At 71.1% G+C, this 57,671-nt stretch carries 49 protein-coding genes, 1 tRNA gene and 1 riboswitch (1 of these 51 running past the window's edge); of the genes, 28 read left to right on the forward strand and 22 right to left on the reverse strand.

Features of this window, described 5'->3' with window-relative positions:
* The 3 genes from Aut01nite_RS03585 to Aut01nite_RS03595 all read left to right on the forward strand — a co-directional run.
* Positions 1–625, forward strand: a 625-nt coding sequence (locus Aut01nite_RS03585; RefSeq protein ID WP_043531266.1) for a hypothetical protein, incomplete at its 5' end; no start/stop codon positions are given.
* A gap of 208 nt (positions 626–833) precedes the next feature.
* Positions 834–2,786, forward strand: coding sequence for a YncE family protein (locus Aut01nite_RS03590; protein ID WP_043531263.1), 1,953 nt, complete (start codon positions 834–836; stop codon positions 2,784–2,786).
* 159 nt (positions 2,787–2,945) lie between these two features.
* On the forward strand, positions 2,946–3,161 hold the full coding sequence (locus Aut01nite_RS03595) for a DUF397 domain-containing protein (RefSeq protein ID WP_043531261.1): 216 nt from the start codon (positions 2,946–2,948) through the stop codon (positions 3,159–3,161).
* Positions 3,162–3,273: 112 nt separating this feature from the next.
* On the opposite strand, the gene Aut01nite_RS03600 is transcribed toward Aut01nite_RS03595, so the two are convergent.
* The 4 genes from Aut01nite_RS03600 to Aut01nite_RS03615 form a co-directional block, all read right to left on the reverse strand.
* Entirely contained in the window at positions 3,274–4,914 is a 1,641-nt protein-coding gene (locus Aut01nite_RS03600; RefSeq protein WP_052164395.1) for a rhamnogalacturonan lyase B N-terminal domain-containing protein, read from the reverse strand.
* Positions 4,915–4,987: 73 nt separating this feature from the next.
* A complete protein-coding gene (locus tag Aut01nite_RS03605) occupies positions 4,988–6,094 on the reverse strand; it encodes a DNA glycosylase AlkZ-like family protein (RefSeq protein WP_043531259.1) in 1,107 nt (368 codons plus the stop codon).
* A gap of 73 nt (positions 6,095–6,167) precedes the next feature.
* A complete protein-coding gene (locus Aut01nite_RS03610; protein ID WP_043531257.1) occupies positions 6,168–6,767 on the reverse strand; it encodes a GNAT family N-acetyltransferase in 600 nt (199 codons plus the stop codon).
* Between the two features lie 94 nt (positions 6,768–6,861).
* Positions 6,862–8,088: a saccharopine dehydrogenase family protein gene (locus Aut01nite_RS03615; RefSeq protein ID WP_043531254.1), complete on the reverse strand. Its 1,227-nt coding sequence runs from the start codon at positions 8,086–8,088 to the stop codon at positions 6,862–6,864.
* Between the two features lie 178 nt (positions 8,089–8,266).
* Positions 8,267–8,441, forward strand: a riboswitch (cyclic di-AMP (ydaO/yuaA leader).
* Here Aut01nite_RS03615 and Aut01nite_RS44200 point away from each other — a divergent pair.
* Positions 8,442–9,002 carry a LysM peptidoglycan-binding domain-containing protein gene (locus Aut01nite_RS44200; RefSeq protein ID WP_043531252.1) on the forward strand — a complete coding sequence of 187 codons (561 nt, stop codon included), beginning with the start codon at positions 8,442–8,444 and terminating at the stop codon, positions 9,000–9,002.
* Between the two features lie 59 nt (positions 9,003–9,061).
* Here the strand turns inward: Aut01nite_RS44200 and Aut01nite_RS03625 are convergent.
* From Aut01nite_RS03625 to Aut01nite_RS03635, 3 genes are all read right to left on the reverse strand, one after another.
* Positions 9,062–9,134 (reverse strand) — tRNA-Arg (locus Aut01nite_RS03625).
* Positions 9,135–9,181: 47 nt separating this feature from the next.
* Complete coding sequence (locus Aut01nite_RS03630; RefSeq protein WP_052164394.1) at positions 9,182–10,282, reverse strand: calcium-binding protein; 1,101 nt, start codon at positions 10,280–10,282, stop codon at positions 9,182–9,184.
* A 97-nt stretch (positions 10,283–10,379) separates the two neighbouring features.
* A complete protein-coding gene (locus Aut01nite_RS03635) occupies positions 10,380–11,513 on the reverse strand; it encodes an LCP family protein (protein WP_043531251.1) in 1,134 nt (377 codons plus the stop codon).
* A 375-nt stretch (positions 11,514–11,888) separates the two neighbouring features.
* Here Aut01nite_RS03635 and Aut01nite_RS03640 point away from each other — a divergent pair, with 375 nt between their 5' ends.
* The 4 genes from Aut01nite_RS03640 to Aut01nite_RS03655 all read left to right on the forward strand — a co-directional run bounded on the left by Aut01nite_RS03640 (position 11,889) and on the right by Aut01nite_RS03655 (position 18,144).
* The gene (locus Aut01nite_RS03640; RefSeq protein WP_236643081.1) at positions 11,889–16,703 is read left to right on the forward strand and encodes an ExeM/NucH family extracellular endonuclease; all 4,815 of its coding nucleotides are present in this window, start codon (positions 11,889–11,891) and stop codon (positions 16,701–16,703) included.
* Between the two features lie 79 nt (positions 16,704–16,782).
* The gene (locus Aut01nite_RS03645; protein WP_043531249.1) at positions 16,783–17,130 is read left to right on the forward strand and encodes a hypothetical protein; all 348 of its coding nucleotides are present in this window, start codon (positions 16,783–16,785) and stop codon (positions 17,128–17,130) included.
* 34 nt (positions 17,131–17,164) lie between these two features.
* The gene (locus Aut01nite_RS03650; protein WP_201775612.1) at positions 17,165–17,320 is read left to right on the forward strand and encodes a hypothetical protein; all 156 of its coding nucleotides are present in this window, start codon (positions 17,165–17,167) and stop codon (positions 17,318–17,320) included.
* 101 nt (positions 17,321–17,421) lie between these two features.
* Positions 17,422–18,144 (forward strand): hypothetical protein, encoded by a 723-nt coding sequence (locus Aut01nite_RS03655; protein ID WP_043531247.1) that lies wholly within the window; start codon positions 17,422–17,424, stop codon positions 18,142–18,144.
* A gap of 78 nt (positions 18,145–18,222) precedes the next feature.
* On the opposite strand, the gene Aut01nite_RS03660 is transcribed toward Aut01nite_RS03655, so the two are convergent.
* The 5 genes from Aut01nite_RS03660 to Aut01nite_RS03680 form a co-directional block, all read right to left on the reverse strand.
* Complete coding sequence (locus Aut01nite_RS03660) at positions 18,223–18,519, reverse strand: DUF3040 domain-containing protein (protein WP_043531340.1); 297 nt, start codon at positions 18,517–18,519, stop codon at positions 18,223–18,225.
* A 262-nt stretch (positions 18,520–18,781) separates the two neighbouring features.
* Entirely contained in the window at positions 18,782–20,836 is a 2,055-nt protein-coding gene (locus Aut01nite_RS03665) for a glycosyltransferase family 39 protein (protein WP_043531245.1), read from the reverse strand.
* 150 nt (positions 20,837–20,986) lie between these two features.
* Complete coding sequence (locus tag Aut01nite_RS03670; protein ID WP_043531243.1) at positions 20,987–22,051, reverse strand: 3-deoxy-7-phosphoheptulonate synthase; 1,065 nt, start codon at positions 22,049–22,051, stop codon at positions 20,987–20,989.
* Between the two features lie 199 nt (positions 22,052–22,250).
* The gene (locus Aut01nite_RS03675) at positions 22,251–23,849 is read right to left on the reverse strand and encodes a sensor histidine kinase (protein ID WP_043531241.1); all 1,599 of its coding nucleotides are present in this window, start codon (positions 23,847–23,849) and stop codon (positions 22,251–22,253) included.
* Between the two features lie 2 nt (positions 23,850–23,851).
* Entirely contained in the window at positions 23,852–24,589 is a 738-nt protein-coding gene (locus Aut01nite_RS03680; protein ID WP_043531239.1) for a response regulator transcription factor, read from the reverse strand.
* Positions 24,590–24,799: 210 nt separating this feature from the next.
* Here Aut01nite_RS03680 and Aut01nite_RS03685 point away from each other — a divergent pair, with 210 nt between their 5' ends.
* The 3 genes from Aut01nite_RS03685 (at position 24,800) to Aut01nite_RS03695 (ending at position 25,843) form a co-directional block, all read left to right on the forward strand.
* Positions 24,800–25,021 carry a hypothetical protein gene (locus Aut01nite_RS03685; protein ID WP_043531237.1) on the forward strand — a complete coding sequence of 74 codons (222 nt, stop codon included), beginning with the start codon at positions 24,800–24,802 and terminating at the stop codon, positions 25,019–25,021.
* A gap of 155 nt (positions 25,022–25,176) precedes the next feature.
* Positions 25,177–25,548: a tetratricopeptide repeat protein gene (locus Aut01nite_RS03690; protein WP_043531235.1), complete on the forward strand. Its 372-nt coding sequence runs from the start codon at positions 25,177–25,179 to the stop codon at positions 25,546–25,548.
* Positions 25,549–25,558: 10 nt separating this feature from the next.
* Positions 25,559–25,843, forward strand: coding sequence for a Smr/MutS family protein (locus Aut01nite_RS03695; RefSeq protein ID WP_043531233.1), 285 nt, complete (start codon positions 25,559–25,561; stop codon positions 25,841–25,843).
* 66 nt (positions 25,844–25,909) lie between these two features.
* Here Aut01nite_RS03695 and Aut01nite_RS03700 read toward each other — a convergent pair whose 3' ends face one another.
* Positions 25,910–28,243 (reverse strand): M28 family peptidase, encoded by a 2,334-nt coding sequence (locus Aut01nite_RS03700; protein ID WP_043531231.1) that lies wholly within the window; start codon positions 28,241–28,243, stop codon positions 25,910–25,912.
* 74 nt (positions 28,244–28,317) lie between these two features.
* Here Aut01nite_RS03700 and Aut01nite_RS03705 point away from each other — a divergent pair, with 74 nt between their 5' ends.
* The 10 genes from Aut01nite_RS03705 (at position 28,318) to Aut01nite_RS03750 (ending at position 39,181) form a co-directional block, all read left to right on the forward strand.
* The gene (locus tag Aut01nite_RS03705) at positions 28,318–28,659 is read left to right on the forward strand and encodes a hypothetical protein (protein ID WP_043531229.1); all 342 of its coding nucleotides are present in this window, start codon (positions 28,318–28,320) and stop codon (positions 28,657–28,659) included.
* Between the two features lie 91 nt (positions 28,660–28,750).
* Positions 28,751–29,950, forward strand: coding sequence for a PP2C family protein-serine/threonine phosphatase (locus Aut01nite_RS03710; RefSeq protein WP_043531227.1), 1,200 nt, complete (start codon positions 28,751–28,753; stop codon positions 29,948–29,950).
* A 5-nt stretch (positions 29,951–29,955) separates the two neighbouring features.
* Entirely contained in the window at positions 29,956–31,551 is a 1,596-nt protein-coding gene (locus Aut01nite_RS03715; protein ID WP_043531338.1) for a sensor histidine kinase, read from the forward strand.
* Positions 31,548–32,000, forward strand: coding sequence for a response regulator (locus Aut01nite_RS03720; RefSeq protein ID WP_043531226.1), 453 nt, complete (start codon positions 31,548–31,550; stop codon positions 31,998–32,000). Before Aut01nite_RS03715 ends, Aut01nite_RS03720 begins: the two co-directional genes overlap by 4 nt.
* Entirely contained in the window at positions 31,993–32,811 is an 819-nt protein-coding gene (locus Aut01nite_RS03725; protein ID WP_043531224.1) for an inositol monophosphatase family protein, read from the forward strand. Before Aut01nite_RS03720 ends, Aut01nite_RS03725 begins: the two co-directional genes overlap by 8 nt.
* 14 nt (positions 32,812–32,825) lie before the next feature.
* Positions 32,826–33,599 (forward strand): SDR family NAD(P)-dependent oxidoreductase, encoded by a 774-nt coding sequence (locus Aut01nite_RS03730; RefSeq protein ID WP_043531222.1) that lies wholly within the window; start codon positions 32,826–32,828, stop codon positions 33,597–33,599.
* A 63-nt stretch (positions 33,600–33,662) separates the two neighbouring features.
* A complete protein-coding gene (locus Aut01nite_RS03735; RefSeq protein ID WP_052164393.1) occupies positions 33,663–34,676 on the forward strand; it encodes a coiled-coil domain-containing protein in 1,014 nt (337 codons plus the stop codon).
* Positions 34,677–34,717: 41 nt separating this feature from the next.
* On the forward strand, positions 34,718–36,226 hold the full coding sequence (locus Aut01nite_RS03740; RefSeq protein ID WP_043531220.1) for a fused MFS/spermidine synthase: 1,509 nt from the start codon (positions 34,718–34,720) through the stop codon (positions 36,224–36,226).
* 193 nt (positions 36,227–36,419) lie between these two features.
* The gene (locus tag Aut01nite_RS03745; RefSeq protein ID WP_043531334.1) at positions 36,420–38,273 is read left to right on the forward strand and encodes a serine/threonine-protein kinase; all 1,854 of its coding nucleotides are present in this window, start codon (positions 36,420–36,422) and stop codon (positions 38,271–38,273) included.
* A 182-nt stretch (positions 38,274–38,455) separates the two neighbouring features.
* On the forward strand, positions 38,456–39,181 hold the full coding sequence (locus Aut01nite_RS03750) for an SDR family NAD(P)-dependent oxidoreductase (protein ID WP_043531218.1): 726 nt from the start codon (positions 38,456–38,458) through the stop codon (positions 39,179–39,181).
* Between the two features lie 292 nt (positions 39,182–39,473).
* Here the strand turns inward: Aut01nite_RS03750 and Aut01nite_RS03755 are convergent, their stop codons facing one another.
* Complete coding sequence (locus Aut01nite_RS03755) at positions 39,474–39,872, reverse strand: hypothetical protein (protein ID WP_043531217.1); 399 nt, start codon at positions 39,870–39,872, stop codon at positions 39,474–39,476.
* 356 nt (positions 39,873–40,228) lie between these two features.
* On the opposite strand from Aut01nite_RS03755, the gene Aut01nite_RS03760 reads away from it, so the two are divergent.
* The gene (locus Aut01nite_RS03760; RefSeq protein WP_043531215.1) at positions 40,229–42,370 is read left to right on the forward strand and encodes a RecQ family ATP-dependent DNA helicase; all 2,142 of its coding nucleotides are present in this window, start codon (positions 40,229–40,231) and stop codon (positions 42,368–42,370) included.
* Positions 42,371–42,583: 213 nt separating this feature from the next.
* On the opposite strand, the gene Aut01nite_RS03765 is transcribed toward Aut01nite_RS03760, so the two are convergent.
* Genes Aut01nite_RS03765 through Aut01nite_RS03780 form a run of 4 tightly spaced genes read right to left on the reverse strand, consistent with a single transcriptional unit; the run spans position 42,584 to position 45,626 of the window.
* Positions 42,584–43,039, reverse strand: a complete 456-nt coding sequence (locus tag Aut01nite_RS03765) for a GNAT family N-acetyltransferase (RefSeq protein WP_043531332.1) — start codon at positions 43,037–43,039, stop codon at positions 42,584–42,586.
* 45 nt (positions 43,040–43,084) lie between these two features.
* Positions 43,085–44,140, reverse strand: a complete 1,056-nt coding sequence (locus Aut01nite_RS03770; RefSeq protein ID WP_083999826.1) for a nucleotidyl transferase AbiEii/AbiGii toxin family protein — start codon at positions 44,138–44,140, stop codon at positions 43,085–43,087.
* The gene (locus Aut01nite_RS03775) at positions 44,137–45,036 is read right to left on the reverse strand and encodes a nucleotidyl transferase AbiEii/AbiGii toxin family protein (protein WP_052164391.1); all 900 of its coding nucleotides are present in this window, start codon (positions 45,034–45,036) and stop codon (positions 44,137–44,139) included. The genes Aut01nite_RS03770 and Aut01nite_RS03775 overlap by 4 nt, the downstream gene beginning before the upstream one ends.
* Positions 45,033–45,626: a hypothetical protein gene (locus Aut01nite_RS03780; RefSeq protein ID WP_052164390.1), complete on the reverse strand. Its 594-nt coding sequence runs from the start codon at positions 45,624–45,626 to the stop codon at positions 45,033–45,035. The genes Aut01nite_RS03775 and Aut01nite_RS03780 overlap by 4 nt, the downstream gene beginning before the upstream one ends.
* A gap of 110 nt (positions 45,627–45,736) precedes the next feature.
* On the opposite strand from Aut01nite_RS03780, the gene Aut01nite_RS03785 reads away from it, so the two are divergent.
* Positions 45,737–45,916: a heavy-metal-associated domain-containing protein gene (locus Aut01nite_RS03785; RefSeq protein WP_052164401.1), complete on the forward strand. Its 180-nt coding sequence runs from the start codon at positions 45,737–45,739 to the stop codon at positions 45,914–45,916.
* Positions 45,909–46,889 (forward strand): DUF8832 domain-containing protein, encoded by a 981-nt coding sequence (locus tag Aut01nite_RS03790; protein WP_236643079.1) that lies wholly within the window; start codon positions 45,909–45,911, stop codon positions 46,887–46,889. The genes Aut01nite_RS03785 and Aut01nite_RS03790 overlap by 8 nt, the downstream gene beginning before the upstream one ends.
* Here the strand turns inward: Aut01nite_RS03790 and Aut01nite_RS03795 are convergent.
* From Aut01nite_RS03795 to Aut01nite_RS03810, 4 genes are all read right to left on the reverse strand, one after another.
* Positions 46,882–48,015: a class I SAM-dependent methyltransferase gene (locus tag Aut01nite_RS03795; protein WP_043531211.1), complete on the reverse strand. Its 1,134-nt coding sequence runs from the start codon at positions 48,013–48,015 to the stop codon at positions 46,882–46,884. The genes Aut01nite_RS03790 and Aut01nite_RS03795 overlap by 8 nt on opposite strands.
* Before the next feature lie 311 nt (positions 48,016–48,326).
* On the reverse strand, positions 48,327–50,393 hold the full coding sequence (locus tag Aut01nite_RS03800; protein WP_204037433.1) for a DEAD/DEAH box helicase: 2,067 nt from the start codon (positions 50,391–50,393) through the stop codon (positions 48,327–48,329).
* Between the two features lie 221 nt (positions 50,394–50,614).
* On the reverse strand, positions 50,615–50,839 hold the full coding sequence (locus Aut01nite_RS03805; protein WP_043531209.1) for a DUF3107 domain-containing protein: 225 nt from the start codon (positions 50,837–50,839) through the stop codon (positions 50,615–50,617).
* A 40-nt stretch (positions 50,840–50,879) separates the two neighbouring features.
* Positions 50,880–51,539 carry a TetR/AcrR family transcriptional regulator gene (locus Aut01nite_RS03810; RefSeq protein WP_043531207.1) on the reverse strand — a complete coding sequence of 220 codons (660 nt, stop codon included), beginning with the start codon at positions 51,537–51,539 and terminating at the stop codon, positions 50,880–50,882.
* Between the two features lie 300 nt (positions 51,540–51,839).
* Here Aut01nite_RS03810 and Aut01nite_RS03815 point away from each other — a divergent pair, with 300 nt between their 5' ends.
* The 4 genes from Aut01nite_RS03815 to Aut01nite_RS43230 form a co-directional block, all read left to right on the forward strand.
* On the forward strand, positions 51,840–53,645 hold the full coding sequence (locus Aut01nite_RS03815; RefSeq protein WP_239124590.1) for a Daple: 1,806 nt from the start codon (positions 51,840–51,842) through the stop codon (positions 53,643–53,645).
* Complete coding sequence (locus Aut01nite_RS03820) at positions 53,645–54,601, forward strand: alpha/beta hydrolase (protein ID WP_043531203.1); 957 nt, start codon at positions 53,645–53,647, stop codon at positions 54,599–54,601. Before Aut01nite_RS03815 ends, Aut01nite_RS03820 begins: the two co-directional genes overlap by 1 nt.
* Positions 54,602–54,708: 107 nt before the next feature.
* On the forward strand, positions 54,709–55,668 hold the full coding sequence (locus tag Aut01nite_RS03825) for a DUF3152 domain-containing protein (RefSeq protein WP_043531201.1): 960 nt from the start codon (positions 54,709–54,711) through the stop codon (positions 55,666–55,668).
* A gap of 188 nt (positions 55,669–55,856) precedes the next feature.
* On the forward strand, positions 55,857–57,671 hold the 5' portion of the coding sequence (locus Aut01nite_RS43230; protein WP_052164389.1) for a DUF3152 domain-containing protein. 387 nt of this gene lie beyond the right edge of the window; the window shows 1,815 of its 2,202 coding nt (coding positions 1–1,815); it begins with the start codon at positions 55,857–55,859; its stop codon lies beyond the right edge, outside the window.

The raw sequence follows: 57,671 nt of genomic DNA on the forward strand, positions 1-57,671 counted from the left end.
CACGCTGAACAACCACCTCAAGGTCTACGACTACGGCGCCACGGCGACGTTCACCGCGCGCCTGGGTAGCACGTACAAGAACCGGACGGTGGAGTTCTGGGCCGATCCGTACGGCGACGACCAGGGCCGCCGCCTGCTGAAGAAGGTCGTGGTCGACAGTCGCGGGGAAGCCACGGTGGCACTGAAGGTGCACCGCAACACCGCGGTCCAGGCGATCTTCACCGGCGACGCCCTGTTCGCCGACCGATTGGCGGCCTCGGTCGTGTACGTGAAGGTCCCGGTCTCCCTGGCCGCGACCAACCACTACACGACCACGAAGATCGACGGCGTCGGCTACAAGGTCTTCCGTAAGAACGCCGGCCCGATTCTCACGGTGACGATGCCGAAGCACCCGAACCGGACCGCCTACCTGGCTACCGAGGTCTTCGTCCAGGGCAAGTGGCGGGCGCAGGGTGCGGGCTATGCGCGGCCGGACGCCGCGGGACGTTTCCAGGTTCGCATGAACACCACGAACGCCGGCGGTCTGCGTTTCCGGGTCCGTGCCGCCTACGTCGCCGGTGGCTCCGGCGACAACCTGAACGCCACCTCCTACACCCCGTACCAGTACCTCTACATCAGCAAGTAACGCCAGCCGGAGCCCGCCGCGAGGGTCGTCACGACTCTCGCGGTCGGGGGAACGGTGGCGTTGCGACGCACCGGGTGCGACTCATCCTTTCGGATGATCAACAAACCTTGCCGATTCGCTTAGGCTGCGCGAAACGCCATCCGTGCATGTCGATGCGCGGCGTTCGTGGCGAATCAGCGGTCTTCACCGAATACGGGGGAACGTCCACATGCGTACCAAGATTGCGGCTGCCACCGCGGCCGCAATGATGGCCTCGTCCGTGGTCCTGGCCGGTGCCTCGCCGGCCCGTGCCGACCAGGGCATCACCATCGCCGCGCAGTCGGCGAGCGACCTCATCGCCGATGGCGTCAACAAGCGCCTCTTCTTCTATGACAAGACCAGCGGGCAGATCGTGGCCATCGGCTACAACGGCGCCCCGCTCGGCAAATACGCCCTGTCCGCCGTCCACGACCTGGCCCTGGCGCCTGACTCGTCGGCTCTCTACGCCTCGCTGCCGGACGCTCACAAGATCGTCGCGTTGAACCCGGCGACGCTGGCGCTGATCGCCGAGTACGACCTCGGCGCCGAGGTCACGCCGTACTACCTCGCTGTCGCCGGTGGGAAGGTCTGGATCGGGCACGCTGAGAGCACCAGTGGCGGAAAGCTCGCCTCGCTGGACGTCTCCGGGGACGCTCCGGTGGTCACCCCGGCCGTGGGCGCCGGTGACTGGCTCTTCCGGGCGCCGCAGCTGGAGACGTCCGCGTCCGGCCGGCTGCTGGCCATCGGGCGGGGCGACCACGTCGTCTTCGATGTCTCCGACGGCACCGCGAAGCCGGTGTCGCGGCGGGCGAGCGACGAAAGCCAGCTGACCGACCTGGCCCTGAGCTCGGACGGCCAGCAGTACGTCACCCTGAACGGCAGCATCCTGACCGCCTACCGGGTGTCCGACCAGGCCCAGCTGGGACAGACGTGGGCACATTCCGGTGTCGGCATCGACCTGTCCGCCGACGGTGTCATCGCTGCCGCGGCCGACCAGTGGTACGGCCCCGACCTGTCCACTTTCACTCCCGGCGCGGGTGCGCTGATCCGTCAGTACGACCTGCCGAACACCGGCGACACCAGCGCGAGCGACGGTTTCACCGCGCAGGCCGTGGCGTGGGAGCCGGGTGGCAGCCGGGTCTTCGGCATCTCGGTCAACTCGCACGACCAGCACACCCTGCGGGTCTACACCGAGCCGCGGCTGAACCTGCCGACGCTCACCCTGGCCGGCCCGGCCACTGCCGCGCGCGCCAAGTCGCTGCTGATCACCGGCTCGCTCAAGTCGACGGTGGCGCTGCCGGCCGGCACTCCGGTGACCGTCAGCCGGGTCGACGTCGAGTCGCCCAAGGGCAAGGTGATCGCCACCCGGACGACCAACGCGGACGGCGTGCTGTGGTTCAACGACGTCCCGCCGGCCGGTGGCCGCGTCTACTACAAGGTCGGCTACGCCGGTGACGCCAAGCACGCGCCGGTCGTCGCCTGGAAGACCGTCGACGTCTCCCGGGCCACCCCCGGCCTGACGATCAACAACAACGGCAAGGTGTACGGGTACGGCTCCACCGCGACGTTCACGGCGAAGCTGACCACCGCGTACAAGAACCGGGTCGTGGAGTTCTGGGCCGACCCGTACGGCACCGACCAGGGCCGTCGCCTGCTGAAGCGGGTCACCGTCACCAACGCGGGCCTCGCCACGGTGTCGCTGAAGGTGGCCCGTAACACCGCGGTCCAGGTGGTCTTCGCCGGTGACGCCCGCTTCGCCGGCCGCGCGGCGACGTCGGTCGTGTACACCCGCGTGCCGGTCACGACGACGCTGACCAAGCACTACAAGACCGCCAACATCGGCGGCGTCAGCTACAAGCACTACAAGAAGAACGTCCAGCCGCTGGTCACGGCCGCGATGCCGTGGTACCCGAACCGGGCGGCCTACCTGCGCGCCGACTTCTGGTACCAAGGTCGGTGGGAGGCCTGGGGCGACATCATGGTCAACCTGAACTCGGCCGGCAAGGCTCAGGTCAACATGGAGACCATGGACTGGGCCGGATACAAGTTCCGGGTGCGTGCGGCGTACCGCACGAACGAATCCGGCGACAACATCAACTACACCTCGTACAGCCCGTACCAGTACTTCTACATCAGTAAGTAACCGAAGCGGGACGCACCGTGGGGTTCATCCGGACCCCGCGGTGCGTTTCCCTTTTCCGGTACGCCGTCCGACATCCGACATCGGACGTACCGTCCGACCCCTGCACGCTCGACGCTGTGTTTATTCGGGGGTGTACCCGTGACCAGGGAAGGTGGCGCAGTGAGCGAGAAGACCTACGCGAAGACGTTCGACGCCGGGGCGGCCGAGTGGCTGCGGTCGGGAGAGTCGAGCGGGGAGTACGTGGAGATCGCCCGCCTGCCCGACGGCGGCGCGGCGATGCGTAACTCGAAGGATCCCGCCACCATCCTGTTCTTCACGAAGGCGGAGTGGGACGCCTTCACCGGCGGCGTCCACGACGGAGAGTTCGACCTCTGAGGTCCGACGAGGATCGACAGAGGGAGCGCCGGCCACGTGGCCGGCGCTCCCTCTGTCGGTGGCCGGATCGCCTGTGCTGCCTGGCGGGACGGCGCAGGCGATCCGGAGCCGATCAAGCCGGGTCGAGGGCCAGCGCGTCGAAGATGAAGTTCGGGCTGAGGAACGTCTCTCCGCTGCTGCCGCTCACCACGGAGATCGACAGGGTGTTGGTGCCGGTCTTGAGGGCGCTCGCCGGGATCGTGTACGTGTAGGTGGTGTTGATCCCCCGCCAGGTGCCGCGGGTGACGTTGCGCGAGTTCAGGTTCGTGGGCGCCGGGGAGGCCGAGGCCGGCGACGTGTAGCCGCCGATCGCGACCGCGGGACGGCCGCCGGCGAAACTGGACGTGGTGGCGATGCGCAGCTTGACGCCCTTGGCCGGGACCGAGGAGAGGCTGAAGCTCAGCGCGGTCGGCGAGTTCACCGACTTGAACTCGGCCATCGGGAACGCGGCGGCGCCGTTGGCCACGCTGTAGCTGCTCGCCTTCCACGCCGACATCCGGCTGTCCGACGGGTGCATCGTCTCGATCTTGTCGGCGTTCCGGAAGCCGGCCGGGGTGCCGTCGAACGTGCCGAGCTGGAAGAGCGTGCCGGCCGCCGGGACGTTGCCGGTCATGGCCAGGGACGTGGTCGCTCCGGCGGTGACGGTGATCGACTTGGGGGCGCCGACGGCGAGCTCACCGGCGTACAGGGTCGCGGTGTAGGTGCCCGGCTTGACGTGCCCGATCACGAATTTGCCGCTCTTGACCTGACCCCGGTACTGCCCGGTGGGGCCGGCCAGCGCGACGGTGGCCTTGAGCCCGTTCCAGGTGCCGGACGCGGTGCCGCTGACGCCGCCACGCTGTGCGTTGGAGAGCATTCCGGGCAGGTACGACGCCAGGAAGTCCATGCTGCGGGCGGTGGGCGCCGAGCCGTCGGTGAGAGTGAGGGCGTACGGCCCGTGCAGGCCCAGCCGCAGCGCCTCGGTCTGCTGGTGACCGCTGAACATGTAGTGGGTGATGTTCACGGCGCTGCCGGTGTCGTTGACCTCGATGTCGCGGAAGAACGGGCCGCCCGAGGTCATGTCGGTGTACGCGGGCAGGATGTACGCGCCGTGCCCGTTGCCACTGGCGCCGAACGGCTTCTGCGCGATCAGCCGTTGCGAGCTGTAGAACTTCGACGCGGTCCGCCCGGCCGCGTTCGCGAAGACGTCCGAGCCCTCGACCGTGGTGGTGAAACCGCCGGTCTTCGCGGCGGCCGGTGAGGTGGTCAGCACCGACGGCTTGAGCCGGGCGATGAACCGGGCCTCACCCGGGTTCAGCGCCTTGCTGATGTTCGTCGCCATGTAGACCGTGTTGTCGCCTCTGCGGGCGAAGTAGTACTGGGTCACGCCGATCGACGTGTTCGCCACGCTCACCAGGATCGAGTTGCCGCTGTTGAACGTCTTGCTGGTCACCGTCGCGGACGACCAGCCGGATTCGAACTGGCCGGCGGCGTAACCGGAAGCGGTCAGCTCGGTGCCGTTGTGCTTCAGCGATGTCATGTTGCCGTTGGCGCCGTTGATCGTGAACGCCAGGCCGGCGCCGGTGTCGAAGCTGACGTTCGCGGCGGCGTTCGCCCAGGGCTGGCCGAAGCCGAGGAGACCGGCGCCGACCAGGACCGCCGCGGAGGTGAGACCGGCGGCCAGGGCTTTGCGGCGCGCGCGGGAAGCCGGGCGCCGGTGTGCGGGGATGGACATGTGAGGTTGTGGTCTTGCAGCGCTGAAAGGTTGCCCGCGAATCCGAACTTCTCCCGAAACCGGCCGGTGCGGCTCACGCCGGGGCGTCACCGGCCGTGACCGTCACCTCGGCCGCGCCCCGCGCCCGGGCCACGTGAGCGGCTTCCTCCTCGATCAGCCGCAGCCCGGCCGGCGTCAGGTCGCCGAACGGCGTGACGGTCAGATCGAGGCGTTTCCGCCCCGACATCCGGGCCCGCCAGACCCCGGCGATCTCGCCGTCGAGCAGCAGCGCCCCCGGGTTGCCGAGGATCCGCCACACCTCCTTCTGCCGGTCCCGGCTGGGCACCAGCAGGTCCCGGTCCCGAGCCTGGAGCAGCGGATCCATCGCCGGGATCCAGCGCACGCCGCGTGGCTGCTGCGCCGACTCCAGCAGGCTCACCGACGACGCGGGAAGCCAGGCGCGGCGACCGTCCACACGCACCTCCGCCAGATCCGCCGGCCACACCCGCTTGATCACGGCGGTCGTGGTGCCCAGGTATCTCGCCACCTCGGCCGGTCCGGCCGGGCCGAGCAGGCGGAGATAGGTCTCGATCAGACGGTCGACACCCTCGTTCACGCTCGGTGACGGTGGCGCGGCCGGGATCGGGCCGAGCATCGCGTCCTTGCCGCGGGCCAGCACCTCGACGCCACCGGCCAGGCCGGCGTGCTGCCACACGCTGCCGGAGATGTGCCGGGCGCCGCAGGACCGGCAGTCGTACGTCAACTCCGCCGGCACCCGGGCACTGACCTCGGTGCTCGCCCGCCCTCTCGGGATCGGCTCGGTCACCACCGCGCGCAGCGCCTCCGCCGTCGCCGTGAACGCCCGTGTCCCGAGACCGCCCGCGTCCGGCGTCTGCCCGCTCTTGATCCGGGCGGCCGCGTCGTCGTCGCCGAGCGGCCAGAGCTGCCGCACCAGGGCGGGCAGGTCGGCGCGGCGGTGCAGATGCGGGGCGCCGCGGGCGGCCCAGACGGTGATCAGGCGGTCGTCGTCTAGGCCGGCGGTGGTGCGGGCGGCCAGCGCGATCCGGGTCGAATCGGGGGAGTACTCCTGGACGCCGAGGTCGAGGACCGGCAGGTCGGCGGGGCGGCTGTCGCTCCGGTCGGACAGCCCCTGCGCGGCCAGCCGGAAGGCCATCACACGTGCGCGATCCACGTCGATCATCGGCGCCTCCACAGCGATGGGTGTGCTGACGCCCGGCGCGGTGGGCGGCCGGACCCCGCACACGGCAACGGGTCTACCGGCGACCGTACCGGCGGGAGGCGACATTGTTGCGGCGATCGTCGCGAGGGCGACCCTCCAGGTACTCCCAGGTGCCCAGGTGAACCGGGCCGTACGGCCCGGCCTGCTCGATCAGCGGCTCGGCCGCCGGCCGATAGCCGCACCGCCGTGCCACCGACGTGCTCCCGCTGTTTCCCCGGTCGATGCGCAGCAGCAGCCGGCGCAGCCGCAGGGTGTCGACGGCATAGCCGGTGAGCAGCGACAACGCCGCCGTCGCCAGGCCCTGCCGGCGAAAGGGCCGCCCGACCAGATAGCCCAGCTCCGCTTCGCGCGCCTCGGCGCCCACATTGAACAGCAGCACCTCACCCAGTGGCCGCCCACCGTCCGCGGTGATCGCCAGCTGGATCCGGCTCCCGTTGACCCGGCCCTGATGGGCCCGCCGCAGATAGGCCAGGCCGGCCGGCACGTCGAACGGTGAAGGCATCAGCGTCCAGCGGGCGATGTCCGGCTCGTCGAGGAGCGCGACCAGGTCGTCGAGGTCCTCCCAGCGCCATTCCCGCAGGACGATGCCGGTCCCCGTCAACCTCAGCGGGTATGGCAGGGGACTGACGGTCACCTGTCCAATCGTGCCGGTAGAGCCCCTTTGCGGCTAGTGGCGATCGATATCAGACTCGTCGGATCCCTGATACCGATCTCGGTGGGTGGCCTGCTCAGAGTCGCTGGGCGGTGATCTCGAACCCGGCGGTGCGCAGCCGGTCGACCAGGGCGTCGCCGATGGCGGTCGCCGGGGTCAGCACGCCGCCTCCGGAGTCTGGCAGCCGGTCCCGGTCCAGCGCCAGGGCCAGCGCGGATTCGCCGAGCATGACGGCTGTCGCGGCGTACCCCGGATCGCCTTCGGCCTTGACCCGGGAGCGGTAACGGGCCCCGGACGTGGTCCGGGTGAAGACGTCCACGGTGAAGTGTCCGTTGCGCTGCGTGCTCTCGCTCGGGCCGGTGCCCGGCGCGGGCAGGATCCGGTCCAGGACGAACCGGACCGGCGGCACCGCGAAGCCGATCACCAGGCCGTTCAGCACGGCCTTGGTGGCCAGGGCGAGGACCGGGGCGGCCGGCGAGGTGCCGACGCTCATCACCTCGCGGTAGCGGAACGAGCGCCCGTACGCCCAGTCGCGCAGCGCGTTGCTGCGTCGCACCACCCGGGTGTTGTAGGACGCCATCACGAACGGCGCGAGGTGCCCGCGCAGGCTCGGGTCCACGTCGGAACCGGCCAGCGTGATCATGTCGGGCTGACGGCCCAGGTCGGGCTCGGTCTTCCGGTCCGGGCTCAGCGAGTACGGGCTCGCCCCGATCGCCCGCAGCCGCCGGTCCTTCTTCATCACGTCGACCTGGTGGCGCATCGAGTCGATGGTGCCGCCGCTGACCCCGCCGCGCATGCTGGTCACCACCAGCGTGGTGTCGGTCAGTTCCCCGGCGTCGTCGGCCTGCACCTGTGCATGCAGAACATGGACTCCGATATCGGACGGGATCGAATCGAAGCCGCAGGAGTGGACGATCCGCGCGCCGGTGCGCCGGGCGGTCTCATGGTTCTCGTCGATGCTGTCGCGGGCGAACAGCACCTCACCGGTGAGATCCACGTAGTCGGTGCCGTTCTCCGCGCAAGCGCGGGCGAGCGGACGACCATATTTCGCGTACGGGCCGACGGTCGTCACCACCACGCGGGCCCGGCAGGCCATCGTGGTCAAGGCGGCGTCATCGGACGCGTCGGCGACCACGATGGGCCAGTCCAGGCGGAGGCGCTCCAGTTTCGCCGCCGACCGTCCCGCCAGCGCGATCCGCGTGCCGGCAGGCGCGTGCGCGGCGAGGTGCCGTGCCACCAGGGCGCCGACGAAGCCGGAGGCACCGTAGACGATCACGTCGAATTCGCGCTGTCGATCGCTCATGGCTGCCGATTGTGCACCTTCGGTGGAGGGATGGGTACCCGTTGCGCCACGCCGAGATCAGCTAAATATCCACACAAAGGAAGATCAAAGCGGCTAATTTGTGACCTACAACTCCATTGCCGCGTCTTGAACTTGTCAGTCGAGCGCGGCGAGTCGGCAGCCCGCTGCGGCGGGCACCGTGGCCGGAACGCCGAATCCTGCCGCCGGCCACGGATCAACGAACCCATCGGCATGGAGCGGGGGACCCAAGAGTTCCTCGGCGCTTCGGCGCCTCGGGGTGAAGCCGCATCACGCGACCGGGCACCTCTGCCCGAACCCGACAGCTGACCTCGCAGGCGTGGAGGACAGAACTCATGGCTCAGACAAGTAAACAGCTGCACCGCGCCCTCGGACTGGTCGCCGTCTGCCTGGCCGGCAGCGTCGCCCTGGCCGGCCCCGCCGCCGCCACCGGCTCGGACGGGGTCAACTGGGACGCCATCGCACAGTGCGAGTCCGGCGGGAGGTGGGGGATCAACACCGGCAACGGGTACTACGGCGGGCTGCAGTTCAGCGGGAGCACGTGGCGCGCGTACGGCGGCGGCAGATTCGCCAGCACCGCCAACCGGGCCACCCGATCCGAGCAGATCGCCATCGCGCAGCGCGTGCTGCGCGGGCAGGGACTCGGCGCGTGGCCGTTCTGCGGGCGGCGCAACGCCTTCAAACCCGCGTCGCGCAGCACGATGCGCCTGGTCTCCGCCCACCGGAGCACCACCCGGGCCACCGGCCGCACCTACGTGGTCCGGCCCGGTGACACCCTGGCCAAGATCGCCGCCCGACACCGCATGTCCGGTGGCTGGCAGGCGCTGTACCGGGCGAATGCCGGCACCCTGCGCAGCCCGCATCACCTGGTCGTGGGACAGCGGCTGCGGTTCTGAACACCCCCGGGAACGACTCCGGCCGTCCCGCGGCAAGGCGGGACGGCCGGAAGATCCTGTGGGCCCGGCGCGACTTGAACGCGCGACCTACCGCTTAGGAGGCGGTTGCTCTATCCACTGAGCTACGAGCCCGACGAACCTGAGGGTACCAGCCGGAATCGGCGGGCCGTCCCGGTCCGTCAGTTGGCGTCGACGCGTTCGCAGCCGGTGACCGTGTCACTGCGCGTACGCAGGCACGCGTCGCCGGAAGCGCCCTGCGCGCCGCCGCTCAGCAGGTCCTTCTGGTCGCTGCCGCCGTCCCGGCCGTCCAGCGAGTCGTTGCCCGCGCCGCCGTACAGCCGGTCCGCGCCGGCCCCGCCGTCGAGGCTGTCGTCGCCGCCGTTACCGACGATCGTGTCGTTGCCGTAGCCGCCGCCCAGCACGTCCGCGCGGGCGGTGCCGTAGAGCACGTCGTTGCCGTAACCGCCGTAGACGCCCTCGACGTCGGTACGGATGGTGTCGTGCTCGCCCGCCGCGCCGTCGTCCCGGGACACCCCGTCGGCGTCGGCCACGATGGCACGCTGGTAGCCGTAGGTGATGATGTCGCCGTCGGCGCCGCCGGAGAACACGTCCGCGTCGGCACGGATCTGGTCGCCGTAGGGCTCCAGCGGGCTGAAGACGTCGCTGCCGGTCTCGCCGTAGAAGACGTCGTTGCCGCCGCCACCGAAGAAGCTGTCGCCGCCGGCGCCGCCGTAGACGACGTCGTTGCCGAACCCGTCCTCGATGTTGTCGGCGCCCGCACCCCCGGAGAGCAGGTCGGCGTCGTAGCCGCCGTCGAGGCGATCGTTGCCGCCCCCGCCCCAGATCCGGTCCCGCCCGCGGTCGCCGCTCAGCCGGTCCCAGGCGGTGCCGCCGGCGATGCTGTCGTCGCCGATCCCGCCGCTCGCCACCATGGGCAGGCCGGAGCTGTTGGTGATCGCGTCGTTGAGGTCGTAGGTGTAGGCCTCCACCAGGGCCGGGACGCGGCCGTTGGCGCAGCGGACCTTCGTGGCGTCACCGGCGACCGCCTTGCAGCCGGCGCCCGCCTTGACGGCGACCCGGTCGTCGATCGTGATGGTGTTGCCGGAGCGGGTCACGACGACGTTGTTCTGCTTGCCGCTCGCGGCCCGGAAGAGCACCTGGCTGCCGCTCATCGAGGCGGCGCCGGTGGTGGCTGCCTGGGCCGGCAGCGCGAACAGGCTGCTGCAGGCGGTGACGAAAAGGATGACGCCTGCCGAAGCCGGGCGGATGGTGCGCGACACGTGGACCCTCCCCAGGGATCCGGGCGGTGATCGATCACCGCACGGTAGCGACATGTTAGAACGGTACCGTTACGACGTCGCTACCCGGATCGAAGAATCAGTTCTGCAGGTTCACGTACTCGGGGTGGTCGAGCAGGAAGGCCGCGACCTTGTCCTCGCGGACCGCCTGGAAGAACTCCTTGGTCGAGGGGACGAGCTCCTCACCGAGGTACTTGCCGCCGCTGGAGAACCGGCCGCCACCGGGGAGCTTGATCGTGGTCATGTCGTCGACGTTGAGACCCCTGAGGGCCAGCGCCCATTCCAGGACGGTGTGACCGCCGCCGGAGAAGGTCAGCGAGTCGCCGGCCGCGCTCATCACCTTCATCAGCTTGGACGGGCTGGTGATCACGTCCTTGCTCATCGCCTGCTTGGCCAGGGCCTTGACGAACTGCTGCTGGTGGCGCTGACGGTCGTAGTCGCCGTTGGGCAGCCCGTACCGCTGCCGCACGTAGTCCAGGGCCTCCCACGCCTGCAGGTGGTAGGTGCCCTTCTTGTAGACCTTCTGCACCCCGATGTACGGGTGATCGCAGCTGTGGTCGGCACACCGGGCCAGCCGGTCCCGGCCGCTGCCGTCCGGTTTCAGGTGCTCCGACTTCACGTCCTGGTCGATCGTCATGGTGACGCCGTCCATCGCCTCGACGATCTTCTTGAAGCCGCCGAAGTTGACGATCGCCCCAGCGTCGAACTTCTTGATGCCGGTGTAACCGGTGACCGTCTTGGCGAGCAACTGGAAGCCCTGGGAGGTGCTGTACTTGCCGTCGCCGACCCGGCTGCCCAGTGACATCGCCGAGTTGATCTTCCCGCTGCCGCCGCCGAAGCCGCTCTTGCTGAACTCCGGGATGTCGACGTAGAGGTCCCGGGGCAGCGAGAACAGGTAGACCGTGCTCATGTCGGCGGGGATGTGCGCCAGGATGACCGAGTCGGAGAGCGGAGCGGTGTTGGTGTCGCGCGGGTCGATGCCGACGAGCAGCATGTTGAGTGGGCCCTTGATCTCCGACTTCTCCTCGGGCGGCGCGGCGGCGTGCGCCGGGTCGGCCTCGAAGATGGTGTCGTCGGTCACCGCGTCGGTGTAGTTCGAGATCAGCGATTGGGCGCCGGCGACGGTCCCCACGCTGGCGACGATCAGGACAGTTCCGAAGATCGTGCTCAGACGTGCCCAAAGTGGCGCGCGCCGTTTGACCGATTTCGCCACTGATCCGCCGTTCCGCTCGCGCTCGAAGGATCTGCATTTTTACACACGGAAGCAGTGATGAGCCCGGGCTGATTCTGTGATCGACGCGGGCTGAGGCGAAGCGGGCGACCGGATCGGATCAGCTCGGAGTCGTCCTTTTCCGGAATGAGTCAAGAAAACTCGAGGCGCCTCACGTTGCGGGGAGGTGACCGGCATCCTAAGACCCGGCGTCCGTACAAACGCGAACCATGAACGGCCAGGAAAACCTGCTTGTCAGGTGGCCGCCTTCGCCGTTCCGTTACCATTCCGAGGATCTTTCGTCACCAGCGCTACCTACGCTGCGGCGGATCTACTTCCTTCGGAGGGTCAACCTCGATGCGTTCTTACCTACGCAGCGTGGATGACGCCGGACGGCCCTTCCCAGTACTGAAGACCCCCTCGGGTCTGCGTGCGCTGGGTGCCGCCGTCCTGGCGACCACGCTCGGACTCAGCCTCACCGGCCCTGTCTCCGCTGCCCCGGACGTCCCGTTCATCAGCGAGATCCACTACGACAACACGGGCACCGACAGCGGCGAGGCCGTTGAGATCGAGGCCCCGGCCGGGTACGACCTGAGCGGCTGGCAGCTCTACCTCTACAACGGCAACAACGGCGCCACCTACACGCCGACCACCACCTTCACCGGGGTCGTTCCGGCCTCCGGCGTGGTCGTGCAGAACGTCGCCGGCCTGCAGAACGGTGCGCCCGACGGGCTCGCGCTGGTCAAGCCGGACGGCACGCTCGCCGAGTTCATCAGCTACGAGGGCGTCGTCACCGCGACGAACGGCCCGGCCGCCGGGCAGACCAGCGTCGACATCGGAGTCTCCGAGTCGGAGGCCACCGCCACCGGCCTGTCGCTGCAGAAGATCGGCGGTGTCTGGAAGGCTGCCGCGACGAGCACCTTCAACGCCCGGAACACCGCCGCGCCGCAGGAGCCCGAGGAGCCGGAGGAGCCCGGCGCCGGCTGTGCCGCCGCGATCACCCACACGATCGCGCAGGTCCAGGGCACCGGCACGGCGAGCGGCCTGGTCGGCTCGGCCGTCACCGTCGAGGGTGTCGTCACCGCCGACCACCGCACCGGCGGTTACAACGGCGTCTACCTCCAGACGGCGGGCAGCGGCGGCGACCGTACGGTCGCCGCCGGCACCGCCTCCGACGGTGTCTTCGTCTACCTGACCGCGACCGCCGCGAACCACCCGTCGGTGGCGATCGGCGACGTGATCCGGGTGACCGGCACGGTCGGCGAGTACAGCGGGCAGACCCAGATCACCATCGGCGCCAAGGCCGACGTGCAGGTCTGCTCGAGCGGCGCGACCCTGCCGGCCCCGGTCGCGCTGGCCCTGCCGCTGACCGACGAGGCCCGGGAGTCCGCCGAGGGCATGCTGGTCGCCCCGGTCGGCGCGTTCACCGTGTCGGACGTCTACAACACCAACCGGTTCGGCGAGATCGTCCTCGCCGCCGGCAGCGACCCGGCCCGGATCCCGACCGACGTCGCCCGCCCGGGCAGCGACGCCGCCAACGCGCGGAAGGCCGCCAACAAGGCCGGCCGGATCCTGCTCGACGACGGCCGCACCACCAACCTGGCGACGGCCGCGCTGCCGCCGCCGTACTTCTCCAAGACCGAGCCGCTGCGCGTCGGCGACACCGTCGAGAAGTTCGGCTCCAGCGTGCTGGCGTACGGCTTCAGCGAGTGGCGCCTGCAGCCGGCCACCCCGGTCGACGCGAACACCCCGGCGGTGTCCCGGACCTCCTTCAAGGCCACCAACGCGCGGACCAGCGCGCCGGCCGAGGTCGGCGGTGACATCAAGGTCGCCAGCTTCAACGTGCTGAACTACTTCGTCCACTTCGGTGGCGAGGCGCGCGGCGCGACCACCCCGGCCGCGTTCGAGAAGCAGGAAGCGAAGATCGTCTCGGCGATCACCGCCCTGGACGCCGACGTGATCGCCCTCATGGAGATCGAGAACTCGGTCCGCTTCGAGGAGACCGACACCCAACTGGCGCTGAAGACCCTGGTCGGCAAGCTGAACGCGGCTGACGGCGCGGGCACCTGGGACTACGTCCGGTCGCCGGCCGAGCTGCCCGGCGCGGCCCAGCAGGACTACATCACCAGCGCGATCATCTTCAAGCCCGGCTCGGTCACGCCGAAGGGCGCCTCGAAGTCGATCAACGACGAGACGGTCTGGAGCAACGCCCGCGAGCCGATCGCGCAGACCTTCACCGCCGGCGCCATCGACTTCACCGTGGTCGCGAACCACTTCAAGTCCAAGAGCGCGTCGGTCACGCCGACCGGCGACAATGTGGACACCGGTGACGGGCAGGGCGCCTACAACGGCGACCGGATCCGGCAGGCGCAGTCGCTGGCGACCTTCGTCGCGGGCCTCGGCACCGACAAGGTGATCCTGCTGGGCGACTTCAACTCGTACGGCCAGGAGGACCCGCTCCAGGTCCTGTACGGCAAGGGCTACACCGACGCGCACCCCGAGGACAAGTACTCCTACGTCTTCGGCGGCGAGTCGGGCTCGCTCGACCACGCCCTGGTCACCGACGCGCTGAAGAGCCGCGTCACCGGCGTCGACATCTGGAACATCAACTCCGTCGAGTCGTTCGCCTTCCAGTACGACGGCTACGGCCCGTTCTTCGAGAACGGCCCGTTCCGTTCCAGCGACCACGACCCGGTCGTCGTCGGGCTGGAGACCGGCGCGACCGGCCCGGTCGACCTGCAGCTGCTGAGCATCAACGACTTCCACGGCCGTCTCGAGTCGCCGTCGACCGTCAACGGCCAGGCCGTCGGCGGCGCCGCCCAGCTCGTCGGCCTGGTCGACCAGCTGCGTGCCGCCAACCCGAACACCGCCTGGGTGTCGGCCGGTGACAACATCGGCGCGTCGACGTTCGTCTCCGCGATCGACGACGACAACCCGGCGATCGACGTCCTGAACGCCGGTGGCCTGGCGGTCTCGGCGGTCGGTAACCACGAGTTCGACCGGGGTCTCGCGGACCTGACCGGCCGGGTGTCCGAGCGGGCCGACTTCCCGCTGCTGGGCGCGAACGTCTACAAGGACGGCAAGCGCGTGCTGCCGGCGTACGACGTGCAGAGCCTGGGCGGGGTGCGGGTCGGCTACATCGGTGTGGTCACCGAGCAGACCAAGGCGCTGGTCAACCCGGACGGCATCGTCGGTGTCGAGTTCCGCGACGCGGTCGCCGAGGCGAACACCGTGGCCGCGCAGCTCTCCGACGGCGACCAGGCCAACGGTGAGGCCGACGTGCTGGTGCTGCTGGCCCACGAGGGCGCCGCGACCGAGAACATCGCCACGGCGGAGGCCCTCCAGGCGGACCCGGTGTTCGGCAGGTACACCCGGGTGAGCGCCGAGATCGACGCGATCCTGAGCGGTCACACCCACCAGCCGTACGCCTTCCAGGTCCCGGTTCCCGGACAGCCCGGCAAGACCCGCCCGGTCGTCCAGGCCGAGGACTACAGCGAGAAGCTGGGCAAGGTCGTCCTGACCTACGACCCGGCCTCGGGTGACGTCACCGCCTCCACCAGTGAGCTGATCACGGTGGCCGGCTACCCGTCGAACGCGGCGGTCGCGAACATCGTCGCCGCGGCCAAGGCGAACGCCACCGAGCTGGGCAAGCGGACCCTCGGCAAGATCAACGGGGACATCCTGCGGGCCTACACCGCCACCGGCGCCGAGAACCGTGGCGCCGAGTCGGTCCTCGGCAACTTCATCGCCGACGTCCAGCTGGACCAGACCAGTGCTCCCGGCCGTGGTGGCGCACAGATCGCCTTCATGAACCCGGGTGGTCTGCGGGCCGACCTGAAGTACGGCGCCGACGGCACGATCACCTACTCGCAGGCCTTCGCGGTGCAGCCGTTCTCCAACGACGTGGTGACCCGGACCCTCAAGGGCTCGGCGATCAAGAACGCGCTGGAGCAGCAGTGGCAGCCGAAGGACGCGGCCCGGCCGTACCTGCACCTGGGCGTCTCGAAGGGCTTCACCTACTCCTTCGACGCCGGCCGCCCGCAGGGCGACCGCATCATCGCCTCGTCGATCAAGCTGAACGGGGTCACCATCGACCCGAACGGCGACTACCGGGTGACGACGAACTCGTTCCTGGCCGGCGGCGGCGACAACTTCCCGGCTCTGGCCAGCAAGGTCGACGTGGTCACCACCGGTGAGAACGACCTCACCATGCTGGTGAACTACTTCGCCCAGAACACCCCGATCACCGCGGACACCACGCCGCGGGCCACCGCCGGTGTCTACGACTCCACCGCGCCGACGGGCACCTACGCCCTGAACGCGGCGGCGATCTGGCCCGGCCAGACGGTGACGCTGACCGAGAGCGCGCTCGACGACGACGTCAGCGACAACGCGAAGATCACCCGAGTGGTCAACTGGGGCGACGGCAGCGCCGCCCAGACCCTGGCGGCCGGCGCGACCACGGCGGAGCACACCTACGCCACGGCGGGCAGCTACCCGGTGACGGTCACCCTCACCGACGAGGCCGGCAACGCGGCCACGGTCAGCGCGTCGACCGTGGTGGTGGCGGCGCAGGCCGGGACGTACCAGCTGGACAAGAAGTCGGTCTGGCAGTCGCAGTCGGTCAGCCTGGGCCTCAGCGGCGTCACCGGCGCCACCGAGGTCACGGTGAGCTGGGGCGACGGCACCACGACCAGGACCTCGGTGAACAACGCGAGCGTGTCGCACGCGTACCTCAAGCCGGGGATCTTCACGGTCAAGGTGACGCCGGCCAACCCGGCGGGCGCCGGCAAGGCCGTCACGGTCGGGACCGTCCTGGTGGTCAAGGACGTCTTCGCGCCGGAGATCCGGCTCGACGAGCCGCGCCACGAGGAGCGGGTGTCGTCCTGGCAGACCCTGACCGGCACGGCGTACGACAAGGGCGCCGGGGTCGCGACGGCGAACGTCGAGCTGGTCCAGGAGCGGTCCGGCAAGTGGTACTACTTCGCCGCCGGCAAGTGGACCAAGGCGAACTCGGAGCGGGACGCCGTGGCGAAGGCCGCGACGCTGACCGCCGTCCCGGACGCCAAGGGCGCCTGGAGCCTCGCGCTCACCGGCGTCGAGCGCGGCAAGCTGAAGATCAGCTACTGGGCTGAGGACACGGCCGGCAACGACGGCAAGGTCCGCGTACACACCGCGCGCATCACCAAGTAGTAGGTCGCAGAGAAAGGCCCCCGCCGTCCGGCGGGGGCCTTTTCGCGTCTATTCCCATCGATACGAACCATCGGCAGATGTGGCGATCGCCGCCGGCGGCGCCACCACCCAGGTCACCAACAGCCGCACGTGGGCGATCGGCTGGCTGGCCGCCGCCCGGGCGCAGAACGGCTCCCGCTCACCCGTCTACCGGAGCGCCGCCCTCGCCGGCGCGGTGCGCCAGATCCTGATCACGCTGACGCCCACCCCGCCCGCGTACGCCCTCGCCACCCAGTACGGCAACCGGGTGGCCCGCCCGTTCGCCCTGCGCAGCGCGGGCCAGTACCGGCCGGCCCCGCCGGCCCTCGGCTCGCCCCGGTACGAACGCGACATCGCGGAGGTCAAGGCGTACGGCGCGGTGGACAGCACGGTCCGGACCCAGGCGTAGCCCCTACACCATCCCGAGCCCGTCCGCACCGGGCGTGACCCGCACCTACACCGACTGGCGGGCGCCCAGTCAGGAGAACGTCGACGCCCGGGTCTGGTCCGGTATCCACACCCGCACCGCCGACGAGGCCGGTATCCGGCTGGGCCGGACGTCGCCGCGCACACCCTCCGGAACGCCGGGCCATTGCTGACCGGATAACTCTTCCGCTACGTGACACGGCCGGCGCGCCCGCACCGGCCGTATCACCCCGCGCAGCCGGTACTTTGATCACCGGCTGACGTGGGAGGACGGATGGGCGTTCGGACGGGTCGATCCTCGTGGATCGTCCTCACCCTCGGACTGGGGATCCTGGTCCTCGGCGTCGTCCTGCTGCTGAACGACACGGCCACCTGCACCACCACCGAGATGCGCGCCGGCAACCAGTGCATCACCGTCGGCGACGGCGGTGGAGTGGTCCGCTCCCTGGAGCGCCAGGGCGACGACAGGTTCGCCGCCCTGCTCGCGATCGCCCTCGGCATCATGGTGGCCGGCGCCGGCGTCTGGCTCACCTTCTTCGCCGACCGCTCGGTGGTCCCGGCCACCGGGGTGGGCGACCGCATCGAACTGGCCCGCCGGCACGGCTGGAGCTTCGTCGACGTCGACCCCGAGCTGCTCGCCGACTGGAGCGACACCCCCGATTTCGGCGAGGGCCGTCCGGCGTACGCGGTGCTGCGTGGCACGTACACCGAACTGGACTTCGTGATCTTCGACTTCCGGCGGCCGGGCACCGGCGAGCTGAGCACCGCCTGGATCGTCTATCTGCCGGTGCCGTCGCGGGTCTTCGTCACGTGGGCGACGGCGCAGGAGCCGCTTTACCGTCACCCGCTCAACATGGTCGGCGTCCGCACCGACGCGATCGCCGACATCGGCGCCCGGCTGCACCGGTCCACCGAACCGGACAGCGTCCTCCGGCAGGTCCGCGCCCTCGCCGAGATCGTCCGCCGGTTCGAGGCTCAGAAAGCCGCGAACTCCTGATCCTTCCGGCCCGGTGCCGCTTTCGGTAGCACCCGCAACCGGGCAGCGACCGGACGGAACACCGTGTGGCTGAGAACGTCAGGGCTGCCGGAACGCCGTCTCGGCCCGATGCCGCCGCAGCCGGTGAACGGCGGCCGCAGCGGTGATCACGGCCCAGGTCGCCACGATGGACGCGGCGATCCACCACCCGACCACGCCCAGCACGACGGCGACGGCGGTGATCACGGCGGCGATGATGAAAAGTGGCAACGCTGGGCGAGCGGTCGATGACACGCTGAAGTTTCCGCCGCCCATCCGGGCGCAGAAGTCGGGATCGTCGCGCCGAAGTTGCCGTTCGAGGGCCGCGAGCCGCCGAGTGTCCTCTTTGCTGAGCATGTCCGCCACCTTCCGGGCCGCCGAGCCGGTGAAAGCATGGATCGAGACTGGGCGATCCCGATCAGAGCCCATTGTTACCTCTGAGTTGCCGCTGTGATACGTCTGCGTGTGCCGAATTTTCGGTCCGTTCCGTTCCGGACGGCGGGACCTGCGGAAACCCCCGGCATCGGGTACAACGCCCCGCGATCGGAAGATGACGCGCTGCTTGATCAACGTGTTGACTTCGACCGCTCATCGCGGCCGAAGTCAACACGCCAGGGGTTCAGCTCTTCGGTGCGGTCAGGTCGTAGAGAGTGGTGCCGCCGACGGTCTGCGGCGTGAAGTTCGCCGTCACCCACTCGGAGATCCAGGCGCTCTCGTCACTGCCGCCGTTGCCGCCGCCGCGCGCGAACCCGCCGCCGCCGATGAAGTAGTGGATCTCTCCGTCCGCGACGTACTGCTGGAACCGCGCCAGCGTCGGTGACGGGTCGGTGCCGTTGAAGCCGCCGACCGCCATCACCGGCTGCTCGGTGGCGAGCTGGTAGCCGGACGCGCTCTGCGACCCGATCGCCGCGGCCGCCCAGGTGTACCGGTCGGCGTCGCGTTCGAGCAGCGCCTTCACCTCCTCGCTGACCCGGGCGGCATCGAGCAGCCCGCCCATGCCGCCGCCGCGGGCGCCTCGCCCGTCCTGTCCACCTTGTCCGAAGCGCTGGCCGCCGTCTCGGGGACCGCCGGCCGGCGGGACGCCGTCTTGTGGGCGGGCGCCGCCACCGGGGAAGCCGCCCCCGTTCGGCCCGCCCCGGCCGCCGCCCGGCATCGCGCCCCGGCCGCCGGCCACTGCCGGGCCAGCTGACGGGATCGATCCGGTGTGCGGCTCGGATGCCGTCTGCACGGCGTAGGCCGCGGGTCCTGCGAGGCCCGCGACCACCGCGACGATCCCGGCGACCAGAGCCGGCCGCGCCGGCAGGCGCACCGACAGCGCCAGCGCGACCGCCGCCGCCAGGCCCACGATCAGCACCGGCAACCGCAGCCACGGCAGGAAGTCGGCGCTGCGGCCGAGCAACGTGTACGACCACCAGGCGGTCACCGCGGCCGCCACGGCCAGGGTGAGCGCCGCGACCAGGTTGTCCCGCCGTTTCCACAGCAGCCCGGCACCCATCCCGACGACCGCGCCGATCGCCGGCGCCAGAGCCACCGTGTAGTACGCGTGGAAGATCCCCTGCATGAAGCTGAAGATCAGCCCGGTGGTCAGCAGCCACCCGCCCCAGATGATCAGTGCGGCCCGCCGTGCATCGGTCCGTGCCCGCCGGGCGGTGACGACCAGGCCGGCGACCAGCAGGATCAGCGCGGCCGGAAGCAGCCAGGAGACCTGGCCGCCCTGCTCGCTGTCGAACATCCGGGTCCAGCCGATCGCGCCCCAGCGGCTCGCGGCGTTGCCGACGCTGCCGGTCTCCTCGCCGTTGAGCCGGCCCAGACCGTTGTAGCCGAGGGTGAGTTCGAGCAGGCTGTTGTTCTGCGAGCCGCCGATGTAGGGCCGGGCCGACGCGGGCACCAGGTCGACGATCGCGATGTACCACCCGGCGGACGCGATCATCGCGGCCAGCGCCAGCAGCAGCTGCACGATCCGCTTGCCGATCCTCGGCGGGCCGGCGACCAGGTACGCCAGGCCGAACGCCGGCACCACCAGCAGCGCCTGCAACTGCTTGGCCAGGAAGGCGAACCCGACCAGCACACCGGTCAGCACGATCCACTTCGTGGCGCCGGTCTCGACGGCGCGCACCGTCGTGTACGCGCCGGCGACCATCGACAGCACCAGCAACGCGTCCGGGTTGTTGAACCGGAACATCAGCACGGCGACCGGGGTCAGCGCCGAGACCAGCCCGGCGATCAGGCCGGCGGCCGGGCCGAAACCGCGGCGCACGGTGGCGTAGAGCAGACCGGTGGTGGCGACGCCGAGCAGCGCCTGCGGGGCCAGGATGCTCCACGAGCTCAGCCCGAACACCCGCACCGACAGTGCCATGATCCAGAGCGCGGCGGGGGTCTTGTCGACGGTGATCGAGTTCGCCGCGTCCGACGAGCCGAAGAAGAACGCCTTCCAGCTCTCCGAACCGGCCTGTACCGCGGCCGAGTAGAACGCGTTGGCCCAACCGGACGCGCCGAGACCCCACAGATAGAGGACCGCGGTCAGCAGCAGCAGAGCGTAGAGGGAGGGCCGGATCCAGGCGGCGTCCGAGCGTCCGAACAGGACCTTGGCCCAGCCGGACCGATCCCGGGACGGTTCAGACGGCGGTGGGGCGTCGGCAGGCACGTCCATTGCCACCGGCGACAGCGAGGTCATCGAGATTCTCCCAGGGAACTGGCGGACTCGTACCCGATGAAGAATCGATCGACGTGCTGTCGCGCCCTTGTGCCCCGACTGTGCGATCCCTGAGAGTTCGCGTGTTGATTTCGGGCGCGCAGAGCGCCCGAAATCAACACACCTCCGGGATCAGAGCGCGCGGCGCTTCGCCGACGCGGTGGCCAGCCGCTCCAGCACGCTCACCGTGGCGTCCCAGCCCATGCAGGCGTCGGTGACCGACTTGCCGTAGGTGAGCTCGCCGCCCAGGTCCTGCCGGCCCGGCTCCAGGAAGCTCTCCAGCATCACGCCGCTGATCGCCCGCTGACCGGACTCCATCTGCTGCGCGATGTCCTCGGCCACGATCGGCTGCCGGTTGTGGTCCTTGTTGCTGTTGCCGTGCGAGCAGTCGATCACCAGACGTTCCGGCAGACCGGCCTTGCGCAGCAGCGCCAGCGACGACTCCACGTCCTCGGCGCTGTAGTTCGGCTTGCCGCCGCCACCGCGCAGCACCAGGTGACAGTCCGGGTTGCCGGCGGTGTGCAGGATCGCCGGGGTGCCCGAGTAGTCGATGCCGGGGAACACGTGCTTCGCCTCGGCGGCCTGGATCGCGTCGACGGCGGTGGAGACGCTGCCGTCGGGGCGGTTCTTCATGCCGATCGGCATCGACAGGCCGGACGAGAGCTGGCGGTGAACCTGCGACTCGACGGTCCGGGCGCCGATCGCGCCCCAGGCCACGGTGTCGGCGATGTACTGCGGGGTGATCGGGTCGAGGAACTCCACGGCCACCGGCAGGCCCCGCGCGACGACCTCGAGCAGCAGCTTGCGGGCGATCCGCAGGCCGGCGCCGACGTCACCCGAGCCGTCCAGGGCCGGGTCCATGATCAGGCCCTTCCAGCCGACCGTGGAACGCGGCTTCTCGAAGTACACCCGCATCACGATCAGCAGGTCCTCGCTGAGCCGCTCGGCCTCGACCTTCAGCCGGTCCGCGTACTCGCCGGCGGCCTCCGGATCGTGCACCGAACACGGGCCGACAACCACGATCAGGCGCTGATCTCGGCCATTGAGAACGTCTTCGACCTGCTTACGGCCGGCCAGCACGGTGTCGTGCAACTCGGACGTCAGCGGCAGCTCGTGGTGCAGAAGCGCCGGGCTCATCAGCGGGACGACCTTCTCGATCCGCTGGTCACGGACGCGCTGCACCTCTGGGGCGGTCATGGTGATCTCTCTCCTTCGACCGGCCCTGGTCAGAGCCGGTTTGCTCGGGGCAAACAAAAAGGCAGCGACATCGTCGCTGCCTTCGCCGGCTCTGGCTGGTGCCTCAGGTCATGCGGTCATGGCCGAGGCACCGGCGTGAGCCGGCCTCGTAAACCAATAAAACGACCACGTGCGAGACATGCCAGTGAGCATAGCCGGGTCACCGGACCGGATGCAGCATCCGCGACCCCTGTTCAGCTGATGGGACGACAGGGGGTGGGCCGAGCGGCAGCATCACGGTGAAGACGGTCTGGCCCGGACGGCTCTGCACGCCGACCTTGCCGCCGTGCGAGGTGACCACGGCGTGCACGATCGACAGACCCAGCCCGGTGCTGCCCGCGGCCCGCGAGCGCGAACCGTCGCCACGGGTGAACCGCTCGAAGATCCGCCCGACCAGATCCGGCTGGATACCCGGGCCGTCGTCGATCACCTGGATCACCGCCGCGTTCGGCACCGCGCCGATCTTGACGGTCACCGTCGAACCTTCCGGCGTGTGCGTACGGGCGTTGGCCAGCAGATTCGCCACCACCTGATGCAGCCGGGCGCCGTCGCCGAGCACCGTGACCGGCTCGTCCGGCAGATCCAGCTGCCAGTAGTGACGCGGCCCGGCGGCGTGCGCGTCACTTGTCGCGTCGACGGCCAGCATGGTCAGGTCCACCGGGTCCTGGGCCAGCGGACGGCCGGCGTCCAGACGGGCCAGCAGCAGCAGATCCTCGACCAGCGCGGTCATCCGCTTCGCCTCGGACTCGACCCGGTTCAGCATGTGCGAGATCTCGTCCGGCAGCACCTGCCGGCTGCGGCGGCTCAACTCGGCGTAACCGCGGATCGCGGCGAGCGGAGTGCGCAGCTCGTGGCTGGCGTCCGCGACGAACTGACGCACCTGCATCTCGGAGGCGTGCCGCGCCTCCAGAGCGTTGCCGACGTGGTCGAGCATCCGGTTCAGGGCGGCGCCGACCTGGCCGACCTCGGTGCGCGGGTCGGTGTCCTCTTCGGGCACTCGCTGCGCGAGGCGCACCTCACCGGCGTCCAGCTTCAGTTCGGCGACCCGCGATGCGGTGGCCGCGACACGATCGAGAGGCTCGAGGGTACGGCGGACGATGAGCGCCCCACCCCATCCCGCGATCAGCAGCGACCCGAGGATCACGCACCCGGTGAACCCGGCGACCGTGAGCAGGGTTGTGTTGACCTGCTCCATGGAGACACCGACGTAGTAGGTGCCTCCATTCTTTTGGACGGCCAGGGTCATCCGGTACTCGGGATGGTCGCCCCCGAGGTCCACGTCGGCGTTGGCGCCGTTGGTCGGGACTTCCTCGATGACCGTGGCGATCTCGGCGTCGCTGAGCGCGACGTAGACGTCGGTGCCCTGGACCTCGGAGAACTCGATCCGGCCGCCGGTGAACGTGCCGTCGGCCTGCTGCTGCAGCACGATCGCTTCGCCGGGTAGCCGGGGTGGGTCACCGCCGTACCTGTCGGTGAATGGTCCTTGGCCGGGCTCCTGCGAGCCGGACGAGGCCGGTCGTCTGGAGCCGCCGTCGGGTTGGGAGACGAAGAATCCCACGCGCTTGGCGGCGTCCGCCAGCTCGATGTCGAGTTGCTTGTGCAGGGACCGGTAGAGGTAGACCTCAGCGGTGCTGCCGACCACCAGGCCCAGCACGGACAGCAGGGCGATCATGATGGCGACCAGCCGGGTGCGCAGGGACCAGCCCGCAGGGCTGTACCAGCGGGCCGGCCGGCGGATGGAAGTGGCGGCAGCGCTCATGATCAGTCGGCCGGCTTGAGGACGTAACCGGCGCCGCGCATGGTGTGGATCATCGGCGCACGGCCGGCGTCGATCTTCTTGCGCAGGTACGAGATGTAGAGCTCGACCACGTTCGCCTGCCCGCCGAAGTCGTAGTTCCAGACCCGGTCCAGGATCTGCGGCTTGCTCAGCACCCGGCGCGGGTTGCGCATCAGGTAGCGCAGCAGTTCGAACTCGGTGGCGGTCAGCGTGATCAGGTCCCCGCCGCGCCGGACCTCGTGCGAGTCCTCGTCGAGGGTCAGGTCGCCGACGACCAGCTGCGACTCGGTGCGCATCGGCGCGTGTCCCATCCGCCGCATCAGCCCGCGCAGCCGGGCCACCACTTCTTCCAGGCTGAACGGCTTGGTCACGTAGTCGTCGCCGCCCGCGGTGAGCCCGGTGATCCGGTCCTCCACCGAGTCCTTGGCGGTGAGGAACAGCACCGGCACCTCGGGAGTCTCGCCGCGCAGCCGGCGCAGCACCTCGAGCCCGTCGATGTCGGGGAGCATCATGTCGAGGACGACGGCGTCCGGGCGGAAGTCGCGGGCGGTGCGCACGGCGGTCATGCCGTCCCCGGCGCTGCGCACGTCCCAGCCCTCGTACCGCAGCGCCATCGAGAGGAGCTCGGCCAGGGTCGGTTCGTCGTCGACCACGAGCACCCGGACCGGGGTCCCGTCGGGCCGGCGGAGTTCGGTGCTGGGTTCTGCGTTCGCCATCGTCATGCCCTTACTGTGTTGCGCCACGCTCGGTGCCCGCTTTCCGTCTGCTGTGCGCCGCCTGTGTGTCCGGTACAGCAAGATCGCGGGGGCGGGACAGGCGGAACACCTGCCGCTGCTCGAGGCTTTGTTCGGCACGGTGGTCGTCGTGCATGAGGATCCTGGCGAGCGGAGTGGCAAAGCGAAACAAAGCCCCAGAAATCCCATACTGGGCAAATGCGGCGACTCGCGGCGGTGTTCTCCGTCCTGGTCCTTCTCCTGTTCCCGCTGGCCCCGTCGGCCAAGGCGGAGCCGGCCGAGCCGCGCCGCCCGGAGGCCACCGAGTCCGTCCCGGACCTCTCCGAACTCCCCGGCGGCGGACTGAGCCCGATGCTGCTCGCCGCCATCGGCGGGTACCTGCTCACCGGCGGATTGGCGTTGCTGCTCCTCAAGCGGTGACCCCCGGCCGGGCGTCAGGGCTGTCTCGGCGCCGCTGAGACGGCAGCCAGAGCCGGCGGGTTGTTGACGACCTCTTATCACGGGAACACTCGAAGTCCGGACGATGTTGTGCAAGCGTTGGTCAAAGTCGCGGCGCGAGCGTGAGGAGTTTGCACGTGAATCTTCTCGAGGACTACCGCAGGGCCACATTCTTCTTCGAGTCCGGCGACCCGCTCGGCGCCGCCAAGCTGCTGGAGCCGATAGTCGAGGCCGAGCCGCACAACACCGCGGTCCGGCTGCTGCTGGCCCGGGCCTATTTCAACTCGGCTCAGCTCAACGGTGCGGAGACCCAGCTCAGGGTGCTGGTCGACCATGATCCGTCGGATCATTACGCGCATCACGTGCTCGGCCGGACCCTGGAGCGGGCCGGCCGTTTCCGTGAGGCGCTGCCGCATCTGCGGCTGGCCGCCGCGATGAAGACGCAGACCGACTACCAGGAGGCGTTGCGGCGGGTCGAGACGTGGCTCGGCAAGTCGAGCGCGGCGTAAGGTCGCGGTCGTGAAGCTGAAGCTGGACCTGCACGACATCTTCAACAAGGGTCACGAGATCGACCGCGCCCTCCGGGGGATCATCGACGAGGCGATCCAGAAGAAGGCATCCTCCGTCGAGATCATCCCGGGCAAGGGCAGCGGAGCCCTGAAGAAGAAGGTCATCCGCTTCCTCGATCAGAAAGAGATCAAGCAGCTCTACCACCGGGTGGAGAAGGACGGCGACAACTGGGGCCGTCTCTTCGTGCACTTCCGCCACGACGTGTCGACCGGTCGCCGGGGCCGGGGTCGCTGACGCTTCCCCTGGCCTCCGGCGGCCGGGCGGGCACCTTTCGGAGACGGCCGCGCGTACGGCGTACTTCTAAAGGGTGTAGGTCTTGGCGACCGCGACCAGTTCGCTGCTGTGCGAACCGAGGACCCCGACCCCGGCGGGTCTCGCCCGGAACCCGGGGACCGTGGCCAGGTCGTCGCTGCCGTCCATGGCACGGAAGGTGACCGGGCCACTCGCCCGGACCGTCAGTTCGATCTCGACGCCGGTCTCCGGTGGCGCGTGGAAGACGAAACCGAAACCCCATGGGCCGCCGGTGGCCGGGTCGATCGCGACCGTGCGGCCGCCGACCGTGGCCGCGGTGACCGGTGTCACCGTCGCCACGTGGAGCGTGGTGAAGCGGGCCGTGCGCTGCGGATCGAGCAGCAGTCTCATGGTGCGCCGATCGCCGTTCCGGGTCTCCGAGACCAGCGTGAGCGCGGGGGCGGGCAGGGTGGCGGCGGGCGCCGGACCGGTCCGCAGCAACTCCGCGCCGAAGGCCGGAAGGGTGTCGTCGACGGTCGCGGGGCCGCCTGTCACATACTGCGCGGTCCACTCCTGTGGGGTGGTCTCCTCGCTCAGCCAGCGGGCCGTGCCGTTGTCGGCGTCCAGCGCGTACATCAGATGGGTGAGCGACGGGTGCTCGTCGTCGAACGTGTCGACGGCCAGGCCGGTCACCGTGCACGCGACCGCGGTCACCGCGGCGACCAGGCCGGGTACGGCGCCCATCCGGCGGGCTCGCAGCGCCGCCATCCCCCGGGTGCCGGCCGCGACCGGGTGGATCAGGTCGAGCACCGGCAGCAGGGCCAGGCCGAGCAGCACGGTGAGGAACGCGCCGATCCCGGCCATCGGCATGCCCAGCGCGGGGAAGAGCATCAGCACGGTCGGCAGCAGGATCACGACCGGAACCAGGGCGCCGACGGTCAGCATGGCGACGGCGGGCCAGGGGCGGGCGAAGAACGCGAGCGCGGCGGACACCGCGACGGCCAGGGCCGGGAGCGCGGCCAGGTAGGAGCCGCCGGGAGCGAAGGCGGCCAGCGCGATGCCGAGCAGCGCCAGCCAGGTCAGCCCGCCGACGGCCAGGGCGGCGGGGCCGATCCGGCGGCGCAGCAGGGCGTACCAGATCAGGACGACCGCCGCGGACAGGGCGATGACCGCCATGCGGTACCACATCGGACGGTACGGGTCGATCGGCAGGCCGTCGTAGCCGGGCCGGATCAGCACCAGCAGTCTCCACAGACCCTGGGCGAGCAGCGGCGCCACCACGATCGGCAGCACCGCCAGGGCGATCGCGGCGACCACCCGGCGGCGTACCAGGACACCCAGTGCCACCACCGCGACCAGAGCCAGCCCGGCGAGCGGCCACACCAGGCCGCCGGGGTACCGGATCAGCATGCCGGGCACCGGGAAGTAGGTGGCGTCACCGTCGCGGGTGAGGGTGGTCAGGTCGAGGGCGCCGAACTCGGTCGCCAGGGCGAGCAGGTTGTCGCCGTGGTGCTGGAGACTGTCCCGGCTCATCGCCTCCGGCGTGTCGGTCGGCGCGTGATAGACGGCCGCGCCGTCGATGTAGGCGGTGTTCAATCCCTGGAACGCCGGCGTCTGGCGGAACGGGGTGAAGTCGGTGTCGTTCGGCAGCATCCGGTAGATCTCCACCGCGAACGAGGTGCCGACCGGGTACGGCACCTTCGCGTACGTCTCCACCAGGCGCCGGTTGTCCTCCGACGTCTCGAACATGATCGCCGGGCCGGTGCTGCCGCGCGCCTCCAGGTTGAGCACCACCCCGCCGTCGCGGGCCAGCGGATGCTGCTCGACGAACGCCTTCGCCCCGCACAGGCACGCCTCCTCGGCGTCGGTGAGCACCAGCACGATGTCGTTGCGGAGTCGTTCGCCGCCGGTCAGCGCTCGGGCCGTCTCCAGGATCGCGGCGGTGCCCGCGCCGTCGTCGTTGGCGCCCGGCGCGATCTGCGCCGAGTCGTAGTGCGCGACCAGGAAGATCCGGCCGGTCGAGGCGGCGCCGGGAAGCACCGTGACCACGTTGCGCACCCGGGCGAGCCCGGTTCCGCCGGCCGACGAGGAGAGGCCGGCGCCCTGTTCCGACACGGTGTCCTGAACCTCGGGGGAGAGGCCCAGACCGCGCAGCGTGGTCACCAGATGGTCCCGGACCCGGTCGTTGGCGGCGCTGCCGGCCGGGTGCGGGGTGGCGGCGATGGCGCGTACCTCGGCGAATGCCCGGGCGGCGCTGAACTCGCCGGCCGGAGCCGTCTCCGATCGCGCCGCCGGCGGCTGGACCGAGCGGACCGCGGCCAGCCCGGCCAGGGCCAGAACGGCCAGGACGACGGCCGCGGCGAGACCGCGGCGCGGCGGCGCGGTGAGACCTGAGTCACGCATGGGGACATCTGATCATCCCGGTACGCCCGGCGGGTACCCCGAAGATCAATCAGCGCGTGCAATAGCGTGGTGCGGTGACTACGCCGTTGGACCCAGCAGCCGTCATCGCCGAGTTCATCGACCGGGTGTCCCCGTACAATCCACACCCGGACGCCGCTCCGGTCGCCGTCGTCGGCGTGCGCACCGCGCTCGGCGAGGACGTCTTCACTCTCAGTGATCACGTCATCCGTGCGCTGTGCCGTGCGCTCGAGTCCTATCGCGACCCGGAGGACCGCGGCGACTGCTCGGGGTGCGGCGGCCGGCACCTCGACGAGAACCTGCACTGCCGGGATTGTGGCCAGTTGCACGGAATCCTCGGCCAGGTCATCGCGGAGCACGCCCGGCGCGTCGCTGCCGCCGGCGACGACCCACAGTGATGATCGACTACATCCGGGTGACCGAAGTTGTGTGGGACGGCCGCTTGGTACACGATTTGCGGGTCACCTATGCGTCGAGTGGGGAATCGGAATGACAGAGCGGTCGCTCGCACCCCGCATGTACGCGACGGATCGGATGGAACGGTTACGGATCCTGCTCGTCGAGGACGACGAGGGTGACGCCTTCCTGGTCCAGGAGTTGCTCAGCGAGGCCGAAGCGCCGTTCGACCTGACCGTCGCCACCAGCCTGCGCGAAGCCCGTGGCATGCTGACCGGCGTCGAATGCGTGCTGCTCGATCTGGGCCTACCGGACGCCGAGGGCATCGACGGCCTGCGCAAGCTGCTCGCGCTGGCCGGCGGCGCCGCGGTCTGTGTGCTGACCGGCCGTTCCGACGAGCACCTCGGCGTCCAGGCGGTCGCCGAGGGCGCCCAGGACTACCTGGTCAAGGGCCAGGTCGACGGGGTTCTGCTGATCCGGTCGCTGCGGTACGCGGTGGAGCGCAAACGTGCCGACGAGAACGCCCGGCGGCTGCGCGAGGCCGAGCTGCGGGAGGCGGAGTCGGCCCGCCTGGAACGCGGCCTGCTGCCGAAACCGCTGAAACGCGACGACTTCGCCATCGACGTGGCGCCGTTCTACCGCTCCGGCCGTGCGATGGGGCTGCTCGGCGGGGACTTCTACGACGTGGTGCAGGTCGGCGACGACCGGCTGCACGTGATCGTCGGTGACGTCTGCGGGCACGGTGTCGACGAGGCGGCGCTCGGCGTCGAGCTCCGGGTCGCGTGGCGGGCGCTGGTGCTCGCCGGGGTGCCGGAGGACCAGGTGCTGCCGTCGCTGGAGCAGGTGCTGATGTCGGAGCGGCGGGCCCGGGAGGTGTTCGCCACTGTCGCGTCGGCGGTCATCGACCTGCCGCACAACCGCGCGACGGTACGCGTCGCCGGCCATCCGCCGCCCATCGTGCTGGCCGGGGGACGTGCCGCGCCGGTCGCCGTGCGTACCGGAATCGTCCTGGGGGTACGTCCGACTCCCACACCCGCGACGGAGTTGGAGTTCCCCGGCAATGACTGGTCCCTGCTGATGTACACCGACGGCCTCATCGAGGGGCGGACCGGCGCCGGCGACGAACGGCTCGACGTGGACGGCCTGTGCCATCTCCTCGACGAGCCGGACGCCCGCGACCGGCCGCTGCCGGAACTGCCCGGATGGCTGGTGGCGCGGGCCGACCGGGACAACGGCGGCCCGCTCGCCGACGACGTGGCGATGCTGCTGATCTCCCGCGGCGGTGGCCGGTGAGCGTCATGCGGATGCGCACCTGGACGCTGCGCGGGCGGATCTTCGCACTCTGCCTCGCGGCCGGTCTGCTGCTCAGCGGACTCGGTGTGGTCGCCGCGGTCACCGCCGCGAACAACAACGGGCACATCGACAACCTGCTGGACCGGGTCGGGCCGATGCGCACCAGCGGCGAGGCGCTGAACACCGCGCTGGTCAACCAGGAGACCGGCATCCGGGGATACGCGATCACCGGGGAGGACCGCACCCTCGAGCCGTACCGGAGAGGGCGGGCCGCCGCGGACGAGCAGATCGCCCTGATCGAGGGCCTGCTCCAGCCCCAGGACGCCGAGATCCGTGCGGCTGTCGAACTGGTCAAGGCGCGCGCCGCGAAGTGGCGTGCCGATGTGGCCGAGCCGCTGATCGAGACGGTCCGCACCCAGGGCCCGGAAGCCGCGCAGCAGCGGTTCGACGGGTCCGACACCCGCGACTTCGACCAGCTGCGCCAGGCCGTCGACGACATGCAGAACCGGATCATCGTCCTGCGCGCCGCCTCGGCGGACGCGGCCCGGGACTCCAGCCAGACCATGGTGGTCATCGAGATCGCCGCCGCGGTGATCATCCTGATCACCGGCGTGCTGCTGCTGCTCCTGCTGGACCGGCTGGTCAGCCGCCCGATCCTGCACCTGGCCGGGCAGGTTCGGCAGGTCGCCGCCGGTGACTACGAGAAGCACATCGACACCTCGTCGTACGGCTCGCCGGACCTGGCCGGGCTGGCCGAGGACGTGGACCGGATGCGCCGGCAGATCGCCAGCGAGCTGAGCGAGGTACGCATGGCCCGCCAGCAGGTCGAATGGATCAACCAGCAGCTCCAATCCCAGGCCGAGGAGCTCACCCGGTCCAACCGCGATCTGGAGCAGTTCGCCTACGTCGCCTCGCACGACCTGCAGGAGCCGCTGCGCAAGGTGGCCAGCTTCTGCCAGCTGCTGCAACGCCGCTACGCCGGGCAGCTCGACGAACGGGCCGACCAGTACATCGGGTTCGCCGTCGACGGCGCGTCCCGTATGCAGCGGCTGATCAACGACCTGTTGGCGTTCTCCCGGATCGGCCGGCTCACCAGCGGCTTCACCGACGTCGACCTGAACAAGGTGCTCGACGACGTGAGGTCGCAGCTGGAGACCCGGGCCGGCGAGGACGCGGAGATCAGCTGGGACCGGCTGCCCACGGTGGAGGGCGAGGAGCCGCTGCTCACCACGCTCTTCGCGAACCTGATCGGCAACTCGCTGAAGTTCCGCCGCCCCGACGTGCCGCCGGTGGTGCGGGTGACGGCCACCGTCGAGGACCGGGAATGGAAGGTCAACGTCCGGGACAACGGCATCGGCATCGAGGCCGAGTTCGCCGACAAGGTCTTCGTCATCTTCCAGCGGCTGCACGCGCGGGACGCGTACGAGGGCACCGGCATCGGACTGGCGATCGTCAAGAAGATCGTCGAATACCATGGCGGACGGGTCTGGCTGGACGTCGATGTGCCGGAAGGCGCGTCGATCTGGTTCACGCTTCCGGTGATGCCGGGCATGGAGCTGCCGGAGCCTGAACCCGCCGACATGGAGGAGACGACAGCATGAGCGTGCAACGGGACAACGGCACCCCGATCGAGGTGCTCCTCGTCGAGGACGATCCCGGTGACGTGCTGATGACCCAGGAGGCGTTCGAGGAGCACAAGGTCCGCAACCGGCTCAACGTCGTCCCCGACGGCGCGGAGGCGCTGGCCTACCTGCGGCGCGAGGGGCAGTATGCGGAGGCCGTCCGCCCGGACTTGATCCTGCTCGACCTGAACCTGCCGCGGCGCGACGGCCGCGAGGTCCTCGCCGAGATCAAGAAGGACGACGACCTGGGCCGGATCCCGGTCGTCGTGCTCACCACCTCCTCGGCGGACGAGGACATCCTGCGCAGCTACCAGTTGCACGCGAACGCGTACGTGACCAAGCCTGTCGACTTTGAGCGGTTCATCGCCGTCATACGGCAGATCGACGAGTTCTTCGTCAGCGTCGTGAAGTTGCCGCCGCGTGCTTGAACAGGTCGCTGAGCTGGTCCGCGAGGTCGCCCAGACCATCGTGCTGCCGCGCTTCCGGCGCCTGGCCGACGACGAGGTCCAGCAGAAATCCCCCGGTGACCTGGTCACCATCGCCGACCAGGAGTCCGAGCGGGCGCTCACCCGCGGCCTGACCGCGCTGCTGCCCGGCTCGCTGGTGGTCGGCGAGGAGGCGGTCGCGGCCGACCCTGCGGTTCGGGACCGGCTCGGCGCGGGTGGCGCGGTCTGGATCGTCGACCCGGTCGACGGGACGAACAACTTCGCCGCCGGGCGGACCCCGTTCTGCGTGATGGTCGCGCTGATCCGCGACGGCGTGACGACGGCGGCCTGGATCCTCGACGTGGTCGGCGATCACCTGACGGTGGCCGAGGCCGGGTCCGGCGCCTACCGCGACGGCGTCCGGGTCAAGACCCGCACCGACGACCCGGGCGCGGCCGCGCTGCACGGCGTGATCTCGCACAAGTACTACCCCGAGGATCTGCGGCGCCAGGTTCTCGGACGGGCCGGCGAGCTGGGCGGTTTCACCGCCGGGCGGCACTGCGCGGGGTACGAGTACCCGGCCGTCGCCACCGACGAGCAGCAGTTCGCGATGTTCTGGCGGATCCTGCCGTGGGACCACGTGCCCGGCGCGCTGATCGTCCGCGAGGCCGGCGGGGTGGTCCGCCACCTGGACGGCGCCGAGCACCGGCCGACCGACCACCAGCGCGGGCTCCTGGTCGCCGCCAACGAGGAGATCTGGCACACAGTTCACCGCACGCTCTTCCCGGCGGGCCCGCCCTCGATCGACGCGTAGCTAGGGTGCGGGGCATGTCCTCGTACCTCGAAGAGATCTTCGGTCTGCAGGGCCGGACCGCGGTGGTGACCGGTGGCAGCTCCGGGATCGGCCGGGCGATGGCGGTCGCGCTGGGCCGCGCGGGCGCCCGGATCGTCCTGGTCGCCCGGCGTGCGGCGCCGATGGCCGAGGTGGTCGCCGAGTTGCGGGCCCACGGCGCCGAGGCCCACGCGATCTCCGCGGACCTCGCCGATCGCGAGGCGGTCAAGGCACTCACGGCAAAGATCATCGAGGGGTACGGGGAACCCGACATCCTGGTCAACTCGGCCGGGATCAATCTGCGGCCGCCGCTCGGCGAACTCACCGACGACGTGTGGGACGTCACCCTCGCCGCCAACCTGACCGCACCGTTCCTGCTCGGGCAGGCGTTCGGCCCGGCGATGGCCCGACGCGGGTGGGGCCGGATCGTCAACGTCGTCTCCCAGCAGGCGTTCCGCGCGTACGGGAACAGTGGCGCCTATGGGGCCGCCAAAGCCGGTCTGGTCGGGCTCACCCGGTCCCAGGCCGAAGCGTGGTCCGCGAGCGGCGTCTGCTGCAACGCGATCGCGCCCGGCGTGGTGCACACCCCGCTCACCGAGGCGGTCTTCGCCGACCCCGCGAAGGTGTCCGAGCATGCCGCCCGAACGATGATCGGCCGGAACGGACTGCCGGACGATTTCGCCGGTTGTGTCGTTTTCCTGGCGAGCCCCGCCGGCCAAGCGGTAACGGGACAGACACTTTTTGTCGACGGTGGATACTCGGCGACCTGATCGATCTCCCGGACGGGCGCGTCGCCACGGTAAAGTACCGGCGCTCACGACTTGGAGGTTTCTGTGGCGGCCAGTCTTCCGCGCCGGTTCACCGCCCTGTTCGCGCTTCTCGCCGCGGCCGTCGCGGTGGCCCTCGCCACTCCCGGATCCGCAGCCCTCGCCGCCCCCGAGGACGAGGGCGGCAGCAAGAAGCTGCGGACCGCGCTCGAGGCCGCGGCCAAGGGCTACGACTCGGCGAAAACCAAACTGGCGAACTCCAAGAAGCGGCAGACCCAGCTCTCCGCCGCGATCGCCGCCTCCGAGGCGAAGGCGAAAGCCCTCACCGCACAGGTCGACGAGGTGGCCGTCCGCGCCTACCAGATGGGTCGGATCAGCACCGCCACCATGCTGCTCAACAGCGCCGACCCGGGCGACTTCATCGAACGGGTGCAGAGCCTCGACACGCTCGCCCAGATGGACAGCGGCACCCTCGTCGCCTACCGCCAGGAGATCGACAAGGCGAAACGGGCCAAGCTCGCCGTCGACGCCGAGATCAAGGAACAGCAGCGCCAGGTCAACGTGATGGCCAAACGGAAGAAGGACGCCGAGACCGCGCTCGCCGAGGTCGGTGGCGGCGCCGCCGGCGGCTTCGTCGACGCGAACTCGGCCGCGGCCAAACCCGCCCCGCGCAACTCCGACGGGTCCTGGCCGAAGGAGTCCTGCACCGTCAAGGACCCGACCTCGGACGGCTGCATCACCCCGCGGACCCTGCACGCCTACCAGCAGGCGCGGGCAGCCGGATTCACCAGGTACACGGTCTGCTACAGCAAACGGGCCAGCGGGGAACACCCGAAAGGCCGGGCCTGCGACCTGTCCTCCGCGCCGGGGACGTTCGAGGACTCCGCGGCCACCGGCGACGACAAGGAGTACGGGGACCGGCTCGCCGCGTACTACGTGAAGAACGCCGACCGGCTCGGCGTGATGTACGTGATCTGGTACCGCCAGATCTGGATGCCGAGCACCGGCTGGTCGTCGTACAGCGCGAGCGGCGGACCCTCCGTGGTACACACGAACCACGTACATCTGTCCATGCTCTAGGGTCAGGGTCTTCCCAGGCTGATACCGGTAGCATCCCGGCGGTGGAGACCCAGCCGCGCGCCCTGCCCTCGGCCCTGGCCACCGCACTGGCCTTCGGAGCCAGCGGTGCCGTCCTCGTCCTCGAGATCGTCGCGTTGCGCCTCGTCGGGCCCTATGTCGGCGTGACCCTGCAGGTGAGCAGCTCGGTCATCGGGGTCTCGCTGGCCGCCATCGCCTACGGCGCCTGGGTGGGCGGGCGGCTCGCCGACCGGTTCGACCCGCGGACCCTGCTCGCCCCGGCGCTGATCCTCGGCGCCATCGGCACCGCCGTCACCCTGCCGCTGGTCCGCTGGGGAGGCGAACTGCTGCGTGGCGGGGCCGCCCCGGCCGTGCTCATGCTCGCCGCACTCGCCGTCTTCCTGCCCGCCCTGGTGCTCTCCACGATCGCCCCGATGGTCGTCAAACTACAGCTCGGCGACCTGCGGCAGGCCGGCTCGGTGGTCGGGCGGCTGTCCAGCATCGGCACCCTCGGCGCGATCACCGCGACCCTGGTGACCGGATTCATCTTCGTCGCCGCCATGCCCAGCAGCGTGATCATCCTGAGCCTGGCGGTGCTGCTCGCCGTCGCCGGGCTGGTGCTCGGCTGGTGGCTGCGCCGCGACGGGACCCGGGCCGACGTGCCCGGCACACCACGGGTCCGGGCGTCGCTCGCCGTGATCGGGCTGGCCGGGGCCGGGCTCGGCGCGATCGCCCCGACACCCTGCGACGTGGAGACCGCCTACCACTGCGCGAACGTGGCAGCCGATCCGGCACGCGACGGTGGGCGGACCCTGGTGCTCAACTCGGCGCGGCACTCGTACGTCGACCTCGACGATCCCACCCACCTGGAATTCGAGTACGTCCAGTGGATCGGCGCCGTCGCCGACGTGCTGAAACCGGCCGGCGCGCCGGTACAGGCCCTGCACCTGGGCGGCGGCGGATTCACCGTGCCGAACTATCTGCGCGCCACCCGCCCCGGCAGCGACCAGCTCGTCCTCGAACTCGACGGCGGCCTCGTCGACCTCGATCAACGCAGCCTCGGCCTGCGGACCGGCCCCGACCTGCGGGTCCGGGTCGGCGATGCGCGGGTGGGGCTGGCCGAACGACCCGAAGCCTCGTACGACCTGGTGGTCGGCGACGCCTTCGGGCACCTGGTCGTGCCCTGGCACCTGGCCACCCGGGAAATGGCCGACGAGGTGGCCCGGGTGCTGCGACCCGACGGCGTCTACGCCCAGAACGTGATCGACTACCCGCCCAACCGTTTCATCCGCGCCGAACTGGCCACCGTGGCCGCCGCGTTCCCGCACGTGGCGCTGATCGCCCCACCGGCCGCGCTGGCCGGCGAGGAGGGCTCCAACTTCGTCATCCTCGCCGCACACCGCGAACTGCCGCTGGACGCGATCCGGCCGCGGCTGAGCGCCCTGAAGCAGCCGGCGACCCTGCTGTCCGGCCGGCCCTTGACCGACTTCATCGGCGACTCCCGCATCCTCACCGACGACTACGCCCCCGTCGACCAACTCCTCGCCGGCTGAGCTTCCTCCCGTACCTCTTCCTTCTTTTCTTCCTCTCGTGCCCCTTCCTCCCTCTTCCTCCTTTTCAGCACCCCGGCTCGCCTTTTTCGTCACGGCGGTGGTCGGTGGTGGCGGGTGAAGGCCTGGTTACGGTTTCGGGGCGGGTTTCGGGGTGCGGCACCGCACGGTCAACCCGGCGGGCGAGAATCGGCACATGGGGCGTACGGAGCGAAACGGTCACGATGGCTCGCTCCGCCTTGCCGGCCGTTACCGCCTGGTGGAGAAACTCGGCACCGGCGGCATGTCCGTGGTGTGGCGCGGCTACGACGAGATCCTCGGCCGTGACGTCGCCGTCAAGGTGCTCTCGCCACGACTGGCCGAGGACCGTACCTTCCGGGACCGGCTCCGCCAGGAAGCCCTCGCCGCCGCCCGCCTCTGCCACCCGCACATCACCGGCATCCACGACTTCGGTGAGGCCCCGATCTCGGAGCAGCTGACCGTCCCCTACGTCGTGATGGAGCTCAACGACGGCGAATCCGTCAGCGCCCGGCTCGGCCGCCAAGGATCCCTCGACTGGCGGGAAGCCGTCCTGATCACCGCCGAGATCGCGTCCGCGCTGGCCACCGCCCACGCCCGCGGGCTCGTGCACCGCGACGTCACCCCGGCCAACATCATGCTCACCGGCTCCGGCGCGAAGATCGTCGACTTCGGGATCTCCGCTGTGGTCGGGCAACGGGACGCCGCCGCCGACGGCAGCCTGCTCGGAACACCCGCCTACCTCGCGCCGGAACGCCTCGGCGGCGCCTGCGTCCTGCCGGCCACCGACGTCTACGCTCTCGGGCTCCTGCTCTACCGCGCCCTCACCGGCCGGATGCCGTGGCCCGCCGAGAGCACCGCCGAAGCGTTGCGCGCCCACCTCTACGCCGAACCCGACCCGGTGCCCGAACTCGACGGCATGCCGCCCCTCGTCGCCGACCTGTGCCTGCGCTGCCTGGCCAAGAGTCCGGCCGATCGTCCCGGAGCCGCCGAAGTGGCCCGCGCCCTGGCCGCGACCGTCGGGGTACGCCCGATCATCCCGCCACTGCGGCCGGAGGAGAAACGGGAAATGGCGGCGGCCCGCGCGGTGGCCTCGGTGCCGGCTCCCCGCGGGCGGCCGTCCAGCGTGCTGGGGCTGGTGCGCGCCTGTCTCGGCCGGTCCGCTGCGGGGACGGTACGGCTTCGCGCCGGCCTGCGGATCAGATCCGCCCTGCGGCTCGGCTCGGTACGGCCGCTCGGCGCCGGCCTGTTCCTCGGCGGGCGGCGGCGAAGATCCGTACCCCCCGAGCTCCTGATCTCGGCCGCCCGCCTGCGGGGAGGCCGGGACCGCAAGCCCGCCATCGCCGCCCTGGCCACGTTGACCCTGCTCACCGCCACGGTGCTGAGCTGGTCGGCACGCCGTGAGGCGGAGGACGCCGATCAGGGCCGGGCGGCCGCGGCCGGACCCGGTGTCCAAGCCGTCGCTGCCGGGCCGGACCGGATCCGCTGCACCGTGCGTTACCAGGTGCGGCGGGACTCCGGCGCCGACTTCGAGGCCAGGCTGAGCGTGTCGACCACGGAGACGTCGGGGTGGCGGATGGAGTTCTCGTTCCCCGGCACGCAACGTCTCAGCGGCACCTCCGGGACGATCACACAGCACGGCCGCCGGGTCGTGGTCGCGGGCCGGGGGCGGGCTCGTGCGGTCACCCTGCACGGCGGGTACCGGCAGCGGAACCCGTTGCCGTTGTCCTTCGCCCTCAACGGCAGCCCGTGCCGTGCCGAGGTCCTGGGCGGCACCACCGATGGCTCGACCCTGTCGCCGGCCCTTCCACCGGCTCTTCCACCAGGCCTTCCGCCAGCCCTTCCGCCGTCCGGGGACGACTCGGTGAACGCCGCGACGGTGGAGAAGCCGGAGGCCGAGCGCCCCCGCCCGCGGAAACGCCAGCCGTCCCGCGGTGGCGCTCCGCGTCAGCACCACCCGGCACCCACCGCCACCAGTGCCGATCCGGAGCCCACCGGAAAACGCCCGAACGGTTTCTCGCTGGCCCTGTGACAACCGTTGACGCCGGGCGGGCCACCTGCGGTCGACGTCGGGCGGGCAACCGGTGATCGATGTCGGGCGGGCCACCTGCGGTTGACGTCGGGCGGGCAACCGGTGATCGATGTCGGGCGGGCCACCTGCGGTTGATGCCGGGTGGATCACCGGCGCAACAGTCCGTCGATAGGGTCGAGAACATGACAAGACTGGCAGTGGTCACCGGAGGTGGCACCGGCATCGGCAGGGCGACGGCGGGCATGCTCGCCGGCGAAGGCTTCGACGTGATCATCGTCGGTCGCCGGCCCGAGGTGCTCGACGACGCGGTGAAATGGATCGGACCGCAGGCCACCGCGGTGACCGCGGACGTCTCGGACCCGGCCCAGGTGCCCGCGGTCGTCGAGGCGGTGGCCGGCCGCCCGCTGGATGTGCTCGTCAACAACGCGGGCGCGTTCCTCGGCGGCGACGAGAGCACCCTCGACGGGGTGGCCGCCCGCTGGCGCGCCAACCTCGACTCGAACGTGCTCACCGCGGTCCTCACCACCACCGCACTCCTTCCCAGCCTGCGCCGTCCCGGCGGCAAAATCATCCTCACCAGCTCGATCGCCGCCCAGCGGGGCGGCGGTGGGCCCTACTCCGCGGCCAAGGCGGCCCTGCACGGCTACGTTCTCGATCTGGCCACCTCCCTCGGCGCGGACGGCATCACCGCGAACGTGATCTCACCCGGTTACGTCACCGACAGCGAGTTCTTCCTGGGCCGGATGACCCCGGAAGGGCATCAGAAGCGCGTCGACGCCGCCCTGCTCAAACGCGGCGGCACCCCGGACGAGATCGCCGAGGCCGTCCGCTGGCTGACCGGCCCGGGCGGCGCCTTCGTCACCGGCCAGATCATCAACATCAACGGCGGCTCCGTCCTCGGCCGCTGACCCCGATCTCCGGCCCCTCATCCCGGCTGTTCCGCCGCGGCCGGGCGCCCTCTGTCCCGGGTGTTCCGTGCCCGGGTGTTTCGTGCCTGGCTGTTCCGTGCCCGGGTGTTTCGTGCCTGGCTGTTCCGTGCCCGGGTGTTCCGTGCCTGGCCGTTCCGTCACCGGCCGTTTCCTGCCCGGCCTTCCCGTCCCGGGGCGGGGCAGGAAGGGATCGGTCCCGGCCAGGCAGGAACAGACCGGCCGCCGCCGCCCGTCACGGGCAGCGGCGGCCGGATCCGCGGCTCGTGGCCTCTCATCCCGCACCGCCGGTGAAGCGGCCCTCGTCCGGACGATTGGCACGGAACCGCAGCCCCGACCAGCGCTCGTCGATCGCGACCTGCCCGCACGGGCGCATGTCGAAGTCGGCGACGATCGGCCAGAGCGAGTCCCGGTTGATGTCGGCCTTGTTCCCCTTCGGGTAGGCGATCCAGAACGCCGCCGGCTTGTCCAGGTCGGTGCGGTGCTCCTCCAGTTGCTCCCGCACGCCCGCGGCATCCTCGGCGAACAGCACCGCTGTGCTGGCGGTCGCCAAGCTCCCGGCCTCGCGGACGCCCTCCGGCATCGGGGTGAGCAGGGGCAGCCGGGCGGGTTCGTTCAGCCAGACGGTCGAGTTCGGCTTGATCAACAGCTTCTCGGCGATCGTTTTCGTCATGCCCTCGACATTTCCACCCCCCACGGCGACCGGTCGCCGTCTTCGCCGAACGCACCCCACCCAAGTGCGACCCGGTCGTCTCGTCGAGCCGAGCCGGCCGTCGGCCGGCCCGTCCTGGTGGTGGCCGGGGTGCGGCCTCTGCCGGCTTGACCCGTCGGCGTGCCGGAACCCGTCGTGCCGCAATCCCACCCGACTTTCGCACCACGTCACCTCCAGCCGATCCCGCTTGGACGTCCCGGAGCATCGCCGATCCGCACGAAGATCGCCGTGCGCCCTGTGGACAACTCCGGACTGTGGATAAGTCCGGGCTCGGCTTTGCGGACTGATAGACATGCCGGGTGACTGAGACGACACGGATGGCGGCCGGCGAGGCCGAGCGGGCGGCCGTGCGAGAGCGGGCCGAGGAGGTGCTCCGCCGGCTGGCCGGGGAGCACGCGGTGCTTCGGGAGGACCAGTGGCGGGCGATCGAGGCGCTCACCGTGGACCGCAGGCGGGTGCTCTGCGTGCAGCGCACCGGCTGGGGCAAGTCGGCGGTCTACTTCGTGGCGACCGCGCTGCTGCGCGGCGGTGACCGGCCGACCGGCCCGACGGTCATCGTGTCCCCACTGCTCGCCCTGATGCGCAACCAGGTCGACTCCGCCGCCCGCGCCGGCATCCAGGCTCGCACCATCAACTCGGCGAATCTCGACGAGTGGTCCCTGATCGAGCAGGAGATCCGGGCCGGCGAGGTGGACGTGCTGCTGATCAGCCCGGAGCGGCTCAACAACCCCGACTTCCGGGACAACGTGCTGCCCGGCCTGGCCGGCAGCACCGGCCTGCTCGTGGTCGACGAGGCGCACTGTGTCTCCGACTGGGGCCACGACTTCCGCCCCGACTACCGGCGGTTGCGCACCTTCCTGGCCGGGCTCCCGGCGCGCACCCCGGTGCTCGCCACCACCGCCACGGCCAATGCGCGGGTCACCGCCGACGTCGCCGACCAGCTCGGCGACGCTCTGGTGCTGCGCGGCCCGCTCGAGCGTGACTCGCTGCGCCTGGCATCTCTGCGCCTGCCGGAGGCCGCGCACCGCCTGGCCTGGCTCGCCGACAATCTGGAGCGGCTCCCGGGTTCCGGCATCGTCTACACACTGACCGTCGCCGCGGCCGCCGAGACCGCCGACTTCCTGCGTTCCCGCGGGTTCGAGGTGGCCTCCTACACCGGCCAGGTGGAGGATGCCGAGCGCCGCGCCGCTGAGCAGGCGCTGCTCACCAACAAGATCAAGGCGCTGATCGCGACCTCGGCGCTCGGCATGGGTTTCGACAAGCCCGACCTCGGGTTCGTCGTGCACCTGGGCGCCCCGCCGTCGCCGATCGCCTACTACCAGCAGGTCGGCCGGGCCGGCCGGGCCGTCGAGCACGCCGAGGTGGTGCTGCTGCCCGGCCCGGAGGACACCGCGATCTGGCGCTATTTCGCCTCCCTCGCCTTCCCGCCCGAGGATCAGGTGCGGGCCGTGCTGTCCCGGCTCTCGGCGTCCCAGCCGATGTCCACGCAGGCCCTCGAGCCGCTCGTCGATCTCCGCCGCACCAGGCTGGAGCTGATGCTCAAGGTTCTCGACGTGGACGGCGCGGTGCGCCGGACCCGGGGCGGCTGGCTCGCCACCGGCGAGCCGTGGACCTATGACGAGGCCCGGTTGCGGCGCGTCGCCGAGGCACGGGAGGTCGAGCAGAAAACCATGCTGGAGTACGCCGTGACGACCGCCTGCCGGATGGAATTCCTCCGCCGTTGCCTGGACGATCCGGAGGCCGCTCCGTGCGGCCGGTGCGACAACTGTGCCGGCCCGCTGTTCGGGCCGGAGGTGTCCAGCGCCGCGCTCGCCGCCGCCGAGGCGTTCCTGGGGCGTCCCGGCACCGAGATCGCTCCGAAGAAGATGTGGCCCACCGGCCTGGCCGCCGTCGGCCTGGGTCTGAAAGGCCGCATCGCTCCCGCCGAGCAGATCGAGCCGGGCCGCGCCATCGGCCGCCTCTCCGACCTGGGCTGGGGCAACCGCCTGCGAGCCGCGGTCGCGCCCGAGTCCCCGGACGCTCCGATCCCCGCCGATCTGGCCGACGCGGTGGTCGAGGTCCTCAAAGCCTGGGCCAGGGGAGACGATGCCTGGAAGCAGCGCCCGGCCGCCGTCGTCGCCGTTTATTCACAGCGTCATCCACAACTTATCCACAGCCTTGCCGAGCACATCGCCACTGTCGGCCGACTGCCCCTGCTCGGTTCCCTGGAGCCGACCGACCCCACGATTCCCGGCGACCTCGGCGCCCACCGAGGCAACAGCGCTCAACGGGTCCGCGCTCTCCATGACGCCTTCACCGTTCCGCCCGCGCTGGCCGCCCAACTCGCGGACCTTTCCGGCCCGGTCCTGCTGATCGACGACCTGGTCGACTCCGGCTGGACGATGACCCTGGCCGGGCGTGCCCTCCGCCAGGCCGGCGCTCCCGCCGTCCTGCCCTTGGCCCTCGCCGTCGCCGGCTGATCCTGGCCCGGCTCCAACCGCCGGCTGATCCCGGCCCAGCTCCTACCCCACCCGTTTCAGGCCCGCGCCAACCCTGGGGCCACGTCGGCCTGGCCGAGCGGGTGGGGAAGGTCGCTGCCGTGGAAGGCCATGGGGATCGGCGGCTCGGTCACGGTGGGGGCGATCCGGCGGCGGAGGGCTTGTGGGGCGGCGGCCTGCCGGACGGCGGTGGGGTCAGGATTTGCCGAGGATGGCGTTGCGGGTGGGGCGGCGGTCGATCTCCATGAACCGGTGGGCGCCCGCGAGCTCCTCGAAACCGGAGCGGCGGTAGACCTCGTGGGCGTCCTTCGTGGCCAGCAGGAAACGCTGGATGCCACGGTCGGACAGGTCGGCCAGGATGGTGTCGATCATCCATTTGCCGAGGCCGCGGCCCCGGTGGGTCTCGTCCACGAACACGTCGCAGATCCAGGCGAAGGTGGCTCCGTCGGTGACCGCGCGGGCGAACGCCACCTGCTCGCCGCCGGCGAAGACCGAGTAGGGGAGGGAGCCTTCGATCGAGCGGGCCACCAGGTCGTAGGGACGGTTGGCCGCCCAGTACGACTCCTCGGCCAGCCAGCGATGCACCCGGCCGAAGTCGACCCGCTTGGGATCGGCGGTCAGGAGGTACCCACTCCGTACCTGATCTTCCATCAGCACTCCTTCGTCACGTTTCAGCGAGGGGCCGGTCGCATCGTGTCATAGCAGCCGATCCGTAGCGGCAGCGAGGCGCTCCAACCACGGAACGTGACCGCCACCGCCGGGCGCATCGCCCTCGATCGGCCACCGGCGGATCGCGTCCGGGGTGAGGAGTTCCGCCAGCGAGCGGGAATCGGCGACGCCGGGCGGGTACGGGGCCTGAGCGCTGAAGGACGGCACCTCGGTGGTGTAGACGGGTGACTGCGCCAGCTCCAGCGACGACCGGGCCGTCGAGGGTTCGGTGCGCAGTGCCACACGCTGCAGCATCGGCCGTAGGTGCATGCCGTCGAGCTCGGCCAGCAGCACCGCGTCGTAGAGGTCCTTCATCGCCGACACCCCATGTGTCTCCTGGTCGGCGGCGAGCCAGTGGAGTTTCCACGCCAGGGACAGTTCGCGGCTCGCCGTCCACAGGCCGACGGGCGGTTGTCCGCCGGCCCGCGGCACCGCCGTGCACACCGGCGGCTCGGGCAGGCGTTCGCCGATGGTGAGGTCGAGTTGTACGGCGCCGTTCTCCCCGTCGGCCGCCTTCCAGGGAATCCGGAGCCGGATCCGGCCGCCTTCCGCGCCGGGCTCGTACTCGGCGTAGTCCCAGTCGTGTTCGGATTCGATCTGTTCGGTGTGAAAGGCGAGGCCGTCATCGGTCCGGGGACGAGCCGCGATCAGGAGGGGAAGCAGTTCATCCACGTAGTCCCACGGTTCGGGGGCCTCCGCGGCGGTGGCCCAGTGCAGGTCCTCCGGCGGCAGGCGCGGTTTCCAGCCGCCGGTGTCGAAATTCTCGAACTCCCAGATCTCGTTGCGGGCCGCCCCGTGTGCCACCTCCGGCCACAGTTGCACGGCCGCGACACGGTCAACGTACGGGTAAGGGTTCAGATCGTTGCGTGGTTCCCAGGGCGGATGCCAGGCGATCCAGTCGAGGTCGGCGGGTGGGCGGGCCGCGTCGCCGACCCAGGCCGGCATCGTCATGCTGCCGCGAAGCACCAGCACGTGGGCCCACTCCGACTCGGCGATCAGGGTCAGCACGTGGTCGAGGGCGGCCCGGTGCGCGAACCCGGTCATGACGTCCACACGAGGCGGTCCGCGGCCGCGCCGAGCCGGGCCAGCCAGGGGGCCGGGTCGCCGCCGGGTGGGTCGCCGTCGATCGTCCAGCGGGCGATGTTCGCCGGGCGGAGCAGTGGTTCGGCTTCGTCGGCGGCGCGCACCATCCGGCGCAGGCGGCGGGACAGTTCGATGCCGTCGAGTTCGGCGAGGAGCACGGCGTCGTACACGTCCTTCATCGCCGACACCCCGCTCACCGCCTGGTCGACGGTCAGCCAGTGCAGTTTCCAGGCGAGCGACAGCTCCCGGCTCGCCGTCCGCACCGTGACCGGTGCGTGCCCGCCGGCCCGCCGCACGGGTGTGTGCACCGCACGGTCCAGCATCACCTCGTCGTAGGCGAGGTCCATCCGGAGGTCGCCCGCCTCACCGCCGGGCGTCACCCACGGGATCAGCATCCGGGACTGGGCGCCGTCCGCCGAGCTCGCATAGGCGTACCCGTCGAGTCGTTGACAGGAGACGCCTCCGGCGTCCAGGATCACGCCCTCGACGGTACGTGGATGCCGGGCGACGAGCGCCGTGAGCTGCTCATGCATCGTCTCGTAGGTGTCACGGGACCCGTCGCGCGCGGCCCGGGCATCGCGCTCCGGATCCGGGTCCTGGAACGTCCAGATCTCGTGTGGCCTCCCGGCTTCCGGGGAGACGAGGTCGCGGCGTTCCAGATGCGGGTACGGATCGAGCGCTTCGATCGACACCGCATCGGGCGCCCACACCACCCAGTCGAGGTCGCCGGGTGGCCGGGCCGCGTCCCCCACCCATGACGCCATGGTCATGCTGCCGCGCAGCACCAGGCTCTCCGCCCACGGCGCCGCGGCGACCAGTCCCAGCACATGATCGAGAACCGACCGGTGCGCGCTCACGCGAACCAGCCCGCGTCGAGTCCGGGGTTGTCGTCGACCAGCACGTACTCCTGCTCGACCTCGGTGACCTCCCACCCGGACAGCGCGCCCAGCAGCCCGGCCAGGGCGGCTGACGCTTCCGCCTGCCCGGCCCGGTAGCACCGCTGGGTCACGAACCGCTCCTGCACCCCGTCGGCCCGGACGCGCCGCGCGTTCCGCGAGAGGTGGGCGTCGTGTCCGGCGGCCGCCGCCCGCACCGGCTCCAGTGCCGTGCCGGCCGGCAGCAGCAGCTTGACGTGATGCTCGAAGTAGAGGTCGGGCCGGGCGTCGGCCGCGGTGGCCGGCGCCTCGCGGCCGGAGGCGGCGGCCTCCACCTTGAGCCGGGTGACCGGGAAACCGGCGGTGCGCAGAGCGTCGGCGGTGCGGCGGGCGTCGGCCTCGGCGGAGGCGGGGGTGCCGTCGGACAGCCAGCTCAGCATCGGCTGGCTCGCGTGGTCACCCCGGTCCAGCATGATCCGGGTGTATTTGACGCCCCGCCCGGCGGCCCACGATCGGAGCAGATCGTCGGAAGCGTCGGCGAACACCGTCAGGTGGATCTCGTATCGGCTCACGCCCCGCACGTTAACGGCGGGGTATGACACCCCGGTACGCTCGGAACCGAGTCAGAATCGGCTGAAGGGACCATATCGTGGCCGTGACCAGCACTTTCACCGTCAAGGGCATGACCTGCTCACACTGCGTCCAGTCGGTCACCGAGGAGCTCTCGGCCCTGCCCGGCGTGACCGACGTCGCTGTCGATCTGGCCTCCGGCGGAGTGACGGTGGCGAGTGAGTCGCCGCTCTCCGACGAGGCGGTGCGTGCGGCGGTCGACGAGGCCGGCTACGAGCTCGCGGATGCCTGACGAGCAGCCCGGCACCCCGGTCCTCGACGAGGAGCCTGCTTTCGGGCTGACGTCCGGGGATCGGCCACCGGGCGGCGGATTCCGTTTCGCGGCGATCGGCGCGCTGCTGATCGTCGTGCTCTTCGCGGGGTACGGTCTGGGCCGTCTCAACAGCGGCACCGCCGGGGCCAGCCCGGCCGCCGCTCAGCCGACCCCGTCCGCGAGCGCTTTCGACGAGAGCCAGCCGCACGTCCACGGCACCACCGCACCGATCGGCGCCGCCGGCAGCGCCCCGGTCGGCGGCCTCTCGCTCAGCGGCGGCGGTCTCACCCTGAGCCCGCTGAGCACGATCTTCGAGGCCGGCAGGTCGCGGAAGCTCGAGTTCACGGTCGACGGCCCGGGTGGCGCGCCGGTCACCACGTTCGCCGAGGTGCACGACAAACCGTTGCACCTGATCGTGATCCGGCGTGACCTGACCGGCTTCCAGCATCTACACCCGGTGATGGCTAGCGACGGCACGTGGAGTGTCGATCTGACCCTGGGGCAGCCCGGTCCGTACCGGATGATCGCCGATTTCACCGCACGGGTCGGCGGCGTCGACGTGGTGACCTCGCTGGGCGGCGACCTGACGGTCGCGGGCGACTACGCGCCGGTCACGGTCCCTGATCCGGTGCGGGCGGCGACAACCGACGGTCTTTCGGTGGGGTACGAGGGAACCCCGTCCACCGAGTCCACCCAGCCCCTGCTGATGACCGTCTCCGACGGGGCCGGCAAGCCCGTCGCGGTCGAACCCTACCTGGGCGCTTTCGGTCACCTCGTGGTGCTGCGCCAGGGCGACGTCGGCTACGTCCACGTGCACCCGGAGACCCGGCTGGTGGACGGCAAGGTGAAGTTCTGGCTGGCCGCCCCGAGCCCCGGCACCTACCGGATGTTCTTCGACTTCCAGGTCGCCGGGAAGGTGTCCACGGCGGCCTGGACCGTCGTCGTCAGCTGATCATCGTGGCGAGGGCGGGTTTCACACCCCACTGCGCGATCAGCGAGTCGTACTCGGCCTGCTGATCGGCGGTGGGGGCGGCCCCGGTCCGCCGGGCCCGCAGCATCAGGTTGCGCGGGGTGTGCGCCGAGTCGATGAACTCGACCACGTCCACCCGGTACCCGTGCAACCGCAGCAGGGCGGCGCGCAGCGAGTCGGTCAGCACGTCGGCGAACCGTTCCCGCAGGATGGCGTGGCGCGTGACCTCCCCGTACGGCGAAGGGGCGGCATTGCCTTTGAGCTGCGCCGCGATGTCGTGGTGGCAGCACGGGGCGGCCAGCACCCACCGGGCGTTCCAGCCGAGGGCGCGGGCCAGCGCCTGATCGGTGGCCGTGTCGCAGGCGTGCAGCGCGAGCACCAGATCCGGCTCGAACGGCACCGCGGCGTCCTCGATGGTCCCGGCCACGAACGTCACGTCGCCGGAGCAGCCGAGTTCGGCGGCGACGGCGTTGTTGCGTACCCGCTGATCCTCGCGGACATCGACCCCGGCGACCTGAACCGTGACACCCCGCCCGGCCAGATACCGGTAGGCGGCGAAGGTCAGGTACGCGTTTCCGCAGCCCAGGTCGACGACGCGCAGCGGCGACGGCAGTTCCTCGGGCAGCGTCGCGGCGAGCGCCCGCAGGAAGGCGTCGATCTGCCGCCGTTTCGCCGCGTTGCCGCCGATCACGTCGAACAGCGGGTCGCCCGGGTCGAGCAGCCACTGCTTGGCACGGTCGTGATCGGCCGCGGCCACCGTGTTCGCGGCGGCGGCCCGGTGCACTTGGGCGTCGCCCTTCTTGGTGATCCGGACCTGCACGGTCGCCGACTCGGTCTCGACGTGCCAGTTGCCGAACGGCTCGGCCAGCAGCGCGTCGACCGCGGCGGCGGCCTCGGTCCCGTCCACGTTGCGGGTGAACGGCCGCGCCCCGTCGTCCGTGACGATCTGTAGTTTCCGTCCCTGCTTCAGAGTCACGGGGCGTAACTGCGCGCGGGTCACCGAAGGCGTGTGGCCACGGCGCCGGCCGGCCGCGACGGCGCGGGTGAGGCCGGGCGTGAGCAGAAGCTCCCGCACTTCGGCGAGGACGGATTCGAGCGGTTCTGGCATGACTCCCATTCTGGGACGAACGGACCCGACGGTGCCCGGCTGGTTCTCAGCGCTGACCCGACGGTTGCCCGGCTGGCTTTTCAGTGCTGACCCGACGGTTGCCCGGCTGGTTCTCAGCGCTGACCCGACGGTTGCCCGGCTGGCTTTTCAGTGCTGACCCCCTCAGGAGGCCGCCGAGCTTGCGGGCGCCGGGCGACGGTCCCCCGCTCGTTCTCAGTGCTGTCTCACCACGGGTGAGACAGGACTGAGAACCAGCCGGGCCCGACCGCGACCGGATGGCGGCGGTGCGGACCCGGCTGGGTCGACGTCGATCAGGCGTCGGCGGTGGTGCCCACGCCCGCCTCGGAACCGCCAGACAGGTCGGCCTCGGCGGTGGTGGTCCGGGTGGGGGTCCGGCGACGGCGGCGACGCGGTGCGGCGTCGGCCTCGGCCCCGGCGTCCCCGGCATCCCCAGCGGCCGCCGCGGGAGCGGCCTCAGCAGCGCTTCCCGAGGCGGCGGGAGCGGCCTCCGCAGCGCTTCCCGAGGCGGTGGGAGCGGCCTCAGCAGCGCTTCCCGAAGCGGCGGGAGCGGCCTCCGCAGCATTTCCCGAGACGGCGGGAGCAGCGGGAGCGTCGCCTTCCGATGACGAGAAGGTCAACGATGTCGCCGGAGTGCGGCGGCGGCGCGTCCGGGCCCGAGGTGCGGCCGCAGCCTCCTCAGCGGGCGTCTCAGCGACCTCCGGCGACGACGCCGCGGAGGAAGGCGACGACGCCGTAGAAGAAGGCGATGACGCCGCGGAAGAAGGCGACGAGGCCACGGCAGAGGACGAGGATGTCACCGGAGCCGGCGAGGAGTCCGCGGTAACCGGCGAGGAGGCTGCGGGAGCTTCGGTAGGCGTACCGGCGGGAGCATCGTCGAGCCGCCGGCGACGACGCTGCCGCTTGGGCCGCTCGCCCCCCTCGCTGTCCGCCGCCGGAGCGGGCCCGGGAGCCGGCGCCGAGTCCCCGCCGCGTGAGCGGCCGCGATCACGGTCCCTGTCCCGATCACGGTCACGGCCACCGCGGGTCCGGCCGCCACCACGCCGCCCGACGGTGCCGAGGTCCTCCTCGACCTCCGCGGACAGCCCCGCCCGGCTGCGCGAGGCGGTCGGCAGGGTGCCCGAGATGCCCTCCGGGATGTCCAGGTCGTGGTAGAGCGCGGGACTGGTGTGGTACGTCTCCGGGGGCTCCGGCATGGACAGGCTGAGCGACTTGTCGATCAGCACCCAGCGCGGCATGTCCTCCCAGTCGACGAAGGTGACCGCGACACCGGTGGCACCGGCCCGGCCGGTGCGGCCGATCCGGTGCGTGTAGGTCTCCGGGTCCTCCGGGCAGTCGTAGTTGATCACGTGGGTGACGCCTGACACGTCCAGGCCGCGGGCCGCGACGTCGGTCGCCACCAGCACGTCGATCTTGCCGCTGCGGAATGCCCGCAGTGCCCGCTCGCGCGCGCCCTGGCCCAGGTCACCGTGGACGGCGGCGACCGCGAAACCGCGGAAGTCGAGGTCCTCGGAGACCCGGTCGGCGGCCCGCTTGGTCCGGGTGAAGATCATCGTGAGGCCGCGGTCCTTGGCCTGCAGGATCCGGGCGACCATCTCCACCTTGTTGAGCGGGTGGGTGCGGTAGACGACCTGCTTGGTCAGCGGGGACGCGGCGCTCTCGGTGGTGTGCCCGGCGTGGATCGTGACCGGATTGTGCAGGAACCGCCGGGACAGCGCCACGATCGGGTCCGGCATGGTCGCCGAGAACAGCATGGTCTGCCGCTTCTCGGGGATCATCGCGAGGATCTTCTCGACGTCCTCCAGGAAGCCCAGGTCGAGCATCCGGTCGGCCTCGTCGAGCACCAGGGCCTTGATCGAGCCCAGCTTCAGCATCTTCTGCTTGGCCAGGTCGAGCAGGCGGCCGGGGGTGCCGACGAGGATCTCGACGCCCTTTTTGAGGACCTCGACCTGAGGCTCGTACGCCACACCGCCGTAGATCGGCAGCACCCGGACGCCCCGGGTGGAGCCGGCCGCGGCGAGGTCACGGGCCACCTGCAGGCCCAGCTCACGGGTCGGAACGACGATCAGGGCCTGCGGCTGGCCGTCGGCGCCCTCGGACGGGGCGGTGACGCGCTCGAGCAGGGGCAGGCCGAAGCCGAGGGTCTTGCCGGTGCCGGTCGGCGCCTGACCGATCAGGTCGGTGCCGCGCAGCGCGATCGGCAGGGCGTATTCCTGGATGGCGAACGCGTGGGTGATCCCGGCTTTGGCCAGGGCCTCCACCGTCTCCGCCCGGACGCCCAGATCCGCGAAGGTGGGGCTGTCGGGACGGACCGGAGCGCGGGTGACGACGGGAATCAGAGCTTGCTCATTGTCGGTCATGAAGTTTTACGGGTGCCCTCTCGTGGTGCGCCCGTCGGAAAAGTCTTTGGGCGCGGTCTCGTATAGGCGCGGGCCGCACGCTCGAAAGCGGGCCACACGCGGGTCGCCGAATCGACAGATCGACGGCGACACAGCCACTCTACCCGACCTGGTAGCGGAAGCACCCGAGAGAGAGTTACGGGAGGGAGCCCTGGGAGCAGGGCGCCCTCCCGGTGCTGAAATCAGCGAGTGGTGAACCCGAACGGGCGGTGCGACGCCTCGGCGATCTCCACGTAGGCCACCTTGGCGACCGGGATGATCACCTTGCGGCCCTTTTCGTCCGTGAGCGACAGGACGCCGTCCTTGGCCAGAGCCTCGGTCACCGCCTGCTCGACCTCCGCCGGGGTCTGGGCGCTTTCGAGCACCAGCTCACGCGGCGAATGCTGCACGCCGATCTTGACCTCCACGGGGTCCCTCCTCAAAAGATCCGTATACCCGGTCGAAAGGCTATCCGATTTCCGGCGCCATTCCGGCCGTTGAACCGCCCTGTAGCGGGAAGCTGGCGATCCCGCGCCAGATCAGCGCTGCTACGAGCGCTTCGGCTTCAGCTTTGGGCGTACGCCGCCCGTTCGCCAGCCAGAACTGAGCGGCCTGTCCGGCCGCCCCGGCGAGACCCGAGGCGAGCAGCTCGGCCTGATCCGGCCGCAGCCCCGTGTCGGAGATGATGGTGTCCGTCACAGCGGCGATGCAGCCCTGCTCGACCCGCTCCACCCGCTGGCGGACCTGGGGGTCGTTGCGGAGGTCCGACTCGAAGACGAGCCGGAACGCCTCGCTCTCGTGATCCATGAAGTCGAAGTACGCCCGGACGGCGCCCTTGACCCGTTCCTTGTTGTCCGGGGACGCCTGCATGGCCCCGCGCACCTTGGCGATTATCGCGTCGCAGTGCGTGTCCAGGAGGGCCAGGTAAAGCTCCAGCTTGCCGGGGAAGTGCTGGTAGAGAACGGGCTTCGAGACGCCGGCCCGCTCCGCGATGTCGTCCATCGCGGCGGCGTGGTAGCCGTGGGCGACGAAGATCTGCTGCGCGGCGGCCAGCAACTGCTTGCGGCGCGCCGAACGGGGCAGGCGGGTGGGTCGTGCGGTCTGTGGCCCGCCGGACGCAGCGGTCATTTCTGTGAACCTCCAGGGGGGTCGGGTCCCCGCGGTCTGTCGTCTCGGATTGCCCGGATCGGCGCATGTCGCGGTCGTGCGGGCAATTGTCGCGACGCTGCAACTTATCGCCACTGCAACGACACGGTAGCCTCAGCGGGGGCGAGCGAGGAGCACGCGGTGGATGAATCAGGGCATTCCGGGGACACCGGGGCCTCAGCGGGTGGCAACGGCGCCGACTCGCATGACCGCACACGAGTGAACGGCTGGACGGGCAACGACAGTCCGTGGGCCAACACGGGAGCGTCATTGGAGCAGGGAGTGGACACGCCGCCGTGGCGGCGCCCGTCGGACGGGCGTGTCTTCGGCCGGCAGCAGGTCCCCGGCGAGCGGCCCTTCGGGGTCACGCCGCCGTCCGATGTGCCCGCCTCCCAGCCGGGTCCGGAGATTCCCCCGTCCGAGGGGTGGCCCACCGACCGGAGCAGGCTGGCTGACATCCTCGGACACCGGCCGCCGCCGGGTGGCGTCCCGATGCCACCGAGCAGCGCCCCGCCGTACCCGTACGAGGGTGATCTCGACGACTCCTACTCCCAGCGGGCTCCCGTGCCGATGCCCCGCCCGGACTGGCTGCCCGATCCGGTCACGCCGCCCGCCGCGCCGGTCGCGGCCGAGCCCGTCCGATCCCGGCACGCGCTGGTCACCGACACCCTGGCGCAGGGCCTGCCGCAACTGGACAACCCGATCGCCGAGTCCTCGGCGTACGATTCGCCGAGTTTCCAGCGCACACCGACCCACGCCCCGCCGACCTTCGCGGATTCCGACGGCGTCGAGACCGATGCCGACAGTGATCGGAACGGGGTCCTGCCGCAGCGCGTCCCGGCCCAGCCGGACGTCCCGAGAGTTCCGGAGCCGCCCTCCGTGGAGCCGTCGGCCGAAGCGCCCGCCCTGGCGCGCATCGCGACGCACCTTCGTCGCGGTGACGTCGTGCCCGCCCGGGAACGCCAGGAGGGCTTCGACGTCCAGGACATCCTCGCCGCCGTGCGCGAGGTCGAGGGCGTCCGGGACGCGTCGCTGCGGGCCACCCCCGCGGGTGCGCACAGCCTTCGCCTCGACCTCGCCGACGGCGCCGATCCGGCTGAGGTGAGCCGCCAGGTGGCCCGCCTCCTGCAGGACCGGATGGGCCTCGACGCGGCCATGCCGGGCGACCCGCCCGCCGCGCTCCGGCCGTCCAGCGCCCCGGTCTCGTCCGCCCGGACCCCACTGCTGCCCAGCCAGCCGGCCCGGGCCGCCGCTCCGGTCGCCCCGGTGTCCAGCCCGACCCGGCCGGTGTCGACCCCGGTTCGGCCGGTGTCGAGCCCGGCCCGGCCGGTGTCCAGCCCGGTTCGGCCCGTTTCCAGCCCGGCCCGTCCGGTGTCCAGCCCGGTCGCTCCGGCGTCCAGCACCGCGGCCTCGGTCTCCAGTCCGGTCCGGCCGGTGTCCAGCGTGCCCGCGCCTGTCTCCAGCCCTCCGGCCCCGGCTCCGGCCCCGGCTCCGGCTCCGGTTCCGGTGGCCCCGCCGGTCAGCGCTCCGCCGCCGACGGCCCCGCCGGTCAGCACTCCATTGGCGACGGCCCCGCCGGTCAGCGCTCCGCCGGCGACGGCCGCGCCGATCAGTACTCCCGCCGCGCTGGTCCCCGCCGACGCCTCCAAGCCCCGGCCCCTGGACCCCGGCGGCAACCCCGGCCCCCGCGTGATCATCGAGAACGTGCACGTCAACACGTTCGGCGCGGACGCCACCGTGGAGGTCCGGCTGCGTGCCGGCGGGCGGGCCGCCTCGGGCGTCGCCACCGGCCCAGCCGTCGACGGCTATCTGCTGCGGCTCTGCGCCACCGCCACCGCCGGGGCGGTCGACGACCTGCTCGCCGGCTCGGAGCACCCGGACGGCCCGGCCCGCTGTTTCGTCGAGCACGCCTCGGCGGTCTCGTTCGGCCCGATGCAGGTCGCGGTGGTCGTGCTGCTGCTGTCCTGCGGCGGCGGCTGGGTCGAGCAGCTCGCCGGCTCGGCCGTGGTGACCGGTGACGACCGGCACGCCATGGTGCGCGCCACATTGGCGGCGGTCAACCGGCGGCTTGAGGCACTCTTGGCTTGATGAAGGGTGCGATTCTGGCCGACGACAGCGCGCTGTTGCCGGAAGGGGAGATTCCGCCACCGTGGCCCGCACGCCGGGTGACCGTGGCCGGGTCGATGCTGCATGTGCGCGACACCCCTGGTCAGAGTCCCGACGCCGAGCCTGCTGTCTATGTGCACGGGCTCGGCGGCTCCTCGCAGAACTTCACCGATCTGGCCGGGCTGCTCGCCGACCGGCTCGACGGCCAGGCGGTGGACCTGCCCGGTTTCGGTTACAGCGATCCGAGTCCGCGCTATTCGATCCCCGCGTTCGCCGACACCATGATCGGTTATCTGGAGCAGTCCGGCCGGGGCCCGGTCCACCTGATCGGCAACTCGCTCGGGGGTTCGATCTCGGTGCGGGTCGCCGCGCTCCGTCCCGACCTGGTGCGCACCCTCACGCTGATCTCCCCGGCCATGCCGTTCCTCGACCCGCGCCGCACCGCGCAGGGCCCGGTCCTGCCGCTGCTCGCCCTGCCCGCCGCCGACCGCCTGATGGCGTGGGCGCTGACCCGGATCACCGCCGAGCAGATGGCCGAGCAGGTCCTCGCCGCATGCTTCGGCGACACGACGAAGGTGCATCCCCAGCGCCGTGCCGAGGCGATGGAGGAGATCCAGCTCCGCTACACGGTCGCCCACTATCCGAAGGCCTATCTCGGCACCCTGCGCGGCCTGGTCGGCAGCTTCCTCCGGGCCTACCTCCCGGGTCTCAACTCGCAGTGGCGCCTGGCCGCCCGGATCGAGGCTCCCACCCTGGTCATCGGCGGCCTCAACGACCGTCTGGTCGATCCCCGGGTGCCCACCCAGGTCGCCCGCGTCGTCCCCGACGGCCGCCTGCTGGTCCTTCCCGGCGTCGGCCATGTCGCCCAGATGGAGGTCCCGCGTCTGGTGGCCCGCGGCATCGTCGGCCTTCTCGACGAGGTCCGCGCTGATCGCTGACGCGGTCGGCCACGTTCCGCGGAGCCGTGTGGTTGCACGATGTAACGATGCGCACAAGATCGTGCACGGGTAGGTGCGGTGAGCGTCATGTGCGACTCTGAAGGCCCATGATCTCGCCTGCCCCGCCGGCCTCCTCCCGGCGATCCACATCCCCTGGCGGCCGTTGGCGGCAGTCCTGGCTGATCGCTCTCGCGGCGACATTGGTGCTGCTCACCGCCGTGGTGATCGGTCGACAGCTCAGCAGCGACCCGGGCCCGGCTGGTCATCCGGCCGCGGCGGCCGCGTCGCCCGCCGGCTCACCCGCGTCCAGTGCGGAGCACTCCGGTGCGGCAGCCGGTCCGTCCGGCTCGGTGCCGTCGCCCGGGTCGTCCCCGGCGGATGCTCCGGATCCCGGTTCTCCCGGCACACCGGTGATGGCGCCCAGATCGCCGGCGACCTCGGTCTTCCCGGCCGAGGACGTGGTGCAGATGCCCGGCAAGGTGCCGGTGAAGGGCTCCGGCGAGTTCCAGTACGCGACCACCCGCGGCCCGGTCGCCGGTCCCCAGGGCACGGTCCGGCGGTTCAAGGTCGCCGTGGAGAAGGGCAGCGGCGAGGACGTCGCCGCGTTCACCGCACAGGTCCGGGCGGTGCTGGAGGACTCCCGCAGCTGGGTCGGCGCCGGCCGGTTCCGCCTGCAGCTGGTGACCGGCGCGGAGAAGGCCGACTTCACCGTCTACCTGGCGACCCGGGAGACCGCGGGCCGGATGTGCCAGCTGGGTGGCACCAACATCCGGATCGGCGGCGTGCCGTACACGTCCTGCCGGGCCACCGGCAAGGCCATCATCAACCTGGACCGCTGGCGCAAGTCCGCCCCCACCTACGTGGAGTCGGGGACCAGCCTCGCCCAGTACCGCCGCTATGTGATCAATCACGAGGTCGGGCACGAGTTCGGCCACCGTCACGAGGGCTGCCCCAAGACCGGTGGCCCGGCCCCGGTGATGGTCCAGCAGACTCTGACCCTGCGCGGTTGCAACCCGTACTCCTGGCCCCGCCGCAACGGCAGGGACTTCTCCGGCCCGTCCCTCTGACCCACCCGAGCGGGCCGCGGTGTGGCTGGTGGGGTTGTCGGCACTTCCGGTACGGAAATGCGAAAGTCCGGTGACGGCCGGTGAGTCGTGGCAGGCTTTCGCTTGCTATGGCAAACGCGACAAATGGCCCCGTTGACCCGAACGCCGGCATCGAGCGGCGTGGTCGAGGCGAGCGTTCCCGCGCACAGGTGAATCCTGCGGCGCCGGACGCGACGCCCCCCGCCACGGCCCGGCGCAGCCGCACCGTGGCGGCGGCCGCCACGGCGAAGTCGCCGTTGACGGCCGCGGCCGAACCCGCCCGTAAGACGGTGCGCAAGTCCGCGCCCGCCGAGGATCCGGCCACCCGCCGTCCGGCCGCCCGCAAGTCGACCGCGGCGGCCGACACCGGCGAGACCCCGGTCAAGCCGGCCGCGGTCAAGTCCACCTCGTCCCGGACCACGACCGGGCGCTCGCCGGCCCGCAAGACCGCTACGGTCAAGGCCCCGGTGGAGCCGGACCCGGAGACCGCGGTCCGGCCGGCCCGCCGCCGGACGGCCGCCACCACGGAGCCGGCGAGCCCCGGCGGCCGTGTGGCAGGCGCCGCGTCCCAGGGCGAGGCCCGGGTACGCCGTACCCCCGCCCCTGAAGATCTCGAGGCGCCCGCCGGAGGTGAGGCGGGGTCCGCGCCGGCGGAGATGACTCGCGGCATCCTGGAGTTGGCCGCCGAGCGCCTGGCCGCCTCGAAACCGCGCCCCGCGGAACCCGAGCCGTCCCGGCCGGCCGCTGACGACCCGATGGCCGCGCCGGGCGGGTACGTGAACCCCCGTGGCGCCGGCGCCCGCCGGTCGAGCCGCTCCACGGCGTCCGGACCCGGTTTCCGGGCCGTTCCCGGCGCTGCCCGGCCCGGTTCGGCCGGCCGTCCACCGCTCACTTCGCGGCCACTCGCGGGCCCTCCGGAGGTGGAGTCCGGCCAGTGGGACGGGCTGTCCGCCGGTAACGGCTGGCTCGGGGGGCCCGGATTCCCGGAGCGGCCCGAGCGAGGGGACGAGTCCGGGTTCGTCGACCGTCCCGGCTCGCATCGTGGGTTCGCCGACCGGGGACCGGACGTCTCGCCGGAGGCGGCTGCGCCGGGAGCGGAGCTCGCGGATGTGGCGGCGGAGAACGGGTACCCGAAGATCAGGAACCGGCCGGGCCTGCCGCCGAGCCTGCGGCTGCCGGTCGAGCTGCCGGACAACCTGTGGCCGCCACGCAACCTGCTGGAACGCAACCTCGCCGAGAACATCCACGTCCCCGCGCCGGTTCCGCCCATGGTCGAGGATTCGGAACCCGGGCACGAGGCCCCGGAGGCCCGCACGCCCGCCGGGGCGGCCCCGGCGTCCGTGGAGGCGGTCACCGAGGAACGCCCCGGCATGGCGGTGCGGGAACCGGACGAGCACGAGCGGATCTACGTGCCGGCCGCCGAGCGGCACCGCCCACGCGTGGACACCCTCCCCGAGGCGGAGCCGGAGCACCACGACTTCCTGCCGTCGGTGATGTCCCGGGGGGACAGCGACGCCGAGTACGTTCCGGCGCACTCGCGGACCGACCCGCCGGCCCGGCACGCGGCGCCGGAGACCACCACCACCCGCCGGGTCCGATGGCGGCGGAGGGCGGTGCTCGTGGCGTACCTCCTGCTGGTGATCGCCGTCCTGGTCGCCGGCCATGAGCTGCGCAACGAGGAGCAGCCCGTCGCACCCGGGCGGGAGACCGCGCAACGCGCGGCCGAACCGGCGGAGATACGCCCCGCCCCGGCCGTGACCGGGGCCGCGCCGATGAAGACCGGCGACAGCGAGACGGTGGCGGCGGCGAAGCCGGGCGAGTTCGGGTACGCGAACACCCGCGGCCCGGTGCTCGGCACCGGCGGCCGGCTGTACCGGTTCCGGGTCGCGGTCGAGGAGACCGTCGAGGGCACGTCGCCGGGGGAGTTCGCCGAGGCGATCGACGACACCCTGGGTGACGAGCGCAGTTGGATCAACAAGGGCCGG

Source organism: Actinoplanes utahensis, from assembly GCF_016862455.1.
Lineage (GTDB): Bacteria > Actinomycetota > Actinomycetes > Mycobacteriales > Micromonosporaceae > Actinoplanes > Actinoplanes utahensis.

Coding starts and splice junctions, on each gene's coding strand:
- Aut01nite_RS03715 (WP_043531338.1), top strand. CDS start 29,956: ATGCGGATGCGCACCTGGACGCTGCGCGGGCGGATCTTCGCACTCTGC.
- Aut01nite_RS03795 (WP_043531211.1), bottom strand. CDS start 48,015: ATGCCAGAACCGCTCGAATCCGTCCTCGCCGAAGTGCGGGAGCTTCTG.
- Aut01nite_RS03670 (WP_043531243.1), bottom strand. CDS start 22,051: ATGACCGCCCCAGAGGTGCAGCGCGTCCGTGACCAGCGGATCGAGAAG.
- Aut01nite_RS03770 (WP_083999826.1), bottom strand. CDS start 44,140: ATGACCGGGTTCGCGCACCGGGCCGCCCTCGACCACGTGCTGACCCTG.
- Aut01nite_RS03590 (WP_043531263.1), top strand. CDS start 834: ATGCGTACCAAGATTGCGGCTGCCACCGCGGCCGCAATGATGGCCTCG.
- Aut01nite_RS03605 (WP_043531259.1), bottom strand. CDS start 6,094: ATGATCGACGTGGATCGCGCACGTGTGATGGCCTTCCGGCTGGCCGCG.
- Aut01nite_RS03615 (WP_043531254.1), bottom strand. CDS start 8,088: ATGAGCGATCGACAGCGCGAATTCGACGTGATCGTCTACGGTGCCTCC.
- Aut01nite_RS03825 (WP_043531201.1), top strand. CDS start 54,709: ATGATCTCGCCTGCCCCGCCGGCCTCCTCCCGGCGATCCACATCCCCT.
- Aut01nite_RS03730 (WP_043531222.1), top strand. CDS start 32,826: ATGTCCTCGTACCTCGAAGAGATCTTCGGTCTGCAGGGCCGGACCGCG.
- Aut01nite_RS03680 (WP_043531239.1), bottom strand. CDS start 24,589: ATGACGATGGCGAACGCAGAACCCAGCACCGAACTCCGCCGGCCCGAC.
- Aut01nite_RS03685 (WP_043531237.1), top strand. CDS start 24,800: ATGCGGCGACTCGCGGCGGTGTTCTCCGTCCTGGTCCTTCTCCTGTTC.
- Aut01nite_RS03700 (WP_043531231.1), bottom strand. CDS start 28,243: ATGCGTGACTCAGGTCTCACCGCGCCGCCGCGCCGCGGTCTCGCCGCG.
- Aut01nite_RS03750 (WP_043531218.1), top strand. CDS start 38,456: ATGACAAGACTGGCAGTGGTCACCGGAGGTGGCACCGGCATCGGCAGG.
- Aut01nite_RS03745 (WP_043531334.1), top strand. CDS start 36,420: ATGGGGCGTACGGAGCGAAACGGTCACGATGGCTCGCTCCGCCTTGCC.
- Aut01nite_RS44200 (WP_043531252.1), top strand. CDS start 8,442: ATGGCTCAGACAAGTAAACAGCTGCACCGCGCCCTCGGACTGGTCGCC.
- Aut01nite_RS03655 (WP_043531247.1), top strand. CDS start 17,422: ATGGGCGTTCGGACGGGTCGATCCTCGTGGATCGTCCTCACCCTCGGA.
- Aut01nite_RS03660 (WP_043531340.1), bottom strand. CDS start 18,519: ATGCTCAGCAAAGAGGACACTCGGCGGCTCGCGGCCCTCGAACGGCAA.
- Aut01nite_RS03760 (WP_043531215.1), top strand. CDS start 40,229: ATGGCGGCCGGCGAGGCCGAGCGGGCGGCCGTGCGAGAGCGGGCCGAG.
- Aut01nite_RS03710 (WP_043531227.1), top strand. CDS start 28,751: ATGACAGAGCGGTCGCTCGCACCCCGCATGTACGCGACGGATCGGATG.
- Aut01nite_RS03675 (WP_043531241.1), bottom strand. CDS start 23,849: ATGAGCGCTGCCGCCACTTCCATCCGCCGGCCGGCCCGCTGGTACAGC.
- Aut01nite_RS03820 (WP_043531203.1), top strand. CDS start 53,645: ATGAAGGGTGCGATTCTGGCCGACGACAGCGCGCTGTTGCCGGAAGGG.
- Aut01nite_RS03665 (WP_043531245.1), bottom strand. CDS start 20,836: ATGACCTCGCTGTCGCCGGTGGCAATGGACGTGCCTGCCGACGCCCCA.
- Aut01nite_RS03785 (WP_052164401.1), top strand. CDS start 45,737: ATGACCTGCTCACACTGCGTCCAGTCGGTCACCGAGGAGCTCTCGGCC.
- Aut01nite_RS03790 (WP_236643079.1), top strand. CDS start 45,909: ATGCCTGACGAGCAGCCCGGCACCCCGGTCCTCGACGAGGAGCCTGCT.
- Aut01nite_RS03800 (WP_204037433.1), bottom strand. CDS start 50,393: ATGACCGACAATGAGCAAGCTCTGATTCCCGTCGTCACCCGCGCTCCG.
- Aut01nite_RS03600 (WP_052164395.1), bottom strand. CDS start 4,914: ATGTCCATCCCCGCACACCGGCGCCCGGCTTCCCGCGCGCGCCGCAAA.
- Aut01nite_RS03720 (WP_043531226.1), top strand. CDS start 31,548: ATGAGCGTGCAACGGGACAACGGCACCCCGATCGAGGTGCTCCTCGTC.
- Aut01nite_RS03810 (WP_043531207.1), bottom strand. CDS start 51,539: ATGACCGCTGCGTCCGGCGGGCCACAGACCGCACGACCCACCCGCCTG.
- Aut01nite_RS03755 (WP_043531217.1), bottom strand. CDS start 39,872: ATGACGAAAACGATCGCCGAGAAGCTGTTGATCAAGCCGAACTCGACC.
- Aut01nite_RS03765 (WP_043531332.1), bottom strand. CDS start 43,039: ATGGAAGATCAGGTACGGAGTGGGTACCTCCTGACCGCCGATCCCAAG.